At 48.8% G+C, this 57671-nt stretch carries 46 protein-coding genes and 1 pseudogene (2 of these 47 running past the window's edge); 21 read left to right on the top strand and 26 right to left on the bottom strand.

All coding sequences use genetic code 11. From position 1 onward, the window contains the following. Together SHEWANA3_RS05660 and SHEWANA3_RS05655 are read right to left on the bottom strand one after the other, a co-directional pair. A protein-coding gene (locus SHEWANA3_RS05660) for a multidrug efflux RND transporter permease subunit (protein ID WP_011716184.1) crosses the window boundary here: on the bottom strand, positions 1-2759 show its 5' portion. Its footprint begins 391 nt before the window's first position; 2759 of the gene's 3150 nt are visible here — the first part of the coding sequence; the start codon lies at positions 2757-2759; its stop codon lies off the left edge, out of view. A gap of 13 nt (positions 2760-2772) precedes the next feature. Further along, on the bottom strand, positions 2773-4011 hold the full coding sequence (locus SHEWANA3_RS05655; protein WP_011716183.1) for an efflux RND transporter periplasmic adaptor subunit: 1239 nt from the start codon (positions 4009-4011) through the stop codon (positions 2773-2775). A 359-nt stretch (positions 4012-4370) separates the two neighbouring features. Here SHEWANA3_RS05655 and SHEWANA3_RS05650 point away from each other — a divergent pair, with 359 nt between their 5' ends. Then, positions 4371-4991: a TetR/AcrR family transcriptional regulator gene (locus tag SHEWANA3_RS05650; protein ID WP_011716182.1), complete on the top strand. Its 621-nt coding sequence runs from the start codon at positions 4371-4373 to the stop codon at positions 4989-4991. 88 nt (positions 4992-5079) lie between these two features. Here SHEWANA3_RS05650 and SHEWANA3_RS05645 read toward each other — a convergent pair whose 3' ends face one another. Next, the gene (locus tag SHEWANA3_RS05645; protein ID WP_011621862.1) at positions 5080-5508 is read right to left on the bottom strand and encodes an OsmC family protein; all 429 of its coding nucleotides are present in this window, start codon (positions 5506-5508) and stop codon (positions 5080-5082) included. Between the two features lie 203 nt (positions 5509-5711). Between SHEWANA3_RS05645 and SHEWANA3_RS05640 the strand changes: the two genes are divergently transcribed. Continuing rightward, complete coding sequence (locus SHEWANA3_RS05640) at positions 5712-6530, top strand: transporter substrate-binding domain-containing protein (RefSeq protein WP_011716181.1); 819 nt, start codon at positions 5712-5714, stop codon at positions 6528-6530. A gap of 15 nt (positions 6531-6545) precedes the next feature. On the opposite strand, the gene SHEWANA3_RS05635 is transcribed toward SHEWANA3_RS05640, so the two are convergent. Further along, entirely contained in the window at positions 6546-7439 is an 894-nt protein-coding gene (locus SHEWANA3_RS05635; protein WP_041412954.1) for a LysR family transcriptional regulator, read from the bottom strand. A gap of 131 nt (positions 7440-7570) precedes the next feature. Here SHEWANA3_RS05635 and SHEWANA3_RS05630 point away from each other — a divergent pair, with 131 nt between their 5' ends. Beyond that, complete coding sequence (locus SHEWANA3_RS05630; RefSeq protein ID WP_011716179.1) at positions 7571-8827, top strand: adenylosuccinate synthase; 1257 nt, start codon at positions 7571-7573, stop codon at positions 8825-8827. 187 nt (positions 8828-9014) lie between these two features. After that, on the top strand, positions 9015-9428 hold the full coding sequence (locus SHEWANA3_RS05625; protein ID WP_011625531.1) for a thioesterase family protein: 414 nt from the start codon (positions 9015-9017) through the stop codon (positions 9426-9428). Between the two features lie 8 nt (positions 9429-9436). Here the strand turns inward: SHEWANA3_RS05625 and SHEWANA3_RS05620 are convergent, their stop codons facing one another. Beyond that, positions 9437-10963, bottom strand: a complete 1527-nt coding sequence (locus tag SHEWANA3_RS05620; RefSeq protein WP_011716178.1) for a GGDEF domain-containing phosphodiesterase — start codon at positions 10961-10963, stop codon at positions 9437-9439. A gap of 85 nt (positions 10964-11048) precedes the next feature. Beyond that, on the bottom strand, positions 11049-11888 hold the full coding sequence (locus tag SHEWANA3_RS05615; protein ID WP_011716177.1) for an HDOD domain-containing protein: 840 nt from the start codon (positions 11886-11888) through the stop codon (positions 11049-11051). 373 nt (positions 11889-12261) lie between these two features. Between SHEWANA3_RS05615 and yegQ the strand changes: the two genes are divergently transcribed. Both yegQ and SHEWANA3_RS05605 read left to right on the top strand, forming a co-directional pair. Continuing rightward, positions 12262-13626 (top strand): tRNA 5-hydroxyuridine modification protein YegQ, encoded by a 1365-nt coding sequence (gene yegQ, locus SHEWANA3_RS05610; protein WP_011716176.1) that lies wholly within the window; start codon positions 12262-12264, stop codon positions 13624-13626. 3 nt (positions 13627-13629) lie between these two features. Continuing rightward, positions 13630-13881, top strand: a complete 252-nt coding sequence (locus tag SHEWANA3_RS05605) for a YfhL family 4Fe-4S dicluster ferredoxin (protein WP_011716175.1) — start codon at positions 13630-13632, stop codon at positions 13879-13881. An 86-nt stretch (positions 13882-13967) separates the two neighbouring features. Here SHEWANA3_RS05605 and SHEWANA3_RS05600 read toward each other — a convergent pair whose 3' ends face one another. After that, positions 13968-14504: an SCP2 sterol-binding domain-containing protein gene (locus tag SHEWANA3_RS05600; protein ID WP_011716174.1), complete on the bottom strand. Its 537-nt coding sequence runs from the start codon at positions 14502-14504 to the stop codon at positions 13968-13970. A gap of 138 nt (positions 14505-14642) precedes the next feature. On the opposite strand from SHEWANA3_RS05600, the gene SHEWANA3_RS05595 reads away from it, so the two are divergent. Next, entirely contained in the window at positions 14643-15644 is a 1002-nt protein-coding gene (locus SHEWANA3_RS05595) for a peptidase U32 family protein (protein WP_011716173.1), read from the top strand. A gap of 31 nt (positions 15645-15675) precedes the next feature. Next, on the top strand, positions 15676-16548 hold the full coding sequence (locus SHEWANA3_RS05590) for a U32 family peptidase (RefSeq protein ID WP_041412953.1): 873 nt from the start codon (positions 15676-15678) through the stop codon (positions 16546-16548). A gap of 34 nt (positions 16549-16582) precedes the next feature. Here SHEWANA3_RS05590 and SHEWANA3_RS05585 read toward each other — a convergent pair whose 3' ends face one another. After that, positions 16583-17299 (bottom strand): hypothetical protein, encoded by a 717-nt coding sequence (locus SHEWANA3_RS05585; protein WP_011716171.1) that lies wholly within the window; start codon positions 17297-17299, stop codon positions 16583-16585. A 704-nt stretch (positions 17300-18003) separates the two neighbouring features. Here SHEWANA3_RS05585 and SHEWANA3_RS05580 point away from each other — a divergent pair. Further along, the gene (locus tag SHEWANA3_RS05580) at positions 18004-19362 is read left to right on the top strand and encodes a YjiH family protein (protein ID WP_011716170.1); all 1359 of its coding nucleotides are present in this window, start codon (positions 18004-18006) and stop codon (positions 19360-19362) included. Between the two features lie 580 nt (positions 19363-19942). Here the strand turns inward: SHEWANA3_RS05580 and SHEWANA3_RS05575 are convergent. After that, positions 19943-20422: a hypothetical protein gene (locus SHEWANA3_RS05575; protein WP_041412566.1), complete on the bottom strand. Its 480-nt coding sequence runs from the start codon at positions 20420-20422 to the stop codon at positions 19943-19945. Between the two features lie 592 nt (positions 20423-21014). Between SHEWANA3_RS05575 and SHEWANA3_RS05570 the strand changes: the two genes are divergently transcribed. The 3 genes from SHEWANA3_RS05570 to SHEWANA3_RS05560 all read left to right on the top strand — a co-directional run bounded on the left by SHEWANA3_RS05570 (position 21015) and on the right by SHEWANA3_RS05560 (position 24497). Beyond that, on the top strand, positions 21015-22088 hold the full coding sequence (locus tag SHEWANA3_RS05570) for a UDP-2,3-diacylglucosamine diphosphatase (RefSeq protein ID WP_011716169.1): 1074 nt from the start codon (positions 21015-21017) through the stop codon (positions 22086-22088). A gap of 2 nt (positions 22089-22090) precedes the next feature. Continuing rightward, positions 22091-23965: a lysophospholipid acyltransferase family protein gene (locus SHEWANA3_RS05565; protein ID WP_011716168.1), complete on the top strand. Its 1875-nt coding sequence runs from the start codon at positions 22091-22093 to the stop codon at positions 23963-23965. Between the two features lie 100 nt (positions 23966-24065). Next, positions 24066-24497 carry a CBS domain-containing protein gene (locus SHEWANA3_RS05560; protein WP_011716167.1) on the top strand — a complete coding sequence of 144 codons (432 nt, stop codon included), beginning with the start codon at positions 24066-24068 and terminating at the stop codon, positions 24495-24497. Between the two features lie 25 nt (positions 24498-24522). Here SHEWANA3_RS05560 and SHEWANA3_RS05555 read toward each other — a convergent pair whose 3' ends face one another. Continuing rightward, on the bottom strand, positions 24523-25875 hold the full coding sequence (locus SHEWANA3_RS05555) for an NCS2 family permease (RefSeq protein WP_011716166.1): 1353 nt from the start codon (positions 25873-25875) through the stop codon (positions 24523-24525). Between the two features lie 516 nt (positions 25876-26391). Between SHEWANA3_RS05555 and torE the strand changes: the two genes are divergently transcribed. From torE to torD, 4 genes are all read left to right on the top strand, one after another. Next, positions 26392-26562 (top strand): trimethylamine N-oxide reductase system protein TorE, encoded by a 171-nt coding sequence (gene torE / locus SHEWANA3_RS05550; protein ID WP_011716165.1) that lies wholly within the window; start codon positions 26392-26394, stop codon positions 26560-26562. Between the two features lie 26 nt (positions 26563-26588). Beyond that, a complete protein-coding gene (torC, locus tag SHEWANA3_RS05545) occupies positions 26589-27767 on the top strand; it encodes a pentaheme c-type cytochrome TorC (protein WP_011716164.1) in 1179 nt (392 codons plus the stop codon). 15 nt (positions 27768-27782) lie between these two features. Continuing rightward, positions 27783-30272: a trimethylamine-N-oxide reductase TorA gene (torA, locus tag SHEWANA3_RS05540; protein WP_011716163.1), complete on the top strand. Its 2490-nt coding sequence runs from the start codon at positions 27783-27785 to the stop codon at positions 30270-30272. Between the two features lie 67 nt (positions 30273-30339). Next, entirely contained in the window at positions 30340-30969 is a 630-nt protein-coding gene (torD, locus tag SHEWANA3_RS05535; RefSeq protein WP_011716162.1) for a molecular chaperone TorD, read from the top strand. Between the two features lie 220 nt (positions 30970-31189). Here the strand turns inward: torD and torS are convergent, their stop codons facing one another. Next, positions 31190-34243 (bottom strand): TMAO reductase system sensor histidine kinase/response regulator TorS, encoded by a 3054-nt coding sequence (gene torS, locus SHEWANA3_RS05530; protein ID WP_011716161.1) that lies wholly within the window; start codon positions 34241-34243, stop codon positions 31190-31192. A gap of 56 nt (positions 34244-34299) precedes the next feature. On the opposite strand from torS, the gene torT reads away from it, so the two are divergent. Further along, positions 34300-35367: a TMAO reductase system periplasmic protein TorT gene (gene torT, locus SHEWANA3_RS05525; RefSeq protein ID WP_011716160.1), complete on the top strand. Its 1068-nt coding sequence runs from the start codon at positions 34300-34302 to the stop codon at positions 35365-35367. A 51-nt stretch (positions 35368-35418) separates the two neighbouring features. Here the strand turns inward: torT and torR are convergent, their stop codons facing one another. Next, positions 35419-36129 carry a two-component system response regulator TorR gene (torR, locus tag SHEWANA3_RS05520; RefSeq protein ID WP_011625509.1) on the bottom strand — a complete coding sequence of 237 codons (711 nt, stop codon included), beginning with the start codon at positions 36127-36129 and terminating at the stop codon, positions 35419-35421. Positions 36130-36329: 200 nt separating this feature from the next. Between torR and SHEWANA3_RS05515 the strand changes: the two genes are divergently transcribed. Next, complete coding sequence (locus tag SHEWANA3_RS05515) at positions 36330-36701, top strand: PilZ domain-containing protein (RefSeq protein WP_041412950.1); 372 nt, start codon at positions 36330-36332, stop codon at positions 36699-36701. 85 nt (positions 36702-36786) lie between these two features. Here SHEWANA3_RS05515 and radA read toward each other — a convergent pair whose 3' ends face one another. Continuing rightward, positions 36787-38151, bottom strand: a complete 1365-nt coding sequence (gene radA, locus SHEWANA3_RS05510) for a DNA repair protein RadA (protein WP_011621836.1) — start codon at positions 38149-38151, stop codon at positions 36787-36789. A gap of 102 nt (positions 38152-38253) precedes the next feature. On the opposite strand from radA, the gene SHEWANA3_RS05505 reads away from it, so the two are divergent. Then, positions 38254-40626, top strand: coding sequence for a PilZ domain-containing protein (locus SHEWANA3_RS05505; RefSeq protein WP_011716158.1), 2373 nt, complete (start codon positions 38254-38256; stop codon positions 40624-40626). Between the two features lie 17 nt (positions 40627-40643). On the opposite strand, the gene SHEWANA3_RS05500 is transcribed toward SHEWANA3_RS05505, so the two are convergent. Further along, positions 40644-41645 (bottom strand): alpha/beta hydrolase, encoded by a 1002-nt coding sequence (locus SHEWANA3_RS05500; protein ID WP_011716157.1) that lies wholly within the window; start codon positions 41643-41645, stop codon positions 40644-40646. 82 nt (positions 41646-41727) lie between these two features. After that, positions 41728-42720 carry a phosphoserine phosphatase SerB gene (serB, locus tag SHEWANA3_RS05495; protein ID WP_011716156.1) on the bottom strand — a complete coding sequence of 331 codons (993 nt, stop codon included), beginning with the start codon at positions 42718-42720 and terminating at the stop codon, positions 41728-41730. Between the two features lie 79 nt (positions 42721-42799). Here serB and SHEWANA3_RS05490 point away from each other — a divergent pair, with 79 nt between their 5' ends. Next, entirely contained in the window at positions 42800-43984 is a 1185-nt protein-coding gene (locus tag SHEWANA3_RS05490; RefSeq protein ID WP_011716155.1) for an AhpA/YtjB family protein, read from the top strand. Between the two features lie 167 nt (positions 43985-44151). Here the strand turns inward: SHEWANA3_RS05490 and deoD are convergent, their stop codons facing one another. From deoD to pnp, 11 genes are all read right to left on the bottom strand, one after another. Beyond that, positions 44152-44862: a purine-nucleoside phosphorylase gene (gene deoD / locus SHEWANA3_RS05485; RefSeq protein WP_011621831.1), complete on the bottom strand. Its 711-nt coding sequence runs from the start codon at positions 44860-44862 to the stop codon at positions 44152-44154. Positions 44863-44953: 91 nt separating this feature from the next. Next, the gene (locus tag SHEWANA3_RS05480; RefSeq protein ID WP_011716154.1) at positions 44954-46168 is read right to left on the bottom strand and encodes a phosphopentomutase; all 1215 of its coding nucleotides are present in this window, start codon (positions 46166-46168) and stop codon (positions 44954-44956) included. A 9-nt stretch (positions 46169-46177) separates the two neighbouring features. Beyond that, entirely contained in the window at positions 46178-47509 is a 1332-nt protein-coding gene (gene deoA, locus SHEWANA3_RS05475) for a thymidine phosphorylase (RefSeq protein WP_011716153.1), read from the bottom strand. Between the two features lie 184 nt (positions 47510-47693). Continuing rightward, positions 47694-48464, bottom strand: a complete 771-nt coding sequence (gene deoC, locus SHEWANA3_RS05470) for a deoxyribose-phosphate aldolase (protein WP_011716152.1) — start codon at positions 48462-48464, stop codon at positions 47694-47696. A 414-nt stretch (positions 48465-48878) separates the two neighbouring features. Next, positions 48879-49718, bottom strand: coding sequence for an outer membrane protein OmpK (locus SHEWANA3_RS05465; protein ID WP_011716151.1), 840 nt, complete (start codon positions 49716-49718; stop codon positions 48879-48881). A 335-nt stretch (positions 49719-50053) separates the two neighbouring features. Next, positions 50054-51313 carry a NupC/NupG family nucleoside CNT transporter gene (locus tag SHEWANA3_RS05460; RefSeq protein WP_011716150.1) on the bottom strand — a complete coding sequence of 420 codons (1260 nt, stop codon included), beginning with the start codon at positions 51311-51313 and terminating at the stop codon, positions 50054-50056. Positions 51314-51489: 176 nt separating this feature from the next. Continuing rightward, on the bottom strand, positions 51490-52254 hold the full coding sequence (locus tag SHEWANA3_RS05455) for a TatD family hydrolase (RefSeq protein ID WP_041412946.1): 765 nt from the start codon (positions 52252-52254) through the stop codon (positions 51490-51492). Between the two features lie 10 nt (positions 52255-52264). Continuing rightward, positions 52265-52444 (bottom strand): hypothetical protein, encoded by a 180-nt coding sequence (locus tag SHEWANA3_RS23950; RefSeq protein WP_041412565.1) that lies wholly within the window; start codon positions 52442-52444, stop codon positions 52265-52267. Positions 52445-52515: 71 nt separating this feature from the next. Further along, positions 52516-54096, bottom strand: coding sequence for a peptide chain release factor 3 (prfC, locus tag SHEWANA3_RS05445; protein WP_011716148.1), 1581 nt, complete (start codon positions 54094-54096; stop codon positions 52516-52518). 99 nt (positions 54097-54195) lie between these two features. Then, positions 54196-55098 carry a lipoprotein NlpI gene (gene nlpI, locus SHEWANA3_RS05440; RefSeq protein ID WP_011621823.1) on the bottom strand — a complete coding sequence of 301 codons (903 nt, stop codon included), beginning with the start codon at positions 55096-55098 and terminating at the stop codon, positions 54196-54198. 191 nt (positions 55099-55289) lie between these two features. After that, the gene (gene pnp / locus SHEWANA3_RS05435; protein ID WP_011716147.1) at positions 55290-57389 is read right to left on the bottom strand and encodes a polyribonucleotide nucleotidyltransferase; all 2100 of its coding nucleotides are present in this window, start codon (positions 57387-57389) and stop codon (positions 55290-55292) included. Positions 57390-57581: 192 nt separating this feature from the next. Here pnp and SHEWANA3_RS05430 point away from each other — a divergent pair. Beyond that, positions 57582-57671: pseudogene (locus SHEWANA3_RS05430) on the top strand (EAL domain-containing protein); it runs 1961 nt beyond the window's last position.

Genomic DNA, 57671 nt, shown 5'->3' with positions numbered 1-57671 from the left:
AGCGCTGAGAGTAAGGTCATTGGGATAATTAAGATAATCGCCAATGGTAAACTCAAACTCTCGTACTGCGCCGCCAGCACCATAAACACCAGCAGGATCACCAGAGGGAACACTAACAAGCCTGTGTTACCGGCGAGGATCTGCTGATAGGTCAGCTCAGTCCACTCGTAGGTCATGCCTATCGGCAAAGTCTCGGCGAGGATTTTCTCAATCGCAGCCTGCGCTTGCCCCGAACTCACACCGGGTGCCGGGCCACCGTTAATCTCAGCCGTGGTGAAACCGTTATAGTGCATCACACGATCGGGCCCCGCGCTCTGACTCACGTTAATAAAGGAGCCGAGTGGGATCATATCGCCATTCACATTCGGCACTTTTAGCTGGCTAATTTGCTGCGGGCTTTGACGGAATGCTTCGTCGGCCTGCATATTCACCTGATAGGTTCGACCGAAACGATTGAAGTCGTTGACATAGGTCGAGCCCATATAGGTTTGTAATGTCTGGAAAATTTGATCGAGCGACACTGCCTGCTGTTTCGCTTTAGTCCGATCGATATCCAGTTCAAGTTGTGGCACGTTCACTTGATAGCTAGAGAAAATCCCCGCTAATTGTGGATCGGCCCACGCCTTGTACATCACTTGTTGGGTCACCTGATACAAGGCCTCATAACCAAGGTTGGCTCTGTCTTGAATTTGCAGACGGAACCCTCCAATAGTGCCGAGGCCTTGCACAGGTGGCGGCGGGAAGATGGCAATAAACGCATCCTGAATACCAGCAAATTGCTGATTTAATTGGCCAGCAATCGCATTCGCCGACAGTTCAGGACTCTTACGTAACTCAAAATCATCTAGGGCAACAAACACCACGCCCGAGTTAGGACTATTGGTAAAACCGTTAATACTCAGACCGGGGAAGGCAATAGAGTGCGCCACACCGGGGTGATTTAAGGCGATGTCGGACATTTTCTTGATCACCGCATCGGTACGCTCGAGTGAGGCCGCATCCGGTAATTGGGCAAATGCCACTAAATACTGTTTATCCTGTCCTGGCACATAGCCCGTTGGGGTATTTACAAATTGCACGCCCGTAAGCGCAACCATGCCCAGATACACTAGTCCGATGATGCCGCCAAAACGGATCACCTTACGTACTAAATAGCCATAACCTTCTGAGGCACGGTTGAATAAGCGGTTAAAGGGTGTAAATAACCAGCCACCAAACAGCTTATCCATTAACCGAGTGAGCGCATCCTTAGGCGCATCATGCCCCTTGAGTAACAACGCCGATAACGCTGGGCTCAAGGTGAGCGAGTTAATGGCCGAAATAAAGGTCGAAATCGTAATAGTCAGTGCAAACTGCTTATAAAACTGCCCCGTTAATCCGCTCATAAAGGCGGTCGGAATAAACACCGCGGCCAACACTAAGGTGGTTGCCACAATCGGCCCAGTCACTTCCTTCATGGCTTTTTGTGTTGCGGCAATAGGGCTTAAACCCGAAGCGATATTTCGCTCCACGTTTTCTACCACCACGATGGCATCGTCGACCACAATCCCGATGGCCAGCACCAGACCAAACAGCGACAGCGCATTCAGCGAGAAACCCATCAAGTGCATAAAGGCGAAGGTACCCACCAAAGACACAGGCACGGCCACAAGCGGAATAATCGAGGCGCGCCAAGTCTGCAGAAACAGCACCACCACGAGTACCACTAAGAGCACGGCTTCGAGCAGGGTTTTCACTACCGCATGGATAGAGCCACGCACAAACACAGTCGGGTCGTACACAATCTCGTATTGCAGCCCTTCGGGGAAAGACTTCGCCAGTCTTGCCATTTCGGCGCGCACATCGTCGGAGATTTGAATCGCATTCGAGCCTGATGCTTGGAACACTGGGATCGCTACCGCGTCCTTGTTATCCAGCAATGAACGCAGCGCATAGCTGGTTGCACCGAGTTCGACACGGGCCACATCCTTAAGACGGATCACCTCACCGTTTTGACCGACCTTGATGATGATGTCTTCGAATTCTGACAGTTCAGTCAGACGCCCCTTAACGTTAATCAAGAGTTGGAAGTCGGCATTACCGCTAGGCTGCGCCCCTAAACTGCCCGCTGCCGCTTGCTGATTTTGCTCACGTACCGCGGCAATAATTTCAGCTGGCGACATGCCAAGCGCCGAGACTTTATTCGGGTCAAGCCAGATCCGCAGACTATATTCGCCCGCACCGAATAAACGCACCGCGCCCACGCCTTTGATACGCGCTAACTCATCTTTTACGTTGAGCGCCGCGTAGTTAGACAAATACAGCATGTCATAACGGTTATCCGGCGACAGTAAATGCACCACCATGGTTAAGTCTGGCGAAGATTTTTCGGTCACAATCCCCAGGCGTTGAACCTCCTGCGGCAAACGTGGCATAGCACGGTCAACCCGGCTCTGTACTTGGGTTTGCGCCCTGTCCACATCGGTGCCAATGGCAAAGGTGATGGTCAAGGTCATGCGTCCATCGGACGTTGCCTGCGATGACATATACAGCATGTCTTCGACACCGTTGATTTCCTGCTCTAAAGGCGAGGCAACCGTTTCAGCGATGACTTTAGGGTTAGCGCCAGGGTAGTTGGCGGTTACCACGACCGTCGGAGGCACCACTTCAGGGTATTCGGTAATGGGTAATTGCCAGACGGCAATCGCCCCTGTGATAAAAAACAGCAGCGAGAGAACGGCTGCAAATATCGGTCTTTTAATAAAAAACTGCGACAACATTCTGTTGGATTCCTTAACCGCGGCTCGCTACTTCAACGTCTGGAGTGGTGATATTTTCTTGATGTTTATCAAGCAGTAATTGAGCTTGACGAAGCGCCTCTAGCTGTTCGCTGTCGGCCATATCAACCAGGTGTGGCTCAATTTGCATCTTAGGACGAACCCTTTGCATGCCATTGACGACGATTTTGTCGTCTGCCGCTAAACCTTGCTTAACAATGCGTAAACCTTGAACTTTTTCACCTAGGGTGACGCCGCGATACTCAACAGTGCCATCGTTTGCCACCACTAACACGAACTTGTTGTTCAGATCCGTGCCCACGGCTTTATCGTCAATTAAGATGCCGTCATAGGCGCCGCTACCGGCGGTACGTAATCTGGCGAACAGACCTGGGAGCAAGCTGTTGTCTTCATTGCTAAACGTGGCGCGTACTCGAATAGTGCCCGTCTGTCTATCCATCGAGTTATCGACAAAGTCCACTAGGCCTATGTGTTGATATTCGCGCTCGTTAGCCAGCGCCATATACACGGGATTGTCGCCGGCACGAGGGTCTTTACGCTTTTTCTCGGCGGTTAACTTGACGTATTTCAGATAGGTTTGCTCATCCACATCGAAGTAGGCATACATGCTGGCGGTCGATACTAAGCTGGTTAACACACTCTGCCCCGCAGACACATAGTTACCCGCAGTGACATTGGCGTAGGAGGCTCGGCCATCAATCGGCGCGCGCACTTGGGTGTAATCCAAGTCCAACTCAGCGCGCAGCAGCGCAGCTTTTACAGAGGCTACGGCCGCCGTGGTTTGACGTTTGTTAGACTCACGGGTATCGAGTAATTCTGCAGATACCGCCTTTTGGGCAAAGAGTTTACGGGCACGTTCTAAGTCGTTAGTGGCCAGTTGCTCAGCAGAGAGCGCGCTAGCAAGATCTGCTCTTAACCGGGCCACTTCCGCTTCGAACACACTCGCATCGATATGGAATAGCACATCGCCTTTTTTCACTAAGGCGCCTTCTTTAAAGTTTACCGACGCGATATAGCCAGATACGCGTGGCACTAAGGTCACACTCTCTGGCGCCTGCAAACGGCCGGTAAATTCATCCCACTCGGTAACGCGCTCATGCAATACCTGCGCAACATCGACCTTAGGTGCACCCGGTGCTTGCCCCTGCTGGGCTTCGGGTTCACCACAGGCCGAAAGGACAAAAGCCGCCACGGCAGTCAACATCAATATCCGTAAAGGTTGGTTACTTTTCATCTTACAATCCTCATGTGGCAGGCATTTATCTCGTTTAAGACAGACATCAGTAATGAACACTCGGTCAAAACCAATAAATACCGACTGGTAAAAAATATTATGTACTGGGCGGTAATATATAGTGTAAAATGACCCTGTCAACTTATTTTGTACCGATGAGTATTTAATTTTTTGTGACAGCTTGAAACTATGTAGTTAAGCCTTTGAGGTAATTAGCCACAGCGAACGTGCTATGTGGGCTTGAATGGACGATATATTTTGATGAGTTACTCACCTAACCCGCAGACAGCTGGCAAGAGTGGCTGGACATGAACTAAACCCATGTCTATCCTAGGGGCAATTGAGAATTGAGGAGCCTAATGATGTCAACCGTCACCCAGACGCCCTGCGTAGGTCGCCCACGAGCCTTCGACGCCGACGATGCATTGGCCAAAGCCTTGGAAGTCTTCTGGCAAAAAGGTTTTGAAGGTACATCGTTAACCGATCTGACTCAGGCCATGGGCATCAACAAACCCAGCCTATATGCCGCCTTTGGTAATAAAGAGCAGCTGTTTCTGAAAGCGATCGAGTTATACGAGCAGCGACCCTGTGCATTTTTCTATCCTTCGCTTGAAAAAGAAACCGCCTATCAAGTGGTTGAGGCCATGCTCTATGGCGCTGCATCATCTTTAGTGGATGAGAGTCACCCCCAAGGCTGCTTAATTGTTCAAGGCGCCCTCGCCTGTAGCGAAGCCGGACAAGCGATCAAAGATACATTAATTACCCGCCGCCGTGACGGAGAACAGGCACTATGCCAACGTCTGCAACGGGCAAAGGATGAAGGCGATTTACCCGCAGATGCCGATCCGCTGCTGCTGTCTCGATACATTGGCACAGTGCTGCAAGGCATGGCAGTGCAAGCCACCAATGGCATATGCCCCGGAGAATTACGCAAAGTCGCCGAGCTAGTGTTAGCCAACTTTCCGAAAAATAATGCGTGATAGTGCGACTAGCTGATAATCATTGACATAAACCCCAGCAAACTCTGGGGTTTATGCTTTTAAGCCGCTATCGAAATTAATCTTGAGATTAGTGCTGAACTTGGTGAGTGACTAAGCTTGGACGCAGCAGATTGTCGTGGACAGGACAACGGTTACACACGGTATCTAAAAACTCGCTCTTTTGTGCATCGGTTAAGTCAGCATCAATGCTGGCATTGATGGCAATTTCTTTAAACCCCACAGGATCATCCGAAGGCTGGCCTAGTAATCCCGCCGAATTCATCACGGCTCTGACATGCACATCGAACTGGTGAATGGTGATATTGCGCTCACGCGCAACCATCTTAGCAATCGCCGAGATGCAGCCTCCGAGCGAAAATAAAAAGGTCTCTAAGGGATTAGCGCCTTCATTGGTCGCGCTGGGTTGATCGATAATCAGCAAATGCTCACGTACCTGCGCCGTAACCTTCCAACCGCTTCCCATATGTGTGGTGACTTCAACGACTTTATCCGCCATGACTTACTCCATTAGTTTTTTTTCAATCAGATAATCCTAATAATTAAAAAACCAAAAGTCACAACTTAAGATCACAGTTTTATGGCCTAACTCGTTTTGTCATAAACAATCTCGGCCACATCACAAATCGCAAAATCATTAGGTTCGTTATAGGCACTTATGATATAAATTTCCGATTAGGAATAGGATGATACGGAAATAAGATGCGTGTTTGCAGCCCAACAAGGAATGAATTTCAGCGAGTAATAAATAACCCGCTGACGTTGTTGATTGCGGCTTGCTTATTTTTATTCTCTGCCACAAGCCACTCCTCCTTTGCCCAAGAAAGCCAAAGTAGCCCACAAGCCGTAGGCCATAGCATCACCTTAGCCGCCGAAGACAGCTGGCCACCGTTTGCCAATCAGTTTGGCCAAGGGATCTCCCATCGCCTTATCGCGGCAGCATTCAAACAATCTCAAGTGGAAGTCAACAGCCTAGTCGTGCCCTATAGCCGCGCCCTTATGATGGCCGAAAAAGGCGCCGTCGATGGAGTCTTTAACGTGACCCGCGAGGCGAGTACCGAGCAACGGTTTGTGTTTGGTAACACGCCGCTATTTGTGGCGAAAGCCTCTTTTTATCAACGCAAACAACGCCCGCTCATCGCCGCCAATAAATGGGAAATTCCCAAAGGCAGCATAGTCGGGGTCATAAAAAGTTATGAGTATGGCGATGAGTTTCCCGAACTGGTGAAACAGCGCCAACTGAATGTCATCACGGTCGCTAACCAACAGCAACTGATTAATCTGTTGATGATTGGCCGAGTCGATGCGGCAGTTATGTTCGACTTAGTCGCACAGGAAAACCTGCAAAAAATGGGCGTCAGTGACGATGTGATCCCCGCCTTTAACAACCACAGCAGCGAGATTTATCTGGCCTTTTCGAAGGAAAACCCCAAAGCCGCACAACTCGCTAAAGAGCTAGATCTGGGCTTAACCCAGTTAAAAGCCAATGGACAGTATCAACAACTGCTTAGCACTAAGTAACCCTTCAAACCGCCATTAGCTGCCTTGGGTACGGATAATCTCTTGATTCACCCAATGTAGCAGCTGCTTAATCGCTTTCGATAGGATCTGATTCTGCCGCACTATGTAGCCCAAACTGGTGCTCGGAAACTGTGGCAATGGCGTGACTTTACTCTTTAAGTGCGTCTTAGTGTAAATCGAAAACTCAGGCACAATCGCCACCCCAAAGCCCGCTTCGGCCCAATCGATTTGCGCATCCACACTGCCGACTTCCATGATCCGATAACGGGGTAAATTTAAGGTCGGTAATGCGGGATCGAGCAACTCACGGGTACGGGTATCATGGCCGAGCAGAATCAAAGTCGGCCGCTCCGCATGGGGCGTATCATGGCTGGCTTGGCTTTGCTGCCACAGGTGCAAATTATCCCCAAGGGCACACCATTTGATTTGCTGTAACTCGGTAAAATGCAGCGGCTGACTCTCCTTTTGCGCGATCACAAAGCCTAAATCCGCTTCGGCATTAGTCACTAATTCTGAGGCTTGGGAAGACGTGGTATTAAGCAGGGAAAAATCAATCCCGGGGAATTCCGCTTTAAATAACTGAAATGGCTGAATAAGCAGCAAACGCGAAATGATATCGCTGGCCGCTATGGTCAAGGTACCTTGACTGAGATCGTTGATGGCATTGAGATCCGCCTGACACACTTGCAGTTCCATCAAGGTCTTCTGGCTGCTCTCGAGTAAACGAAACCCAGCCTGAGTTAGCCTAAACGGATTGCGCTCAATCAACTTAACTCGAGTATTCTGCTCCAGTTGTTTGATATGCAAGCTGACATTGGGCTGCGTCATATGCAGCGCCGCTGCCGCCTTTCCGAAGTGCTTACACTCGGCTAAGGTCACGAAGGTCTTTAACCAATGAAGTTCGAGCATCGCATTCATCTCCATCCATTCAGCTCACCCTATGATATATGATTTCCTTATCACGACGATAACTATAATTAATTTCTCTTATTCATTAAGCAGGTCTAGCATAATCGCTTAATTCCTGTGGAGATGATGTTATGCCGTCTATCGTAGTTGTTGGTGCAAATTGGGGTGATGAAGGCAAAGGCCGAATCGTAGATTATTTAGCCGCAGATGCTGCAGCGAGTGTCCGCTTCCAAGGCGGTAACAACGCAGGCCATACGGTCGTTAACGACTTTGGCACCTTTAAATTACACCAATTACCTAGCGGTATTTTCAATCCAAACTGCGTTGCAGTACTTGGCCCTGGCATGGTGATCAGCCCAGAAAAACTCAGTGTTGAAATCGCCGAAGTCGAAGCGGCTGGCATTGAAGTTAAACTGTGCATTTCTGACCGTGCGACCCTGTGCTTACCTATCCATGCACTGGAAGATACCTTAGAAGAACAACGTTTAGGCGATCTGGCCTATGGTTCAACCCGTCAAGGGATTGCCCCAGCCTATGGCGACCGCGTAATGAAGAAAGGTATTCTGGTTGGCTGGTTAAACCAACCCGAAGTGCTGCAAGAACGCATTCAATTTATGCTCGACTGGAAACTGCCCCAGTTAAAAGCATTGTACCCAAGCTGTGACTTTAGCCAAACGGCCGCCGAAATGACCCAATGGTTGTTGGATGTGACCGCCCCATGGCGTCCATTTATTTGCAACGTGACAGAGCCATTAAAAGCCTTACAAAAACAAGATGCTAACTTGTTATTTGAAGCGCAATTAGGCGCGGGTCGTGACTTGATTTACGGTGAGTATCCTTACACTACCTCTTCTAACGTGACGGCGGCTTTCGCTGGTCTGGGTAGTGGTTTACCGGCTCTGCGCCCAGAGCGTGTGATTGCTGTAGCGAAAGCCTTCAGCTCATCTGTCGGTACTGGCACCTTAGTGACTGCGATGGAAGAGCAGGATGATTTCCGTAAAAACGCCAACGAGTTTGGTGCAACTACGGGTCGTCCACGTGATATGGGTTACTTCGATGCGGTAGCAACTCGTAACGGTGTTGAACTGCAAGCTGCGACTGAAATCGCCCTGACCAAGATTGACTGCCTGACTGGCATGAAAGATCTTAAGATTTGTGTTGCCTACGAAGGCGAGCACACTGAAAACCCCATTTGGCCTCAAACTGCGGCATTAAGCCCAGTGTATGAACAAATGGAAAGCTGGAGCGAAGACATCACTGGCTGTCGCACCTTCGAAAGCCTACCAAAGGCAGCACAACATTATGTTGAGCGCATCGAAGCCTTAATGGGTGTGCGTGTGAGCATGGTGTCTGTAGGACCTGAACGCGACCAGATGATCATTCGCTAAGCGCTAGGCTTTAGCCACCGATTACCCTACAAAAAAGCCATATTCGTTTCGGCGAATATGGCTTTTTACTTTGTGTCGTCTAGATATTCTCAATCCTAACCACCGAATTTACCTGCACCTTGGGTTTTGTTTAGCCCGATAAACCGCTAGACTGCGCTCACTCAACATACTTCATATCGAAAACGCCATGCCGCAATTTAGCCCAAGTTATTCTTTCCCTGTGCAAATTTACTATGAAGATACCGATTTTTCTGGCGTGGTGTATCACCCGAACTTTTTGAAATACTTCGAGCGCGCCCGTGAGCATGTGATTGGCGCCGAGCGCTTACGCGACCTCTGGCAACAGCAGCAATTGGGTTTTGCGGTGTATCGCAGCGACATGTTGTGCCACGAAGGGGTGGAGTTTGCCGATATCATCGATATCCGCACTAAGTTCTACTTTGAGAGTAAATATCGCACCGTCTGGCATCAGGAAATTTGGCGCCCAAATGGTAAAAAACCCGCGGTCACCGCCACCATTGAAATGGTGTGTATGAATCAGGCGCGCCAACTTGCGCCCATGCCCGCCGACTTAATCGCCCAATTAAGCCTAGGGATGTAAAGCTTAGTCTAAGGATGTGAACCATTAACGCAGAGCATTTCGGGTCTGGGTCTTAGCTGGTTCCAGTTCATTTCAAGCTCTGCGGCCCGCATCGGCTTGGCATAAAAAATCCCTTGAATACGGTCGACGCCCATCTTCACTAACATATCGTGGATATTAAGGGTCTCAACCCCTTCGACCGTCACCTCATAGCCGAGCTTTTTCGCAATATTAATGCTGGCCTCAAGGATATATTCTGAAGGCTGATTAGGCTCTAGATCCCGAAGAAAGGCTTTATCAATTTTGACTTCATTGGCGGGTAAATGCTTTAAATACGCCAGCGATGAATGACCCGTACCAAAGTCATCGATTGCCAATTTCACCCCAAGACGACGGATCTGTTCTAAAGTATCCACGGCCTTGTTTAAATCGGCCATCAGAGTGCTCTCGGTGATCTCAATCATCAAGCATTCTGGCGGTAATTTATAATGCTCGAGGCGAGTCGCGATATCATGGGGCAAAGTTTCACTGTCGAGATCTCGAGTCGAGAGATTAAGCGCCACACACACAGACACGCCCGCCGCACGCCACTTTACCTGCTGCTGTAACACTTGCTCCAGCGCCCAATTGCTCACTAAATCGATCATCCCGGCGCACTCTGCCAGCGGAATAAATTCTCCGGGGGAAATAAACCCGAGCTCCTCATGCTCCCAACGGATCAAGGCTTCGACTTGGGTGCAGGCGCCCGTGTGAATATCCTGCTTAGGCTGATACACCATATACAGATGATTTCGCTGCAAACCACTGGGAAGGCTGTCGATAATCTTAAGCTCCCTCAATTGGCGGATATCATCATTCTCACTGTAACAGGCGATGGCGCTACGGGTCGCGCGGGCCTTTTTAAGGGCAAGATCCAGCCTTCTGAGCATATGGCTGACATCGGCATGATGCTTAGCAAGTTGCAGACACCCAATCTGCATCCGCACACTGACGGGGGTATCTTTAATTTTAAAGGGCACCTGTAGTCGACCGCGTAAATGCAGCAGTTGCTCCTCGGACAGACTTTGCTCGTAATAGAGGAAAAACTCATCGCCGTTTAGGCGCGCAATCAACTTAGGTTTAAGGCTTAGACTGGTTAAGCGCTCGGCAAACTGTTTAAGCAGAATATCGCCAAACACAAAACCAAAGAGATCATTTACATAGCGAAAGCGATAAATATCGATAAGCACTAAAGTGCCTTGGGTGATGGGCATCAATGCGGTCAGTGAACGCTTAAGCCCGACACGGTTATTCAACCCTGTGAGTTTATCCTTACCCATGCCCGCAGGCAGCGCTGCGAGCATCTCGTTTAAGGAATGGTAAAGCGGTGCAAACTCCTGCGGCACCACAGGTACATTCAAAGGACGGCGTTCAATCTTTTGCTGATCGAGCTGCGGGCATAATTGCGCCAAAAATCGCTGCTGTAACCGCAGCGCTTGGTATCTAGCGAGTAATATATAAAGCACGGCTATCAAGATGATGCCCAGTGCTAAACCGATAAATCCCAGAATAACCATAATTTGGCCTCAATCTTACCACGTAAGCTTAACCACCATTCTCCCCTGACTCAGGGCAAGAATGGCTTCCCTATAGGCCCTACGACTACTGGTAACTCTCTCTGATTGAATGGAATTTATCCATAAATTCGTCACTAGCTAAATCATTCGCCGAGACGGGTAAACCACGACTCACAAAGACTTCCATCCGTTGCTCGAAATCGGCTCCGGCACGTAACTCACCGGTGTAAAAGGCTGCGGCACGGATAAAATCTAAGTAGGTCACATGGTCTGGCAGATAAGGTAAATCCGCCCAGCGCTCAACCACTTCCATCACCTCTGGCGCAAAATCCCAACTCTTTAATACTGCGCGTCCTAATGGGCCTTGCATTTTACGTACTAAAGAGCGCAATTGATCAATACTGGTGAATAACTCTGGATGGGCTTCGGCTTCGGTCAATACAGGTAATGCACCGATATTATGGACTAAACCTGCCAGTGTTAAGGTATCTAAATTGAGCTGCCCAGGGTGACGTCTATTATACATTTGCAACATGGCACAGGCGGCCGCCGTTACTTCAATCGAGGTGCGCCACACTTCATCCATCACTTCCCATACCATTTCATTGGTGGAAATAAATAGCTGCTCCATCGCCACTGAGGTCGCAATACTCTTGATTTGGATGAGGCCAATGCGAGACACAGCGCTACTAATGCTCTCGGCGGGAATGCCGCGGCTATATAAGGCACTGTTGGCCACTTTAATGATACGCGCCGAAATCGCCGCGTCTTGACCTATCACCTCACCCACTTGCTTTAGGCTCGCATCGGAGCGACTCACCACTTCTTGCACCCGCATGGCCACTTCGGGCAGGGTTGGCAACACTAAAGCATCATCTTTTAATTTTTTGAGTAATCCGACTAACAGTAGATGTTCAGTAGACATCTTCGCTCCCATCAATCTGCAAACATAAATCTTCAATAGTTGGAGTATATCAGTTGCCCACCGATTGATGGGCAGAAAAAAGCAACAGACGTTAATTATTTGTATGACGCTGTTATCAATTTCACCCAGAACGGCATACGAAACTTCTTGGCTATCCCTTGATTCACTTAAGCGAAATCGCACTAAGCAGACGAGACGTCGTCAATCCACAGACAAGCGTCATCCCCCGCCATCACCTAGCTTAGGGGTATATTCGTAAAATGCGAACTATACCTAATCTTAGACGAGGTGATTTGCATAACCCTACTTTGATTGTGTAAAATGCCGCCCCCGCGCACTGCGCCTCCATCTACCAACCAATTCGAGAGTCATTATGTTTAAACCTGAGTTGTTATCTCCCGCTGGGACGCTGAAAAACATGCGTTACGCTTTTGCCTATGGTGCAGATGCCGTGTATGCCGGTCAGCCGAGATACAGCCTGAGGGTTCGTAATAACGACTTCAAAATGGAAAACCTCGCAACGGGTATCGAAGAAGCCCATGCGCTGGGTAAAAAGCTTTATGTGGTGAGTAACATTGCTCCCCACAACGCCAAGCTCAAAACCTATATCAAAGATATGGAACCGGTAGTGGCGATGAAGCCCGATGCGCTGATCATGTCAGATCCAGGCCTTATCATGATGGTGCGTGAGGCCTTCCCTGAGCAGGTAGTGCATTTATCGGTGCAAGCCAACGCCATTAACTGGGCGTCGGTCAAATTCTGGCAGACTCAAGGCATTAAACGGGTGATTTTATCCCGCGAATTGTCCTTAGATGAAATTGAAGAAATCCGTCAACGCTGCCCCGATATCGAGCTAGAAGTGTTTGTCCACGGCGCCCTGTGTATGGCTTACTCTGGCCGTTGTTTGCTGTCGGGTTATATCAATAAGCGCGATCCAAACCAAGGCACTTGCACTAACGCTTGCCGCTGGAAATACGATGTGCACGAAGCGCAGCAAACTGACTCTGGCGATATCATTGCCACCCCCAATGCGGTGCAAATCGAGACGCCAACCTTAGGCACGGGTCCTGCGACCGACCAAATCTTCCTGCTTCAAGAGGCCAATCGCCCCGGCGAATACATGCCAGCGTTTGAAGATGAGCATGGCACTTATATCATGAACTCTAAGGACTTGCGTGCAATCCAACACGTTGAGCGTTTGGCGAAAATGGGCATCGACTCGCTGAAGATCGAAGGCCGTACTAAGTCGTTTTACTATGTGGCCCGTACCGCCCAGCTATACCGTCAGGCCATCGACGATGCCGCCTCAGGCAAGAGCTTCGATCGCAGCTTGATGAACCAACTCGAAGGCTTAGCCCACCGCGGCTATACGGAAGGTTTCTTACGTCGCCACGTACATGATGAATATCAAAACTACGACTATGGTTACTCGGTCAGCGATACCCAACAATTTGTGGGTGAATTAACCGGTAAACGCAATCTGGCTGGCCTTGCCGAAATCGAAGTGAAGAACAAATTCTCTGTCGGTGATAGTGTTGAATTAATGACGCCACAGGGCAATATCAGCCTCACCATCGAGCAACTCGAAAACCGCAAAGCCGAATCGGTTGAAGCGGGATTAGGTTCGGGCCATACCGTTTACTTGCCCGTCCCGAAAGAGGTTGATCTGCACCACGGCATTTTACTGCGTAACCTGCCCCAAGGTCAGGATACCCGCAACCCACACGAAGCAGGCTAAGGCATGGCATTACTGATCGACGACAGCTGCATCAATTGCGACATGTGTGAACCTGAATGTCCGAATCAGGCCATCACCATGGGGGAAGAAATCTACGAAATCGACCCAGAGCGCTGCACCGAATGCGTAGGCCATTACGATAAGCCGACCTGCGTCTCCGTCTGTCCGATTGATTGTATTGACCCCGATCCTAACCGCGTCGAGTCCCGCGACGAGCTATTGGTCAAATTTGCCATACTCACGCAAAAAATTTAAGTGAGCATCGACCGTTTAAGCTAAACAAAAAGCCCCGCTATGTCAGCGGGGCTTTTGTTTATCGGTTGATTACAGCCAAGTTCGCATCAGCTTAAGCTTGGGGATTTAGCCAAAATCACCGTCGGTTTTGCCTCAAGCTGCAAACGCACAATGGCATCGGCCAGCTTTTCAACGCTTAAGCGAATGGGTGTCGGCAGGCTGGCAAACTCGATACTCAGCAGCAGGTTTTTCACCTCAAGCCCTAACTCGGTATCGCCTTCGATGCTCAGTTTGCGTTGGAAAAACAGTGTATCAGGGTCTTCTTTTGCCGCAGCGACCAATAAGAGCTCGGCGGAATTGGCACTGAAGCTGACCTCGGCATCGGTCAGCTCACGCACCTGCCAGCGACCATCGAAACTCACTTCAAAATACAGATTTAAATCTTCAACCCGAATCGCAACCCACTTACCCGCCAAGAAATCTAACTCGCCATCTTCAGCCTGCGGCGCCAGCAGCTGCGTTAGGAGTTGGCTAAGCACCTTGGCCTTGAGGCTAAAGGGCACTTTGGAGAGTGGTAAGCGGATCAGCTTTGGGGTGAGTTCAAGCAGTTGTTTTGCAAGGTTTGCTGAAAAAACAGCGGACATAATCAGTTACCTAAGGATAAAAAACACTATATCTCCCAGTTTACCGAGATTTTATGATCTTAAACCTGTTTTAAATCAATTCACCGCCAATCAATCTTCCCTACACTCTGCCCCTGTTATTTTATCGGGAGCACCATTATGGAGTTGTTGTGTCCAGCAGGAAACCTGGCCTCGCTAAAGTCGGCGCTGCAGGCCGGAGCCGATGCTGTCTACCTTGGGTTAAAGGATGATACCAATGCACGTTCATTCGCGGGCTTAAACTTCACCCCCGCAAAATTACAGGAAGCCGCCGAACTGACCCATCAGCGGGGCAAAAAAATCTTCCTCACCTTGAATACCTTTCCTAAGCCGAATGAGGAACACCGCTGGTATCAAGCCATCGACTTGGCGGCCAGCATTGGCGTCGATGCCTTAATCGTCGCCGATCTGTCACTGCTCGACTATGCCCACAGGCAATATCCGCATATTCCGCTGCATTTATCGGTACAGGCGAGCGCCACCAACTTGGGCGCACTGAGCTTTTATAAAGAAGCTTTTAATATCGCGCGGGTGGTGTTACCCAGAGTGCTGTCTATGAAACAAGTGCGCGATTTAGCTAAGGTCAGCCCAGTCGATTTAGAGGTCTTTGCCTTTGGCAGCCTGTGCATCATGGCCGAAGGTCGCTTCCACTTATCCTCCTATGTTACCGGCCAATCGCCAAACACTGGCGGCTCTTGCTCTCCGGCAAAACACGTGCGCTGGCAGGAACAGGGGCAAGACAGATTGACCCGCCTCAACGAAGTCTTAATTGATAAGTCAGGGCTCGATGAACAAATGGGCTACCCAGTCGTCTGTAAGGGCCGTTATCTCACCCAAGACGATGATAAGCCGCAATATCTGCTCGAGTCTCCCACCAGCTTAAATACCCTTAGCCTGCTGCCTGAGCTTGCCAAGGCGGGCATAGTGTCACTTAAGATTGAGGGGCGTCAGCGCAGCCCAGCCTATGTAGAGCAAGTGACTAAGGTGTGGCGTCAAGCGATTGATACTTATCTTAATCAGCCAGATAAATTCCAGACGCAGGCCCATTGGGAGCAAGCCCTCGCGAAAGTCTCCGAAGGGCAAATTACCACCTTAGGCGCCTACGAGCGTGACTGGCAATAGCCCTAGCGATAACCACGAAGAAGAAACGATTATGAAAATTTCCCTCGGCCCACTGCTCTATTGCTGGGAAAAACAGCAGGTCATCGACTTTTATCAGCAGGTGGCCAACAGCCAGATCCCGTTAGTTTATCTGGGTGAAGCCGTTTGTAGCCGTCGACGCGAGCTCAAGTTTGGCGACTATCTCGAACTGGCCAAAATGCTTAAATCTGCGGGTAAAGAGGTGGTGCTGTCGACGCTCGCCCTTATCGAAGCGCCCTCAGAATACACAGAGCTTAAACGTCAGGTCGACAATGGCGAATTTAGCATTGAGGCCAACGACATGGCGGCCGTGTATCTCGCTAAGGAGCACAAGCTGCCCTTTGTCTGCGGTGCCAGCATCAACAACTACAACCGCGCCAGTTTAGATATTTTGCAGCGCTTTGGTATGCATCGCTTTGTGATGCCTGTAGAACTGTCTAAGACTTGGCTAAACCAAGTAATAGAGAGCAAGCCCGTATTCGAAGTCGAAGTGCTTGGCCATGGCTACTTGCCACTCGCCCACTCGGCGCGCTGCTTTACCGCTAGGCATCAACACTTGTCGAAGGACAGCTGCGAAACCGTTTGCCGCCAATACAGCAAGGGCTTACTGGCACAGACGCAAGAGGCGCAACCTTTGCTCAGGTTAAACGGCATCCAAACCCAGTCGGCCAGCTGTGTCGATTTACGCAGCGAAATCAATGAAATGATAAAGATGGACGTCGATGTGTTTCGGGTTTCGCCCAGCAGCTTAGCCTGCATCACTAAGGCCGATGCGCTGGTCGAGGCGTTAAAGACTGGGGCAACAGACGCTCACTACCCTCTTAACGATGAGCACTGTAACGGTTACTGGTTTGGCGAAGCGGGACTGAAATCCTTAAGCTACTGAAATACTTAAGCTGATAGCATTATGGGCTATCAGCTTAATCATTCACTCGGGAGCTTGCTCCTGAGCGAGTGATTGTGGAGTAAGCAGCAGCGCTTGCCGTCCAACTTAATAAACTCCCAAGCGCAATCCACTCCAACAATGCTGGCCACCACAAATCGGGCCTAGGCAGTTGCAACACCATTTCTTGATAGAAGGGCCTGTCCCCCTCGGTTAAGCCCAGCTCTAATAAGGGCGCGTAGAGAAAGGTCATCATACTCAGCAATACCACAAGCGCTAACAATAGCGTCCAAGATTGTCGCCTTTGTGAATTAAGGCCAGCCCACAGCAGATAACAGATGGCACTCGAACTGCCGAAGTAGAAAAACCATTTCAGGGCGAGGATATGTAGGTGATACACATTGACCGGAAACAATCCCACGCAGGCCAAGGCTAAAAACGTCAGCGCCAGCGCGCAGTAAAAGGGATAGCCCCAAAAACCACTTACGGTTTGCAAGGATGAAAGGCAGTAAAACACAATGCTTAAGCTACCAAAAAACAAGCCGCCATTGAGTACCACTGCAAGAGCGGAATGCCCATAGGTTCCCAATTCACTCAAGGTATGATTCAAAAAGTTGAAGGCTCGAGTCTCGGTCTGATCGAAGCCTAACACCGCCACGCCTATCCCGAGCAATAATCCAAAAATACCAAGAAAACCAAACTTAGTGGCGAGCGAAAAACCTCTTGTCGCGACATTCATTTTTGTAACAGTCATGGATAATTTAGCTAAACAAAAGTAGTACTAACTTACATGGAATTGAAAAGAATTAAAGCGGCGTTCATCCTCTTTAGAAGAAATATTTTATTTCACCACTATTTACGCTTATTTAGTCACTCGCGCGCTGCGCCCGCACTTAGTCAATATTCAATTTAAAATATGCAAATACCGACTAAAAACCGCATAAAAATGCACAACTCATTCAACAACACTGAGCTTATTGTCGGCGATAACGTCGCCATTACAATTCGCGTTAACTGCTTCACATTGTATGGTGAGCAACTAGAGCGCTATTGCCATTAACGGATAAATAATCCGCAAAAGCGGAATATTCGAAGAATCTAAGGGAAAATTTTGTACAAAATCCCCCATGGCCGCTAACAATATCAAGAATAAAACAACTCGATAAACCCGCTGCAACACCAAGATTTAATTGCATGATTTAGTTATCAAAACATCTAGCTTTCGCTAAATATCCGCCAAGATAAGCATTCAGAAATAGCCCAAATAACTATGCTATTTTGCTGCTTATCTCAAACAAATTTCCGAATCGTTTTACATAGCGGCGCTAAGCGAGTAATCTTCCCCCTTCTCGATTTTGAGTTGAATGAAAATGCACCTAACATCCGCCTAACATGCGGCTTTGAGGGGCAATTTGTTCAAGTTTATTTGTGCGACTCGTACTTTTAAGGTGTACACCATTGGCTACTGAATATAAAAACCGCAACATTAAGACGATACTCACCTTTATCGTCCCTTCGCTGATCGGTCTGCTGCTGTTTATGACCCCTATCAGCTACAACGATGCGATTACCATTCCCATCGCAATCATCTCTAAAGCACTGCAAAGCGTGTTAAGCGATGTATTAACCTTAATCGTGACTGTGATTGTTGTCGCCATGGCCTTGGCTTCGTTGCTGACTAAGTTACTCAAACCTAAGTTTGTGTTGAACAATCACTTTCTCAATGGGTTACTCAACATCAGCCCGCTGTGGCTTGCGACGCGCGTCGTCGGCGCTGTATTTATTGTGCTGACCTACTTTGGCATTGGCCCCGAAGCCATCAACTCTTCAAGCACTGGCGCCTTAGTACTGAACGACCTATTACCCGTACTCTTCTCGGTGTTTATCTTCGCCGGTATGTTACTGCCACTGCTGTTAAACTTCGGTCTATTAGAGCTATTTGGCACCCTGCTGACCAAGGTAATGCGCCCCGTGTTTAACCTGCCAGGTCGCAGCGCCATCGACTGTATGGCCTCTTGGTTAGGTGATGGTAGCGTTGGGATTTTGCTAACCAGCAAGCAATACGAAGCGCGTTTTTACACCCAAAGAGAAGCCGCGGTTATCGGTACTACCTTCTCGGCGGTATCAATTACCTTCAGCTTAGTGGTGATCTCGCAGGTGAAGTTGGAACAAATGTTTGTCCCCTTCTACCTGACCGTATGTTTAGCGGGTTTTGCGGCGGCCGTGATTGTGCCTAAGCTGCCACCGCTGTCCTGGAAAAAAGATAACTATATCGACGATACGCCACGTCAACCCGACGATGAAATGATCCCCGCTGGACACGGCGCACTCTCTTGGGGCTTTGATAAAGCGCTTGAGAAAGCCGCCAGTGCTGGTGGTGTCAAAGCCGTTTTAAATGAAGGCGTTAAAAACGTTATCGATATGGTATTTGGCATTATCCCAGTGGTAATGGCCATTGGTACTACGGCGCTGATCATCGCTGAGCATACGCCTATCTTCAATTACTTAGGTATGCCGTTTATTCCGTTACTGGAACTGCTGCATATCCCAGAAGCCACCGAAGCCTCTAAAACTATCGTTGTGGGCTTTGCCGATATGTTTATCCCGTCGATTTTAGCCAGCTCTATCGAATCGGATATGACCCGCTTTGTGATTGCAGCCTTATCAGTAACCCAGCTGATTTACATGAGTGAAGTCGGCGCACTGCTGATTGGCAGTAAGATCCCAGTGAACTTTGTTGAGCTATTCGTCGTGTTCGTACTGCGCACCTTAGTCACTCTGCCAGTGATTGCCGGCGTGGCTCACCTGCTGTTCTAAGCGCAACATCACCTTAAATATCAAGGGGAGCCAGATTCACTGACTCCCCTTTTTTATACTGATTCAAACACGAATTCGTACACAAACAGGCAGTTTTGATTACTTCGTTGAGTGTGGGTTAGTCGTGCAAATTCCACTCATCACCATATAACTCAGTTTTACAGGAAGTCATTTAGATTTTCTGGATACTACTGCTGAAGGATAAAGCTTGGCCATTTAATTCTTTAAGTGCTGGCTTTTGGTGAGCCATGGCATTCTCTCACCGACACGCAGCAAGTCCATCCTTGGATGCTCGACCGCCCCGTCCATGGGGCGGACGGTCGTCTCGCTAATCGCCATGGCTCACCTGTTTAGAATCGGCGAAGCCTGTTTGTTTTAAAGAAGATAGTGACTCGTTTTGGGACAAAAGCATGTTAGATTCCCAACTCTAATTATTGAGTTTCGGATTAAAATTTCTATGGAGATAACGCCCGCTTAAGGGGCAGACAACGCTACTACCAACTTTCGCATAACATCGTAACCACAAAAACCAACGCATGGTAAAAATGCCGCGCGTTGGCTGTCCCTCTTGAAGCGTTTGTTAGGCTTTTTGATCAACGTTAAATATAGCTGTACAACCCAATCCAGTAGAATGAAGTATCATATTTACGCCCCCTTTATTCTGCATCCAGATGTAATCTCCAGTTTCAGCAACATAGTCAAAAGCAGACATTTCCTTAGCGTATGCCATACATGATTTTGAAGATTGAATTACTGAAGTAAGGTCATACTTGCATTGAGTTCCAACTTTAAACAACGTAACTTTGTCAAAAACAGAATCCCCTTTGCTACCCCAAGTACCAATCATTGTAAGTTGATTTGGGTTGTCATTATGTTTGGTAACATTAATGCGTATGTCAGAGCCTCCCGCATTTTCATATATCTTTTTTATAGCAGTATCACAACCTGTAAAGCCTTGGTTATGAGCTTGTTTTACTGCAAAAGCTATAAACTCAGGATCTCCAGAAAAGGATGGAGATGAGATAAAAAGTAATGATAGTAACGTAGTTCTAATTTTCATAAATATTCCTCAATAGTAATTTGTAAGCCTAACATTTTATTCATGCGCATGCGCGTTTACCTCGTTAGACCAGTGAAAGCGCGCACGGTTAACTATCTGTATGCAAAGAACTTATCAGCTTTCTGCCAAATACACCATCTGGAAAAACACGCATGCGCGTTTTCCAAACCTATTAACTAAAATTCAGTTACTATATTCACCTGATTTTATAGCGTTTTATTTTTTGCAGATAGAGTTAATGCGCACTGATATTGTCAGAAAATCATACCAAAACACCCAAATTTAAATATGACTGTATATCCATGCATTGTTAGCCGATTTCTTGTAAGACCAAACATAGGCAAATAGATAAGAATATGTATGGCAGCAGGTGTAGGAATTTTCGGTTAAGCTAACGAGCCGAAACACGAAATGGGGCAGAAATGAGTTAACTCAATCTATCAACAGTCAATGCATCCAGAATGGAATCTGATGGGTTAACTCCAGCCTAATCCACCTTGTTGTCATCTGCATGTCACTTAAGCTTCATCATTCAGTCAAAGCGCGTCACTAATCTCTAAGGCAGTCAACAGCCGCATAGGGTGAATATGAGATGACTGGAGCTAATTACAGGGGACTTGATCGCACGCTTATCGACGCACTCAAGGCTCCCCGCAACTCTTCCCGTAACACTCCTTCCAACTCTTCCGACAATGCTCCATCCAGTGTTTACGACACTTCCTTCTCAACATCACATATTGCCAGCGCTGCAAATAGCCAAACCATCACAGTCAACGGCCTCTGGTTATCGGATATCCATCTAGGTTGTAAGGATTGCAAAGCCGACTACCTGTTAAGCCTGCTAAATACCGTGCGTTGCCAGCACTTGTATCTGGTCGGCGATATTGTGGATCTATGGGCGCTCAAACGCCGCCTGCACTGGCCCGAGAGCCACAATAAGGTATTGCAAAAGCTGATTGAACTGGCACAAAACGGCACTCAGGTGATGTATCTGCCGGGTAACCACGATGAGTTACTCAAGCCCTATGCCGAACTGACGCTGCTGAATATCAAAATTGCCCGCCAACATATTCATCAAGGTATTGGCGGCCACAAACTGTTAATGCTGCATGGCGATCAGTTCGATGCCGATGTTTGCGTTGGCCGCTTCTACGCCATCTTGGGCGATCATCTCTACGACTTATTGCTGTTCCTCAACCGCAATCTCCATCGCCTGCGTGAGCGTTTAGGCTACCCGTACTGGTCTCTCGCCAGCTATATCAAATCCCGCGTTGGCAAGGCGCAGACGGCTATCGCCCGTTTCCGCCAAGCCGTGGTGAATTATGCCCAGCACTATGATGTGGATGGCGTCATCTGCGGCCATATCCACCAGCCTGAGTTATCGATTCACCCTCGAGAGAACCAATACACCACGCCGGATAAGCGCCAGATAGTCTACGCCAATGATGGCGACTGGGTCGAAAACTGCAGCCTAATCACCGAAACCTTAACTGGGGAACTACAGCTCTGCCGCTGGAACGAGCAAAGCTTAAACCTCGATATTCTGAGCAGTATTGTGCTGGCGCAAACGCCGCCTAAAGCGCCTGTTAACGCCCCAAAACCTATTCCACAAACGGCCACACACAGCCCCAAACAAGCAGAAATCCAACCAAGGGATGTCGCCTAATTATGAATCAATTAACTCCTCATACCCCAAATACCGAGTCATTAAGCGCCAACGCATTAACGCAGGACGCAGCCATGCCACTGCCCACCTTAAAAGCCAGTTCGATGATCTTTACCGTCGATAATGTGGTAGAGCAAAACCTGCCCGCCCTCAAGGACAAACCTTGGTTAGCCAAGCCAACTAAGGCCATGCTGCGCTACCTGTTGAATGAAAAACAATGTAACGATATCGCCAATCAATTTGCCTATCTGCAAGGGGTCGATTTTGTCGAGCAAGTGCTCGCCAGCTTCGATTTTAGTTTTACCGTGCCCGCTAACGAGGTCGAAAACATTCCCTGCGAAGGCCGCGTGGTGATCTTCGCCAATCATCCGATTGGCTCCCTAGATGCCCTTGCTCTGATTAAACTCGTCAGCGAAATTCGCCCTGATATCAAGGTTGTGGCGAACGAGCTTCTGATGGCGCTCGAGCCTTTGCATTCTATCCTGTTGCCAGTGCGTAATATGACGGGCGGCACGCCGAAACAGCACCTCGAAAAAATCCACCAGCATCTGCGTAATGAAGGCGCGGTACTGATTTTCCCGTCGGGAGAAGTCTCTCGCCTGCGTCCCAATGGCGTGCGCGATACCCAGTGGCACTCAGGCTTTTTAAAGATGGCGATTTCCTGTAATGCGCCGCTGCTGCCAATCTTTTTGGATGCTAAAAACTCGGCCACCTTCTACGGCGCCTCGATGATTTACAAACCCTTAGCCACATTGCTACTGGTCAAGGAGATGTTTAAACAGGCTAAGCGCAATATGCCTATTCGCATCGGCGAGCTTATCCCGAATGAAGCCGTGCGCTCGATGGATTTTCCGCTAAAGACCAAGATAAAACTGCTGAAGAATCATCTGTATCGCATCGGCAAAGATAAAGACCCGCTGTTTATCACCCAAAGCGCCATCGCTCACCCTGAGTCGCGCCGAGAGCTGCAAGCCGCGCTGCAACAATGTGAACTCCTCGGTGAAACTCAAGATAACAAGCTGATTTATTTGTATCAGCATCAGGACAGCAACCCCATCATGCGCGAAATTGGTCGCCTGCGGGAAATCGCCTTTCGCGCCGTTGGCGAAGGCACGGGCAAGCGCCGCGATATTGATAAATACGATTCCTACTACCAACATCTGGTGTTGTGGGATAAAGAGCAGTTTGAAATTGTCGGCGCCTATCGTTTCGCCAGCGGCGAGCAAGTGCTAAATCGCTACGGCGACAACGCCCTCTACAGCCAATCCCTGTTCCAATATGCCGACGGCTTTATGCCCTTCGTCAAACAAGGCTTAGAACTTGGCCGCAGCTTTGTGCAGCCCAAATATTGGGGCAAACGCAGTCTCGACTACCTCTGGTTTGGCATTGGTGCCTTCCTCGCCAAACATCCCGAATACCGCTACCTGTTTGGCCCTGTTTCCATCAGTAATCAACTGCCTGGCAGCGCGCGGGAGATGTTAGTGCATTTCTACTCCAAGGAGTTTGCGCCAGCAGAGCAGCTGGCGGTGTCTATGTCCCCCTTTGGCCTGTCCAAGCAACGCAAGTTGCAGCTGGATGAACTCTATTCGGGTGAGGATTACCCAAGCCACTTTAAGCAACTCAAACAAATGCTGGCGAGTATGGGCGCCGCTGTGCCAACCCTGTACAAGCAGTATGGCGAGCTGTGCAAACAGGATGGGGTGAAGTTTCTCGCCTTCGGGATCGATGCCGATTTCGGCGATTGTGTCGATGGCTTAGTCTTGGTCGATACCCATAAACTCAAGGGGAAAAAGTATCAACGTTATATCGGCGCCCATTTGCCCGAAGACTTACGCAACCCTTTGATGGCAGAGGATGAAACCGACGAGCAGGATTAGGCCTGTTCATGTCTAAGATATTGGCTAAATAAACATCGGTCTGTTATAAGTATCTGTAATACAGTGCATTAACGATACACGTCCTAGGAAGGGGTTTATCATGCCGATCATTATCGCCGATATTATGCGTACCCGAGTCGTCACGGTCGAAATGGATGATCGTTTAACCGTGGCGAAGGAGATTTTCGAGCAGGCAAATTTCCACCATCTGCTGGTGGTGGATGAATATAAACTCGAAGGCGTATTGTCGGAGCGCGACTTACTGCGTGCCATCAGCCCGAATCTAGGCAGCAGCGCCGAAACCGCTAAGGATCTCGAAACCCTACAAAAACGCGTTCATCAGGTGATGACCCGTAATCCCGTTACCGTTGCGCCGCATGTGTCGCTCGATGCTGCGACGCACACCCTGCTAGAACACAATATTGGCTGTTTGCCTGTGCTCGATAATGGCGATTTGGTCGGGATTGTGACTTGGAAGGATTTGCTGCGAGCCTATTGTGAACACAATGAGGTCAATGAAAGCGAGTGCTAACGGCACTCGCTTTCAACTTTATAAACTAGATCGCCCAGCCGCCCATATAGAAGGCCACCAGGCCTAGCGTAATCGCGAGCACGCCTAACTTAAGCTGACGGATTTCACCGCTAAAAATACGGCCAACCACTAAGGTCACAAAGCCAAGCATAATACCGGTCACAATGTTACAGCTGAGGATGATGAATACGGCGCAGGTTAAGCCCGCCATCGCATCGACCTTATCGTTAAAGTCCAGCTTAGTCACATTGCTGAGCATCAATAGCCCCACGTACATCAGCGCAGGCGCCGTCGCATAGGCAGGCACTAAATAGCTGAGCGGTGCTAAAAACACCATCAGCAGGAATAAACCGCCCACTATGGTCGCGGTTAAGCCCGTCTTACCGCCCGCCGCCGTACCCGCCGCCGATTCGATATACACGGCCGCAGGGGCGCCACCAACGATACCCGCAAACATGCTGCTGACAGAATCTGACGTTAATGCCTTGCCACCGCCGACGATATTATCGTCTTTATCCAGCAGATTGGCTTGCCCCGCGACCGCGCGGATGGTGCCCGTGGCATCAAAAATCGCCGTCATCACCAGCGCCAGCACAATCGGTAATACCACAGGATTCAAGGCGCCCATAATATCCATTTGACCAATCAGCGAGTGCTCAGAGGTAAAATCAGGAACGGCGAAGAAACCTTGGAATGTCACGCTTGGGTCAAACACTAAACCGAACAGGGATAGGCCAATAATCACCAATAAAATCCCGCCGGGTACACCGCGACGCTCTAAACCGATAGTGGCCGCTAACCCCAGTACGGTAGCGATAACGGGCAAGCTGTTAATGTCGCCTAACTTCACTGGCAGACCCGCGTCATTGGCCACAATCAACTGCACACTGTTAGTGGCAATTAAGAGTAAAAACAAGCCAATACCTATACCTGTACCATGGGCAATCCCCTTGGGTAGGTTAGCCAACACCCATTGACGCACGCCCGTGACGCTCACGACGGTAAAGATCACCCCCATCCAAAAGATGGCGCCTAAGGTCACAGGGATACTCATGCCCTGACCTAACACTAAGCCGAAGGCAGTAAAGGCGGTGAGTGAAATCGCACAACCAATGGCCATGGGTAGATTCGCCCAGAGTCCCATCAGCAGCGAGCCAAAGGAGGCAATTAAACAGGTGGCGACGAACACGGCGCCGGGATCGAATCTCGCTTTGCCTAACATATTGGGTACCACAATCACTGAGTACACCATAGCGAGGAAAGTGGTTAACCCTGCAATCACTTCTTGGCGAACTGTGCTACCACGTTGTTGAATTGAAAAAAAACGGTCCAGAAACGAACCAGAGGGTACGGCTGTTGAACTCAATTGCTCAGACATATCTTGTTATACCTTGTGATCTCTTAAAATAGGGTCGATACCAATTGGCTTAACCATTGGCGACGCTGGCTGCGGCAGATTAGAGCCCCAAATCCAATGACTTGGGTGAGAGATCCACATCATTCTCCTACATCGGGAAAAATCCATGATCTGCAAGCAGTGACGCTTTGCATCGTTAAAATGGCTTCAACGACACAAACGCAGCCTTTGTTGGGCGCGGATAATACTGTAAACGCCGCCAGATAGCTAAGACCTCGCCTGCACTTCAGTAAATAATTAGCGAAAAAATTCAAAATCAGTGTTTAAAAAAACGCCTAAACCGCATGACAAACTGCCGAGTTCGATCACAGAAATACAATTAACTCTCTGTCAGTAAAAGCAAAACTTATTGGCTTTTAAAATTTTCATAATTTTTCATATATTGTCAAAGCCCATTCATCCCAGCAGGCAAGTCCATTCACATCTGCCCTTTATAGTGCTCCCATCAAAAATCGCTTTCGAACGGAGCTCTTCCCAATGACAAAGCCCACCATGCAAACATCGGATAAGTCCACACGCAGCAATGAGTTAAAGGCGCTGGGATTCATCATTTTCATACTCTTTCCCGCACTGACGGTCGCGGGGATCAGTCTCTACGGTTTCATCATTTGGATGATCCAAGCCTTCGGCGGCGTTGTCGGCCACTAATTCACTGATACATTGAGGACGCTATTATGAAGTGGTTAATCAACCTCTGGCGCACACTAAACAAACCCACAAAAGCTCTCACCTTAGGCGCTGTCAGCATCAGTGCTTTTATCATGGGCATCATCTTCTGGGGCGGATTTAACACCGCACTGGAAGCCACCAACACCGAAGCCTTCTGTATTAGCTGCCACAGTATGGAAAGCAAGCCTTACCAAGAGTTGCAGGAAACTGTGCATTGGTCGAATCACTCTGGCGTGCGCGCCACCTGCCCCGACTGTCACGTGCCCCACAACTGGAGCCGTAAGATTGCCCGTAAGATGGAAGCTTCCCACGATGTCTGGGGCTGGTTATTCAACACGGTCAACACCCCTGAAAAATTTGAAGCTAAACGCCTCGAAATGGCGAGCCGCGAATGGAAACGTTTCGATCGCGACAATTCTCTGGCCTGTAAAAACTGCCACAACTACAACTCGATCAAGTGGGAAAGCATGTCACCACTGGCGCAAAAACAGATGAAACGCGCCGCCGAAATCGACCAAAGCTGTATCGATTGCCACAAAGGCATTGCCCACCATTTACCTGAAATGGGCACGGCCCGCGCACCCGAACTCATCGCCGAAGTCGGCGCTGGCGTCAGCTCAGTCGAAACCAACCAAACCTACTACAGCGCCCTGACTAAGCCACTGTTCTTTAGTGAAAAAGGTGACGTTGAAGCCGGTACTTTAAACGTTGCGACTAAAGTAAAAGTGCTCGAAACCCAAGGTAAGCGTATCAAAATTGGTATCGATGGCTGGCGTAAGAAAATCGGCGCAGGCCGCGTGATCTACATGGACTTTGGCGTAAACATTCTGTCGGCGCAGTTAAGCAAAGATGCAGCCGAAACCGAAGGTGTTATCCAAACCTTTGAAGAGAAAGAAGACCCAATGACAGGCCTGAAATGGCAACGGGTAGAAGCCCAAATCTGGACCGATAAGGATTACCTGCTCACCGAGCTGCAACCACTCTGGGGCTATGCCCGCGACACGTTCCGCTCAAGCTGTAGTGTGTGCCACACCCAGCCAGATGAAGCGCATTTCGATGCCAATACCTGGCCAGGCATGTTCCAAGGCATGTTGGCCTTCGTGAACATGGACCAAGACACCCAAGCGCTGGTGCAGAAATACCTGCAGGAACATTCGTCAACCTTCGTGAAAAAAGAGCACTAATTCGGGAGTAATACCATGAATAGAAGAGACTTTTTAAAAGGCTTAGCCTCAACCTCTTTCGTTGCTTTAGGTGGCAGCTCAGTGTTAGCGCCCTTAAACGCGCTGGCCAGCACGGGCTTAAATGAAGACGAATGGCTGACCACGGGCTCGCACTTCGGCGCCTTTAAAATCAAACGTAAAAACGGTGTGATTGCCGAGGTCAAAGCTTTCGATTTAGATAAATATCCAACGGACATGATTAACGGTATCCGCGGCATGGTCTACAACCCATCTCGCGTGCGTTACCCTATGGTTCGCTTAGACTTTTTACTTAAAGGCCATAAGAGCAATACCCAGCAACGGGGGGATTTCCGCTTCGTTCGCGTGACCTGGGATAAAGCATTAAAACTGTTTAAACACTCACTTGATGAAGTCCAAACCAAGTACGGTCCATCGGGCTTACACGCGGGCCAAACCGGTTGGCGCGCAACGGGGCAACTGCATTCCAGCACCAGCCATATGCAGCGTGCGGTAGGAATGCACGGCAACTATGTGAAGAAAATCGGTGACTACTCCACCGGGGCCGGCCAAACCATTCTGCCCTATGTGTTAGGTTCAACCGAAGTGTATGCCCAAGGCACCTCTTGGCCGCTGATCTTAGAAAACAGCAACACTATCGTGCTCTGGTCGAACGATCCTTACAAAAACCTGCAAGTGGGTTGGAACGCCGAAACCCATGAGGCCTTCGCTTACCTCGCGCAGCTAAAAGAGAAGGTCAAACAGGGTAAGATCCGCGTGATCAGTATCGACCCTGTGGTCACCAAAACCCAGGCTTACCTTGGCTGTGAACAGTTATATGTGAACCCACAGACTGACGTGACGCTGATGCTGGCCATCGCCCATGAGATGATCACCCAAAAACTTTACGATGATAAATTCATCCAAGGCTACAGCTTAGGCTTTGAAGAGTTTGTGCCTTACGTGATGGGCACTAAAGATGGTATCGCTAAAACTCCAGAGTGGGCGGCGCCAATCTGTGGGGTTGAGCCACACATCATCCGCGATCTGGCGAAAACCTTAGTGAAGGGCCGCACCCAAATCATGATGGGTTGGTGTATTCAACGCCAACAACACGGTGAACAACCTTACTGGATGGCCGCGGTGCTCGCGACCATGATAGGCCAAATTGGTTTGCCCGGCGGCGGCATCAGCTATGGTCACCACTACTCCAGTATTGGTGTGCCTGCGACAAATGCGGCGGCGCCCGGCGCCTTCCCGCGTAACTTAGACGAGAACCAAAAACCCCTGTTCGATAGCACCGACTTTAAAGGCGCGAGCAGCACCATTCCCGTCGCCCGTTGGATTGATGCGATTCTCGAACCCGGCAAAACCATTGATGCCAACGGTTCGAAAGTCGTGTATCCCGATATTAAGATGATGATTTTCTCGGGTAATAACCCATGGAACCACCATCAAGACCGTAACCGCATGAAGCAAGCCTTCCATAAGCTGGAATGCGTGGTCACTATCGATGTGAACTGGACGGCGACGTGCCGCTTCTCCGACATAGTGCTGCCCGCCTGCACCACCTATGAGCGCAACGATATCGACGTATACGGCGCCTATGCTAACCGCGGTATTTTGGCGATGCAGAAGATGGTCGAGCCGCTATTTGAGAGCTTATCAGACTTTGAGATCTTTACTCGCTTTGCCGCACTGATGGGTAAAGAGAAAGAATACACCCGCAATATGAGCGAAATGGAGTGGATAGAAACCCTCTATAACGAGTGTAAAGCCGCGAACGCGGGTAAATATGAGATGCCAGATTTTGCCACCTTCTGGAAGCAAGGTTATGTGCACTTTGGCGATGGCGAGCTGTGGACACGCCATGCCGACTTTAGAAACGATCCGGAAATCAATCCATTAGGTACGCCTTCTGGCTTGATTGAAATCTTCAGCCGTAAGATTGAACAGTTCGGTTATGACGACTGCCAAGGCCACCCAATTTGGATGGAAAAAGCCGAGCGTAGCCATGGTGGCCCGGGTTCAGACAAATATCCTGTGTGGCTACAATCTTGCCATCCGGATAAACGTCTGCACTCACAGATGTGTGAGTCGAAGGAATACCGCGAAACCTACACAGTCAACGGCCGCGAACCCATCTATATCAGCCCTGTGGATGCCAAAGCGCGCGGCATTAAAGATGGCGATATAGTGCGCGTCTTTAACGACCGTGGCCAACTGTTAGCGGGCGCCATGGTATCGGATCGCTTCCCTAAAGGTGTAGTGCGAATTCATGAAGGCGCATGGTATGGCCCAGTGGGTAAAGATGGCAGCGTCGAAGGCGGCGCCGAAATCGGTGCCCTGTGCAGCTATGGTGACCCGAATACTCTGACCTTAGACATTGGCACCTCGAAGTTGGCGCAAGCCTGCTCAGCCTATACTTGTCTGGTCGAGTTTGAGAAATACCAAGGCAAAGTCCCTAAGGTCAGCTCCTTCGATGGTCCTATCGAAGTCGAAATCTAACCGAGCCAATAAGGCGATGCGCCTAGTTAACTAGGCGCATACCACTGTTAATCTTGAGGAACATGCGATGAGCAATGTCGATATCAATCATGCCAGAGCCTTAGTGTATCAGCTGCTGTCTTCTCTGTTTGCCCGTGAAATTGATGAGCAGCGCCTTAAGCAACTCACCAGTGAGCAAGCCCAGCAATTCTGGACACAACTGGGTTATGCGCCCGAGTTTAGTGCGTCAGTGGCCAGCATACAGAAGGTGCTAAATGGCTTAACGAGCGATGAAGCCTTGCTCGAACTGGCCGCCGATTACTGCGGTTTATTCCTCGTAGGCACAAAGCACAGCGCCTCACCCTATGCCAGCCTGTACTTGAATCGCGAGGAAGAACCCTTGCTATTTGGGCAGCAGCATCAACAAATGAGCGAGTTTTTACACCAGAGCAAACTACAAGTACAGAGTCACTTCCCTGAGCCTGCCGATCACTTAGCCGTGATCTTAGCCTATATGGGACACTTAGCTTGCCACAGTGAAGATGCCGCCCAGTTAAGCTTTCTAAATGCCTGTATAGACTCATGGTTAGCCAAGTTTGTCGCCAAGGTCGTTGAGTGCGATAGCAAGCACAGCAATGGCTTTTACAGCGCTCTCGCCACACTCACCTTGGCTTGGGTGCAGCAAGATAAACAGCAGTTAGAACAGGCAATGCATTAATCGCCACTAGCCTAAAGCCCGTGTAGCGTTAAACCTGAGTAGCGTTAAGGCTCAAGGTAATGGCTCATGTCTCGTCCTGAAATAAGTTAACAAAAGCGGCTCATTAGAGCCGCTTTTTTATTCCTCGATTTGCACTGATTAGGCAGAAATACGTGTTGCTTATGTACTACTCAGGACGACTTACTCCTAGCGCTAACCTCTTATCGATAAACCTTTGCTGCTAGCCCTTTGTTGCCAACCATTGCTCAATCGCTGTTATCGACGCCTGCCAGCAGGCGGTTAATTCAGTCACCGCCTTGCTATCCAATGCATTTTCCCCTGTGGTGTTGAGTGCTTTCTCCCACTGCTGACAACACTGAGTCAATGCTTTTAGCCCCATGCTGGCACTGCTGCCCTTAAGCGAGTGCAATAGTTTTGCGCCCTCACTGAAATGCGCCACAGAGCTTAGCGCCGAGAGTCGCTCCATTTGCTCGGCACTGGAGGTTCGATAGAGCGCCAACATATCACTCACGGCTTTCACGCCTAAGACCTCAAGATCTTGCTGTAACTGGTTAAGATCTAACAAGGTTTCTGCTTGATGGTTATGGCTGGTAGGTTCGGCATTGTTCGACGATTGAAGCGATTGTGGCGAGTGCGCCGATGACTCACTTAGTGAAGCTGGTATTGAAGCAGACACACGCGCAACACCTAACCATTCTGTCAGGGTTTGCAGGCTCAAGGGTTTAGCCAACACAGTATCAAACCCAGCCTCCCGATACAGGCTAAGCTCCTCCGTCTGCATCTGCGCGGTAAAGGCGGCAAACTTCACATTGTCATTGGCGAATAACGCCTTTAACTGGGGTAATAGTGTGAGTCCAGAGCCATCACTCAGCTGAATATCGAGCATCACGGCATCGAATGCCTTATCGCCACTCACATGCGCCAGCGCCTGCTGACAACTGACGGCCAAGCTGGAACTGTGGCCTAAATGCGCCAAAAATCCCTGCGCGACCATGGCATTGACCTTGTTGTCTTCAATCACTAACACCCGTTGGGGATTAACCCGTTTTTGCACCTGAGTTTGCGTATCTAATGCCTTATCACACTGGGTAAAGCTCAGCTCAAAACCAAACTCGCTGCCCTTGCCTGGCTCGCTCTTAACCCAAATGCCTGGCCCCTCGGCATCCATCAGTTCAACTAACTGTTTGCAGATGGCAAGCCCTAAGCCTGTCCCACGGCTGCGCCCCTGATTAGGCAATACGCAGTAAGGCATAAATAATTGCTCGCGCACCTCGGGCGCAATCCCCACGCCGGTATCGGCCACCACAAAGGCTAACTTATCGCCTCGTACGCTAACATTGAGACTCACGCCGCCTTCGGGGGTGAATTTTATGCCGTTACCAATCAAGTTAAACAGCACTTGCCTCAGCTTAGGGCCATCGATATGAATACAGGCGGGTAACTGGGGACAATTCAGCCTTAGGCTCAATCCCGCCAAATTGGCGCCCGCCACCATGATTGCCAGCACTTCATCGAGCAGAGCGTTGATATCCGTTGGCCGCGGCTCATTGGTTAAATTGCCCTGCTCGAGGCGGGAGAAGTCGAGAATATCGCTCAGCACGGTTTGCAGCAGCGTGCCGCTGTATTGCGACAGCGCGAGCATCTGTTGCTGCGCTGGCGGTAATTGACTATGGCCGAGCAAGGTGAGCGTCCCGAGTAAACCGTTGAGCGGGGTGCGAATTTCATGGCTCATGGTCGCCAAGAATTGGGATTTTGCCTGACTCGCCTCCTCGGCAACGATTCTTGCCTTAGCGTGGCCTTTGGCCTCCGCATCGAGGCGCAGGTTGGCTTCGGCCAATTCCTGCGTGCGCGTGGCCACGGTTTGTTCGAGGGCCTTTTTATGCTCGGTCAGCTCATCGGCGACCTGGCGTAAATCCGTCTGCAATTTCAGGTTATGGGCGGTTTTTCGCTTAAATGCCTCGATAGCATTGGCCATGGCGGTCAATTCATCGTCGCCGTGGGCATCGAGGCTCATATTGGTGTCCCCTAAACTTAAGCGCGACATGGCCTCGGTCGCCTGATTTAACCTCAAGGCAATGCCGCGATAGATCACTCGATAGACCACGACCGCCATGATAACCAACATTAATATACCCGTGCCCCACAGCCCCAAGCGGGCGTAAGACAACTGCATTAAATAATCACTTCGCGCCAGCTCTGCCCGCTGTTGCTGTTGATTAAGCGCACTGTCCACCAGCGTGTTGAGGCTATAGAGTTTTTCCGCTAACTCCTGCTGCTGACGCTGTTGGCGCTGCAGGCTTTGGCTCAGTTCTCGCTGTAATTTAATGATTTTTGGGGTATGAAGAAGAATAGCCAGCTCCGCCTTTAGCGCATTGAGCCTGCCGGGGTCGCGGATAAGCTCAGCCACTGTGGTGAGCGCCATTAAATCGATACCCACCTCTGCCGTTGGCGCCTCAGTAGTCGCCAGCTCGATAGCCGTCCCTTGCTTTGGATGATCTGGATGATTCTGCGCCATGGGGTGGGATGGTGCAGTGCTGGCAAAGGTGGCCAATAAACGGGGAACACTCAATTGCAGTTCGGACTGTAATTCGGATGCCTCAAATAACTGACTGAGCAGCGCAATTTGATGCACTAACTTGAGCACACGGTTGAGCTGCTCCTGCACATCTAACTCTCGCTCAATCACATCATCGAGCAATTGACCACTGCGTTTATCCCCCGCCATATCCGGATAGGCTTGGCTGAGTTTTGCCAAAATCGCCGAGTCGACAACCGCTAATTCGGATTGCAATAGCTCAGAGGCTCGGCCTGCGGCAACCGATAATTCGCGGGCTCTGAGCTGCAACTCATCGCCTAAGGTAATGCGCTGGCCCACACTCTTACCCAGTAAGGTTAATTGCTCGATGATTTGCCCAGCTAATACGGATAAATGATTATCCTCGTTCACATCCAGTGTCAGTAACACTTTGATGCTATTTAACATTGTGGCGCTTTCAAGGCTGAGCTTACGGCCGATAAATTCCCGCTGCCGCTCATCCTCTACTTGGCCTAACTGGGTCACGCCATCGGATAAGGCATTAGAGGCCTGCACTAATTGGCGCGCGGCTTGAGAGGCGGGTAAGGATTCTTCATACAGATAACTGTCGGCCTGTTTGAGCCAATGCAAACTCAGGCTACCTAAGCTAACCAGTAGCAACAGCAATACCCCAAGCACGCCGAAGGCGAGCATAAGTCTGCCGGTTAAACTACTTCGCGATAAAGATAAAGGCGCCACACTTGTTCCTTCTGTTACAATGCCTTCGAGATAATCACTGTGGATGATACGAGACAATGGGAAAATTTTGGCAAGCTTTGCTCACACTCACCACTTTTGGCCTGTTATGTTTATCGTCTGCCAATGCCAACAGCCAAACTTGGCCATTAGAGCAACGCCATCCCTTTAATGCCAAAATTCAACAGGCGCAGGCACTTGATTATCATCCTCTGAGTAAAGCACAACAGGCTTGGCGCATTTGTGCCTTAGTGCCTCATCTTAAGGACGCCTATTGGATTGGCATCGACTACGGCCTGATCCAACAGGCGAAACACCTCGGTGTGTCGCTGGATCTGTTCGAAGCGGGCAGCTACTACCATCAAGATAAACAGCTCGAGCAATTAAGCGCATGTATGAAGGGAGATTACGATGCAATTTTGCTCGGCGCCGTGAGCCCCAATCTGCTCGAACATTTCTCAGAGCCGTTAACCAAACCTGTGCTTGCCCTAGTGAATAAACTCAATGCTGAGCAAGTGCAGACCCATATCGGCGTTAACTGGTATCAAATGGGGCTAAGCGCGGGCAATTTTATTAAGGCAGATGCCAAGGCGCATTCCCCAACCCAGCCGACCACCTTGGCCCTCTTAGCGGGTCCCGAAAACCTAGGTGGCACAGATTTAGTCGAACAAGGCATTCGCCATGCCCTTGAGGGCAGCAATGTCAGCATCAGTGCGATTCAGCATGCCGATAACAATCGCAATCTCTACCGCGATCAATTACAGATACTGCTTAAAGCCCAGCGCCCCAACTATATTCTTGGCAGTGCGGTGGCGATAGAAGCCGCCGTCAGCACCCTCAAACAAAAACAGCTGACGCAAGACATCAAGCTGGTGAGCAGTTACTTATCCCCCGCGATTCTGCGCGGCTTGAAGCGACAAAAAGTGGTCTACAGCAATGATGACTTGGTCGTGTTACAGGGCAAACTCGCCATCGATGTCACGGTAAAACAACTCGAAGGCGCCGCACCTTTTGGCGATATAGGTCCTGCTATCGTTGAGCGCACGACTTCACCAAATACCCTATCGGATCTTAACGTTAGCCTCGCCGAAGCGGATTTTTATCCCTTGTATCAAGTGCGCCCCTGAGCGCTTTACATAGCGATTAACTCAACGCTCAACACAATATTTAGTTAGAGATTAGTCATCCACCTTAGCGGCAAACAAATAGCCCTCACCATGGACTGTGACAAAGAGTTCGGGATTGAGCTTATTACGCAGGCGACGGATGATGACATCTATGGTTCTGTCATTCACATCCTGATTACGATGACTGGTTTGCTGCATTAAGCGCTCACGGGAAAGTACCTGCTGCGGATGCAAAGCAAAGGCGGTTAACAACTCAAATTCGGCCTTAGTGAGCTTGATAAGCTCCTCCCCTTGGCGCAGCTTACGGCTGTTTAACTCGAGCCGATAACCTTCAAAACTCATCACATCATCGGGCTCGGATAATTCCTGCACCAGCGCTTGTTCGGCTTGTTTTACCAGAGAAATCCGCCACAGTAGGTTTTTAACCCTAACCAATAGCTCCCGCAGCTCGAAGGGCTTAGTCACATAATCATCGGCGCCCATCTCCAGACCAACGATTTTATCAATTGATTCATCACGGCCCGAGACTAAGATAATCCCCACATGGGAGCGGCTACGTAACTCACGGGTTAAGCTTAAGCCATCTACTCCAGGCAGGTTAATGTCTAACATAATCAAATCAATATGTTGACGATTAAACTCGTGCCACATCTGCTCGCCATCGGCCGCCTCGACAACGCGGTAACCTTCTTTTTCAAAATACCCTTTCAATCGAGCACGAATCACCGCTTCATCATCGACAACGAGCACACTATAGGCCATGTTCTACATCTCTTATTTTGCTTAACTGAATTATTCATACTTTTTCATATTTGCATATGAGGAAAAGGTAAAATATGCGATCTCCGTTACTTTCTGGCACAAAAAACTGCCGAACTTTTACAGTAACATCAATATGACATATGCTTAGGCATATTGATTGGGGTGAGCACTAACAAACTATGAACAATAAAGAAGTCGTGATTGATGAAAGACGAAAGTTCTCGCGGATCCTCTTTGCCGCTAGCGCATCGGTACACCAAGGCGATAAACAGTGGCAAACCACCATACTCGACCTCAGCCTAAATGGCGCACTGGTGGACGAACCTGCCGGATTTAGCCATACGGATGCGCCTATCACCCTCAGTTTTACCCTACCGGGCTCGGATATTGAGCTGCAAATGGAAACCGAGTTAGTGCATCAACGCAACCAACAGCTGGGGCTCAAGTGTAAATTTATCGATGTCGACAGCATCAGCCACCTCAAACGCATCGTTGAGCTAAATCTAGGCGATGCGTCGATACTGAATCGTGAATTAGCGCTATTTATCGAGAAGCACAACAGCGCCGATTAAGCGAAAACCTCAGCGTGACACAGACTTCACTGCCTAAGAATCCATAAAAAACAGCGCCATTGGGTGCTGTTTTTTGTTTTGAGGATTATATCGCTTCGAGGGCTTCGGATAATTTTGCCACACCCACCACTTCCATACCTGCGGGCGGCTTTTTTGGCACATTGGCACGGGGCACAATCGCCCGCTTAAAGCCATGTTTGGCGGCTTCGACGAGACGTTCTTGACCATTGGGCACGGGGCGAATTTCCCCGGATAACCCCACTTCACCAAACACCACTAAATCGCTCGGTAAAATATCGCCACGGAAACTCGACACCATGGCCAGCAACAAGGTTAGGTCGGCACTGGTTTCTGTCACTTTAACCCCACCAACGACGTTGACAAACACGTCCTGATCCGACATTTGTAACCCACCATGGCGATGCATCACTGCCAGTAGCATGGCTAAACGGTTTGCATCCATCCCCACTGCCACGCGGCGTGGGTTCGACATCGCCGAATTGTCCACCAGCACCTGAAGTTCTACCAACAGCGGACGCGTACCTTCCCACACCACCATCACTAAGGAGCCAGAGGATTCTTCTTCACCGCGGGAGAGGAAAATCGCCGAAGGGTTAGCCACTTCCTTCAAACCACGCTCAGTCATGGCGAATACGCCTAACTCGTTAATCGCCCCGAAACGGTTCTTGTGGGAGCGCAAGGTACGATAACGGCTGTCGCTATCCCCTTCAAACATCACAGAACAATCGATACAGTGCTCAAGCACTTTAGGCCCGGCGAGGCTACCGTCTTTGGTCACATGGCCGACCATAATCACGGCAATGCCGTTTTGCTTGGCAAAGCGAGTTAAATAGGAGGCCGATTCACGCACCTGCGACACACTGCCGGGGCTCGATGCCACATCGCTCATGTGCATGACTTGAATAGAGTCGACGACGATGACTTTTGGCGATTCTTGCAGGGCGACTTCGCAGATCTGCTCCACACTGGTCTCAGATAACATCCGCAGTTTATTGGTTGGCAGCCCTAAGCGATGAGCGCGCATAGCGACTTGCTGCAGGGACTCTTCCCCCGTCACATAAAGTGCAGGCATTTGCTCGGCTAAATGGCACAGGGTTTGGAGTAACAGCGTACTCTTACCGGCACCGGGATGACCGCCAATCAGAATCGCTGAGCCTGGCACTATGCCGCCCCCGAGCACGCGGTCGAGCTCGCCAAAATGGCTCACAATCCGTGGTAAGGCATTAAGGTCAATTTGGTCTAAGGTTTTGACTTCGCTACTGCCAGCACCGGCATAACCCGCAAACTTAGTTCCCCGTCCGGGCGAGGCGGCGCCTAAACGCACTTCGGTTATCGTATTCCACTCCTGACAAGCACTGCACTGCCCTTGCCAGCGTGGAAAATCCTGTCCACACTCATTGCACACGTACGCGGTTTTATTCTTTGCCATAACTTATTAAAATCTGTATAAAATCAATTTAAGTAACTGTGAATACTGCCGACATTAGACTAACACAGCACGGCATAAAATCAGCATTAGAAAAGACCCTACATGAGTTTAGATAACCATAATGCACTCATAGAACAGCTCAAGCCGCTACTCATGGAACCGAATTTCCAAGAGATTTTTCAGCAGCTGACTGCCGATGAAAACAATTCGACCCGTTTTCTGTTGAAAATGGAGTTGAATCGTTTGGCTTCGCCCTGCACCCGGATTATCGATCTTAGGGACAAGTCTGAGTTGCCCTGCACCGAAGTCATGCTTGGCCAGCAGCGCCATTTTCTCGATGAGCCCGCCAAGCATAGTCTGCAAGCGGCTATGTCTTTATACCGCAATAAGTACACCTTAGGGGTGTATGAATACGTCATCAATGCCCATCAACAGCGGCGACAAAAGCTACGTCAGGTGACGCAACAACCAGATGGCATCGAACCCGAACCTTTTATGGTGCCCGGTGTGGTGCTCGGCAGTTATTTTAATCGCGCTGAAGAACGGATGAATTACAGTATCCGCATTGCGGTGTCGCAACCCGGACGAACCGAAATGCCGGGGATCACCGTCGATTTATCGGTGGGCGGTGCGCGTATTCGCTTGGCGGCGAATCATCCCTTCGATCTCGACAAGCCCCTCAAGGTCAAACTGCTCGAGCTTAGTGAAGAATATTACTACCCCGATTTACAACTCGGGGTCGATTATCAGATTGTCGATAGCCAAACCAATGGTGAATTCATTTGGTTACGCTTACGCCGGATTGGTGGCACGGATGCCCTAGGTGAAATGCTGGGCAACTTAATCCGAGGCTACAAGCTCCGTTATAAACTGGATGTGAATGATGTCCTAGTGACGGCCTCTGGTCTGGGGTTCGAGCGCCATTACCTACCGCATCTGCCGCATTTGCCTTTGTTTCTCAGTCAGCAGTCCCAATCCATCAGCCATATGCTGCTGAGCCGCGACAATCAGCAGATAGTGCATTATTTTCAGGATGAGAATGATATCAGCCAATTGCCCGCCATGCTGACGCCAGCAAGACTCTCGGCGCTGGTCAATCATCCCGAAAACCCCGATTACGGATTGTTTTTTAGCTTTACCTACAACGCCCAAGGCTCACTGTATTTTTACTCGGCCACCTTAGCCGAATTAAAAGCCAAGGGCATGACGTCTTTATTCCTCGGTTTTGCCTCAACGAAACCGAGCTGGCGTATTTTCAAACTCATCCCAGATAAGATTTACCATGCGAAAGGTTATCGCCGTGCGACCTTACCGGGGGATGATGCTAAGTACAGCCCGCTGGTGGAACAGCAATTGTCCCAGTTCAGCCATATGCTGCAACTAATAGACCTTACCAATGAGGATGAAAGGGCTAGTTACAAGGCCTGGCAGGACGATAGCAATGCCAATGCGCTCAAAGCCTTTGGCCAACAGCGCCTGACGGCACACCAAATCAAGCCGGTTTCGATGCAATTTAGTGAGCGTCGACAGGAAGCGCGTTTTGCCTTCAAAACCTTAGTTAATGTGTCACAGGGAGCCTTAAAAGCGACGGGGATAAGCTTAGATATTTCTGGTCGAGGCATGCAGCTGACTCTGGATAATCCAACTGAGTTTGCCACCAACAAGCCAATAATGATCAGTTTGCCTAAGTTGCAGACCATTGCCGGTAAAACCCAACTGGATAATTTACCCTACCGCCTAGTGCGTACCCGTAAAAATGGCGTGACACTGCATTTAGCCGCAGTGATGGGCCATACGCCCCATGTTGGCGTGGAGTTTTTAAATAAACTGATCGCCCATAACCGTGAAAAACTCGAACAGCTAACCGAGAACAACAGCGAGATAAAAGAGCTGGCCGATGGTTTGAAAAACATTCTATTACGCGAGCTGCATTCGGTACCCTACTTTGTTGAAAAAACAACAAAATCTGCACAGGTCGCCTGTTTAGGGGTCAGCACTGAGCATGATGAGATCAGCGATATTTTTGCCGCTGGCTCCTCGGATACCCTGCAATATAATCTCGCGCCGCTACTAAAAGATGGATTCTTTAAACGGGATATTCTCGATCCTATCCGCCAAATGAAGCCACAACAGGATATGGATTTTATTGAGGTATTTATCCAATTGACCCGCCAGTCCCGCGGTCAATTCCATTTAAAATGTGTTCCCGCCACCGAGCTTGGAGATGCGCAGGCCAAAATCGCCTTTATCAACCAAAGTAAACTGGCGGGACGCTTTATGGCGCTGCGGATTTACCGTGGTGCGACTGAGAAACCGGATATGGGTTATCTGCGCCGCGAATTGGAATACATCAACATCCACGCCAACCACAGAGCGAAACAACTCGAGGAACAACTCTGGCGGATTATCGGTGTTGGTGAGCTACTCGATATCACCCAAGAGGTAGAGCTGCGCTACCCTGCTCTGCAAAAATAAACTAGGGGGGCATCGCCCTAGTCTTTTAACACTGCCAATTCAAACCCGAGATACCAATCGCGGATCAGCGGAAAATGGTCACCCATCGCATCCAGATGGGTCAGCATATCCGCATGACCATAGTCGTGTTTAAAGCCGTTCGCCTTTGAGAGCAGAGTGTATTTCACTTGGCGAAAACCACACTCAGAGATCATATCGGCGACATCTTCGGGATGCCCGAGCACAGTATCGTTTTGCCCAGCAATAAACCACGCGATGGGCCAGTTAGCCGCCTTCGCCGCCTTGCCATAATCGAAGCCATCATCATGGTCGAGCCACTCTCCACGCACCCAATCTATGCTTTGAGTTAACGAGGCGCGGCTCTCGTTATCCATACCGACACGCAGCTTATCGGCGGCGAGATACCCCTGCCCCACGGCTAAACTTGGGGCGAGGCGATTCCAAAACACATCGACCATCAACCATTTTTTAAAGGACTTCACTCGAATCGTGCGTTTACTGCCAAAGGTCAGCAGCGACCGCACACTCTGCTGCAATTCGGGATAACGCGCTAAGGCGCTTGCCATCAACACGCCGCCCCAAGAATGCGCACACCAATGCAGCTGCGATGGTGCAGGCTTTCCCTGTTCTTGGCAAAGCTGTTGATGCATAGTCAAAATAGACTGCTGCACTAATGGCAGCTGCTCGCGGATCACCTCCCCTTGCCCCAGAGTAAAGCCACGCGCAATTTTGGGCAGACTCATACCCCTGCCCGCCGTATCCAGCACATAAACCACAAAGCCCGCCTGAGCGAGAAAACATCCTAAGCCTCGACCACTTTGGCTGTAAAATACCCGGCCATTGGACATGGCACCATGCAACATAAGGATCGGTGGCTTCGAAAAATCCGCATTGGCAGGCAACAACTGACGCAGATGCAGCTGTCCATCTCGGTACGGAATATAGAAGGAAGTTTGTGCAGGCGTTGGCGCCGAGTGTTGGGATGCAGGGGAAGTCAAAGTCAGTCGCTGGTAGTCCATTAATGAACACTAAACTACCAGCTAAGCGTCAAAAAACAAGAGTCATTACTCTAATGTTAACGACTCGGATACAGAGGATGAATTAAAACTGCAGCAGATAAGGCAATACACGCAGATCTAAACTGCGGATCCGCGCATCCGCCGCTGCCGCAAGTTTAGGCTTGGCATGGAAGGCAATCCCAAAGTCCGCCGCCTGAACCATAGGGATATCGTTGGCACCGTCACCGATGGCGACACGCTGCCCAGCAGGGATCTGCCAGTCTTGGCTACAACGGTTAACCACATAGGCCTTAAACTGGGCATCGACGACTTTCCCCGTGACGGTTCCCGCAAGCTTACCGTCCGCAATCACTAATTCATTGGCAAAGGCCGCGTCTAAATTCAGCAGCTGTTTTAAGTGACCTACAAACGGCGTGAAACCGCCTGACGCGACAACCAAACGCCAATGGTGCGACTTAAGCTCGGTCAGCATGGCCTCAAGGCCCGGCATCAGTGGCAAAGTGTCACACAAGGTTTGAATAATCTTGGCATCGGCGCCCTGAAGTTGGGCAACCCTTTGGCGCAAACTCTGCTCGAAATCGAGCTCGCCTTGCATGGCGCGCTCTGTGATTGCCGCCACTTGCTCGCCGACCCCTGCCATAGCGGCAAGTTCGTCGATACATTCAATTTGGATCGCGGTAGAATCCATGTCCATCACCAGTAAACCGGGCTCGCTCAGTTTAGGTAATGGGCCGCGAATAAGGTGTAACTCCACCAGTGATGGACAAGTGGCTAACAACTCGGCACTCGGCTCCACGGGAAGCGCTAATTCAACACAATGCAGCGCGACTTGACGGCGAATAGGTGCGATGGAGAGCGAAGTTAATTTAAGGCTTTTAGCCAGAGAAACAATCCAAGCCGCTAATGAGTCTTCAATGCTTAAATCTTCGTAAATCAGACGCATAGCAAATCCGCTCTGGGATGGCCGCGTAGACGATTCCTGATAAGTCTCGAAACTGAGCCCCTGATATTCAAAGCGAGGTGAAGGGCTAGCAGCTAACCATACAAACAGCGCATTTTGGTTCAAGCTTTCCATAGGACTCGTGTTCTCCAACTATCGGGCTCACTCAGAATCAATTATGATTAGGCAAGCGCTCTAACTATTAAGGGTCAAAGTGTTATATCTTAAAGGGCTAAAGAAAAGCCATAAAATCAGTAGACTGCTCCAAATCGCCATCGCCTTGACCTTGATGGTCGGCTTAGTGCAATTGTGGCAGACAAGCCTACTACAAGGTCAGCTGCTTCTAAAGTCCCAAACGCAAAAGATGGCCAGATTACTGGTGCAACAAACGGCCTACAGCGCGGCGCCCGCCCTGCAATTGCAAAACGATGAACAGCTCCAATGGCTGGCCAGCGCCTTAGTCGAAGATCCTAAGGTGATGTCGGCGGCTATTTTCAGCGACCAAGGTATACGCTTAGCCTTCGCCCAAAGCCTGACCAATGAAGCCTTAGATCCCGAATCCGAAGACATGAGTTTGCTCCTAAGCAAGTATCCGCCCTATGTCGAACCCGTGATCCAAGATGGAAAAAATTTAGGCTATGTCGAGGTTAGACTCGATACCAAACTATTTTTTAATGAAATCAAAGAGGCACATAACCTGAATATGGAGCAGCAGCAAATGATGCTGCTGGTTGCCGGCCTTATCGGCATGTTGTTATCACGCGCCTTGTCCTTTAAGCGCGCCGATTTTGACCGACGTCGCACCCGCGCCAAATTGCGTAAAAACCCTAAGAAGAATAAAGCCATAAAAGCAGCCGAGGAACCTACAGCCGCGGATAATCAAGATACGCAGCAGGATGCAGTTATCGCAAGTGACACTGAGGCTCAGCAAAAGCCAACAGAAGCTAAGAAGGCAAAAGAAAGCAAAGCAGCAACAGATCTCGACACTCAGCCCTTGGATAAATCGGCAGCAGGTAAAGCGCCGGATGAAGACAGCAACGAAGCAATTGCCGAACCTAAAGCAAGGAAAACCAAAGCAACCACAGGGACAAAAGCTGTGCTTGCGCCAGAACTCGTAGCATCAGAGAAAGCGCTTGATGTGAAGCCAGAGCTTAAACCAGAGAAAGATACAAAGGATGGGGCATCATCTGAGTCTACGTCTCTGTCTCAGTCTAAAGCGGATACCAAGGAACAGACGACCCAAGCGACAGCTTCAACAACTGAGTCGCAAAGCTCTACGCCAGCACCAAATAAACCTAAGGTTAAATCGGTGCGCCGAGTCAAAACCAATGCGGCCAAATCCACCGCGGAGAAAGCCCCGGCACAACCGAGCGATTTAGATACCGATTCTACGGGTTAATAGAAGCGTATCTGCCCAAACTGAAGCGTCTTGGGTTCAGCGCCGCCTTGCAAAATTATCCATCTAAGAGCCAGCAACACAGCTAAGCCGATTGAACTTGAAGATACGAGGCAATAAAAAAGGGTTCGCAATGCGAACCCTTTTTTTATAACGAGATTAGCGACAGATTACAGCGTAATTGCTGCGTCTAATGTCATCACGATCATATCGTTGAACGTGGTTTGACGCTCATCAGAAGTGGTTTTCTCGCCAGTACGGATATGGTCAGATACAGTTACCACACACAGTGCACGAGCACCGAATTCATGGGCAACACCATATAAACCAGCGGCTTCCATCTCTACGCCTAACACGCCCATTTTTTCCATCACGTCAAACATTTGTGGATCAGGAGTGTAGAACAGATCGGCAGAGAAAACGTTACCAACACGGATCTTAGTGCCTTTCACTTTGGCAGATTCGATCACGGCATTCATCAGCTCGTAGTTCGCGATAGCAGCGAAATCTTGGCCTTTGAAACGTAAACGGTTAACTTGAGAATCGGTACAAGCACCCATGCCGATGATCACATCGCGCACTTTAACGTCAGTGCTGATCGCGCCACAAGTACCCACGCGGATCAGGTTCTTAACACCGTAGTCTTTAATTAATTCAGTTGCATAGATTGAGCATGAAGGAATACCCATGCCTGAACCCATAACAGAAATACGTTTACCTTTGTAAGTACCGGTAAAACCTAGCATGTTTCGAACGTCAGTCACTTGCTCAACATTTTCTAAGAATGTTTCAGCAATATATTTTGCACGTAATGGATCGCCTGGAAACAGAACTGTCTCAGCGAATGCGCCCTCTACAGCATTAATGTGTGGTGTTGCCATCGAAATAACCCCTGTTTATTTTATTAAGACTTAAGTCTTTGTTTACTGGCGGCCCAATGTTGGCCGCCAAATCGAGATCTTGCACGTTTACTTAGATAAACGACTCACCGTATTCCATCGGCTCAAGCTTGAAGTAGCTTGCGATAGATTGACCGATATCGGCGAAACTGTTACGGCGACCGAGTGACCCCGCTTTCAGCCCTGCGCCATAGGCCAATACAGGCACATATTCACGAGTATGGTCAGTACCTTGCCATGTTGGGTCGCAACCATGGTCAGCGGTGAGGATTAACAGATCGTCCTCATCCAGCAGCGCCAGCATTTCAGGTAAACGCGAGTCGAAATACTCCAGCCCTTTCGCATAACCTGCTACATCACGGCGGTGGCCATAGTGGGAGTCAAAATCAACAAAGTTAGTGAATACGATAGTATTTTCACCCGCTGATTTCACTTCGGCTAACGTTGCATCAAATAACGCTTCTAAACCGTTTGCCTTCACCTTTTTGGTGATGCCACAGTAAGCGTAAATGTCGGCAATCTTGCCCACACTCACCACTTCACCACCGGCGGCTTTTAACTTATCTAACACTGTCTTCGCTGGCGGCTCGAGGGAGTAATCCTTACGGTTACCAGTACGAGCAAAGTCGCTTGGGCCAGTACCATCGAATGGACGCGCAATCACGCGGCCAATGTTATAAGGTTCTAACTCTTCACGGGCGATTTCGCAAAGACGATATAAATTTTCTAAGCCAAATGTGCCTTCATGGCATGCAATCTGGAATACAGAATCTGCCGAGGTGTAAAAAATTGGCTTACCAGAGCGCATGTGCTCTTCGCCTAATTCTTCCAGAATAGTAGTACCAGAAGCATGGCAGTTACCTAAAAAGCCATCGAGTCCCGCACGGGCCAAAATCTTATCGGTCAGCTCTTTAGGGAATGAGTTTTGGTGCTCGCTAAAATAGCCCCATTCGAATAATACGGGTACTCCCGCCATTTCCCAGTGACCGCTCGGGGTATCTTTACCCGAACTTAATTCCTGAGCATGGCCATAGGCACCAATCAACTCAACATTGTCCGCAAAGCCTGGAGCAAACGCCCCCGTGCTTTCCATCGCCGCATGGGCTAACCCTAAACGGGCCAAGTTTGGCAGCGTTAACGGACCTTCACGGCCGATATCGGCTTCACCTTCGGCACACGCTTTAGCGATATGGCCAAATGTGTCAGAACCTAGATCCCCAAACTTGGCGGCGTCACCAGCAGCGCCCACGCCAAAGGAATCCAACATCATTATAACTGTACGTTTCATAATTCTTCCTTAAAGATCCGAAGCTCGAATATAAGCATAGATCTCAGGTGTTTTTTCTGGAGCGACTTCATCGATATGAATCGCTTTTTTCACCGCTTCTTCTGCCTGCGCAAAGGCTTCTTCAGATTGCGCGTGGATCACAGCAATCGGCGTAGAAGCATCAATTTTATCGCCAAGGGCACAGACTTGCGTCAAACCAACACTGTAGTCGAGTGCATCACCAGGTTTGCGACGACCACCACCTAAGGTAACCACGGCTAAACCGAGTTCGCGGGTATCCATGCTGTAAGCATAACCTTGGGTATCCGCAAAGACAGGGCGAATAATTTGTGATTGCGGTAAGTACTTACTGTAGTTTTCGACAAAATCGACGGGGCCACCGAGGCCTGAAACCATCTTGCCAAAGATCTCGGCAGCACGGCCGTTGTCTAGCACGCGGTTCAACTTGGCACGGGCATCGGCTTCATCGCTCGCCAGACCACCCAGGAGTAACATCTCGGCACATAGCCCCATAGTCACTGCGTAGAGGCGAGGATTACGGTAAGCACCGGTTAAAAAATCGATGGCTTCTTTCACTTCAACCGCATTACCCGCACATGAGGCTAACACTTGGTTCATGTCGGTGAGTAAGGCCGTCGTTTTAGTACCTGCGCCATTGGCTACCGCCGCAATGCTGCGAGCAAGCTCTTCAGAGGCTTCGTAAGTTGGCATAAATGCGCCGCTACCGACTTTGACGTCCATCGCCAATGCATCGAGACTACAAGCTAATTTCTTAGAGAGAATTGAGGCGGTGATGAGGGAGATGGATTCGACGGTCGCAGTGTTGTCACGGATGGAATAAAAACGTTTATCGGCGGGAACCAGATCGCCAGTTTGGCCGATAATCGCCACACCAACGTCTTTAACTACTTTGCGGAACAATTCACTCGAAGGTTCGGTTTGATAACCGGGAATAGCGTCGAACTTATCGAGCGTACCGCCTGTGTGTCCGAGTCCGCGACCCGAAATCATCGGCACATAACCACCGCAAGCCGCAGCCATGGGGCCGAGCATGAGACTAATCACATCACCGACACCACCTGTACTGTGTTTATCGATGACAGGGCCATTCAGACCAAGTGATTGCCAGTTGAGTACAGTGCCAGAATCGCGCATTGCCGTGGTCAAAGCGATTCTTTCATCCATATTCATGTCATTAAAATACACAGCCATGCCTAGTGCGGCGATCTGACCTTCCGACACTGCATTAGTGGTTATGCCCTTAACGAAGAACTGGATCTCTTCTGTACTTAAGGCTAACCCATTGCGTTTCTTACGTATAATTTCCTGAGCTAGAAACATGATACTGCCTCCAAGCTAAATACTAATACAACATATCCGTTATTTAGCTTTGCAATGAAACATCAAAACTGTAGCAATATTACAATTACATGCTATCGAAGTTTTGATGTTTCCAACTAGATTTAGGTCACACTTAATTAGTTTCGATATACGATTTTGGTATTAATCGAGATGCAATGTTCGATTAATAGCCTTGAGTCGGCTTAGGCGCATCGGCTAATTCTAATGTGTGTAACAAGCTGTTGAGTAAGCTTGAAGCACCAAATCTAAAGGTACGTGGAGAGACCCAATCCGCACCGAGAATACGCTCAGCCACACCTAAAAACTCTGCAGCTTGAGCAGCATCACGTACGCCGCCAGCAGGCTTAAAGCCCACTTTGGTGTTCTTTTCACTGATCACAGTCAGCATGATTTCGGCCGCTTCAAGGGTCGCGTTGACAGGTACTTTACCGGTAGAGGTCTTGATAAAATCAGCACCCGCATCGATAGACAGTTCAGAGGCGCGGCGGATAAGCGCAGGATCGGCTAATACACCTGATTCGATAATCACTTTCAGTAATACATCGCCACAGGCTTCTTTACAGGCTTTGACTAACTCGTAACCGACACTTTCGTTACCTTCCATCAGCGCGCGGTATGGGAATACCACGTCAACTTCATCGGCACCATAGGCAACGGCGGCACGGGTTTCTAATACAGCAATAGCAATATCATCGTTACCGTGTGGGAAATTGGTTACTGTTGCGATTTGAATGTCTTCTGCGCCCAGCTCATCGAGGGTCTTACGTGCGATAGGAATGAAGCGAGGATAGATACAGATGGCAGCAGTATTACCCGCTGGTGTCACGGCTTTGTGACACAGGTCGATCACTTTCTGATCGGTATCGTCATCGTTTAAGGTGGTTAAATCCATAAGTTCGATGGCGCGTTGTGCTGCTTTTTTTAAATCAGTCATAATAGCTCTCCAAAATAAAAAACAAATAAATAGAAATCAGTCGCTTATACGCAACGCTCAGAGCTGGCATTATTTTGATTATTTTTATATGGCCGGGCCTTCAGGCGATGCCGAGTAATTTGTGTAGGGCAAATTACATTTTTATTAGGTATTCAATCTTGCCTATGCATAACACATACGCATCCTGACACTTAAATGAACTATAAGTGATCACGACTTGAATCCTTGAAGACCGGAAGAGAGGATACGAATAATGTCTTGTTCCTACTTTTCCGCGAAAAATCCGTTTTAGCGCGAGAAAAACACAAACCTTTATATAAACGCACTGCTCAAATTATAAATGGGTTTAGATAAAGATTCATGACACATAAAAGATGGAGCCGCCATCGCGGCTCCAACGGCTTTTACAAGAAATTAGAACTTGTAAGTAGCTGACAGGTAGTGAGACCAACCTGTTGATTCTAGAGCCAGTGCACCAGCACCGTCTTCTAACAGGTAAACGTCTTTGAAGCCTTTCAAGCCATAGCCCAGAGCGTAACGATCTGAGTGCCAGTATAGACCGAAGAAGATGTTACCACCGTTAGAGGTTTTTGGTACGAAAGCAGTCTTGTCTTCGTCAGCACCGAATTGGTAATCGATGTAACCTTGGAATGACAGGAAGCTCTTGTTGTCGAAGAAGTAGAAAGGCTTGAACCAGTTAGCAGAGAATTGGTAACCGTTCCACTCTTTCGCGTTCATGTCGTAATAACCGTACAGGTTCATACCTGTTTTGCCTAACCAAGGCACGTTTACGTCAGCACCAACACCCCAGAAAGTAGAGTTAACGCCTTCACCGTTCAGACCGTCCCAGTTGAACAGAGTAGAGAAGTAAACTTCTTGTACTGGACCGAAAGATAAATCTTTACCAGTTAATGCATCGATAGAAACACGTGGAGCAAATTTCATGAACAGTTTGCTGGTGCCTGAACCTGGGTTCTTGTCACCGTCTTTGGTGTTCTCGTTTGCTAAGTTGAATACGTCAACATAACCATACAGATCGAAAATACCAGAACGGCCGCCGAACTCCATTTCTAAGTAGTTGTGTTGGTCGCCAGAAGCTGGGTTATCAGGCTTTTCGCCGATAGAGTACATAGCGTTGAACTGCATCCACTTGTAGTCAGAACCGTGAAGGTCTGAACGGTCTGCAGCAAATGCGTTACCAGACATTGCAGCTACTGCTGTAGCAGCTAAAGCTAAAGTTTTAACGTTTTTCATCATCAACCCCATTATTTTGTTTGCTACCGTCAAGGGTAGCGTTCTTTTTGTGGCGCTCGCATTCTACCTCGATTAAAAAAAATCTCAATAATCTGGCGTAAAATCACGAACACAAAATTCTTAATTGTGAACAAAGTCGCGACTTGTTGTTTACGATTAATTAACTTAACCGTACGTCACGACTGTTAAGACAGCATCACAGCTAAAGTCTAGTTGTAATCTGGCCTATACAATCGGGAAATATTCACTACTGGAAAATGGTTGAATTAACTTAGGTCCCGCCCTGCATGGTCAGGACCCAGTTAGTGGGGAGCGTCTCCCCTACACGTCTATGCTTAGATAGCTAAGAACAGACCTGCAATTGTTGCACTCATTAAGTTAGCTAAAGAACCGGCGATAACAGCACGGATACCTAACTTAGCTAAATCGTGACGACGGTTAGGAGCCATAGCACCTAAACCACCTAGCAGAATCGCAATAGAAGACAAGTTAGCGAAACCACACAGTGCAAATGAAATAATCGCTTTGGTTCTGTCAGTCATTGCTAAACCAGTGTCAGCAACAATCATACCGCCATCAGCGATGTCTTTTAGGTATGGAGCAAAGTTCAGGTAAGCTACGAATTCGTTAACAACGATCTTCTGACCGATGAAAGAACCAGCAACCAGTGCTTCGTTCCAAGGTACACCGATTAAGAAAGCTAAAGGCATGAAGATGTAACCAAGGATCAGTTCCAGTGTTAAACCTTCAACACCGAACCAACCACCTACACCACCGATGATGCCGTTGATCATTGCGATCAAACCAACGAAGGCTAACAGCATTGCACCAACGTTTAACGCTAAGTGCATACCAGATGAAGCACCCGCAGCAGCAGCGTCTAATACGTTAGCTGGCTTATCAGGATCTTCTGGTAATTCATCCATGTCGTTTTTAGCAACTTCAGTCTCTGGGTGCATCAGTTTAGCCATTAATAGACCACCTGGTGCCGCCATGAATGACGCAGCAACTAAGTACTCAATAGGCACGCCCATTTGTGCGTAACCAGCCAGTACTGAACCTGCGATAGAAGCTAAACCACCCACCATGATCGCAAACAGTTCTGATTGAGTCATAGTTGGGATGAATGGACGAACCACTAACGGCGCTTCAGTTTGACCAACGAAGATGTTAGCAGTCGCTGACATAGATTCAGTACGGCTTGTGCCTAATGCTTTTTGCAGACCACCACCGATGATACGGATGATCCACTGCATGATGCCTAAGTAGTACAGAACGGCGATCAGAGAAGAGAAGAACACGATAACTGGCAACACGTTTACCGCGAAGATAAAGCCAAGTTTGAAGTTAGCTAAATCACCGAACAGGAAGCCGATACCGTTTTGTGCATAACCGATAACGCTAGAAACCGCGTCAGATACACTTTTCAGGATATCTTTACCGACAGGAACGTACAGTACAAAACCACCGAAGGCGGCCTGGATGGCTAATGCACCACCCACAGTACGCAAGTTAATTGCTTTTTTGTTATTCGATAGGAGGAAACCTATCGCAAGTAGGACGACCACCCCTACTAAGCTCATCAATATATTCATTAACCATCACCCTATTGTTAACACTTTTTAATTATGTTGTTAATCAACCTATTTCCGAGTCAGATTATACCCGAGAGAAAGTCGAAAATCGTCGTTTTGATCAAAATTTTGGAGTTTAATTTCAACCGCTTAGAGCAAAATGCTATTGCGACCTACACCTGTTTAACCAAAAACAACTAAAGGTCAAACAGTTGCATTGCATTCGACACCAAGTGTTCTGATATTAGAACACTAGATTTTTTTTGCAAAGTTGCAATTTTGTCTATAAAAAGTACAGCGTTAGCGGGTTGATTCCGTTTTTCTGTAACATTTTGCGGGGTCATGGCTGGAGAATCAGTCTCAAGTAGGAAGCTGTCTAGGGGCAATTCGCTGACGGTTTTGAGCAGTTTTTTCGCATTGGGATTCATCACTAAGCCCCCAATACCTAGCTTAAAACCCAACTTAATATATTCAGCAGCTATATCGGGACTGCCAGAAAAGGCGTGTATTACGCCACCTTTTGGGAGTTTGTGGCGCTTTAAATGGGACAATACCTCTTGATGAGCTTTGACTGCATGGACGATAACGGGCAAGTTCAGCTCATTGGCGAGAGTTAGCTGCGCATCGAAAAATGCTAACTGTTTACTCCAATTATCAGCATAAAGTTTGTCTAATCCGCATTCACCAATAGCAACAAAACGGGGACATTCTCGTAACTGAGAAACTTGAAATGTTAATGCAGAAATAGCCTTATCAACATCTTCGGGGCAAAACCAAGGATGGATACCTAAGGCAAAATAACATTGATATTGCTCTGCAATCGCCAACTGCTTTTCCCAATGCAGCGGGGAAACTCCCGGAATAATCAGATTATCGATGCCCGCTTGTCGCATACGCTGCACGACCTGTTCGCGGTCACTATCAAACTCTGCGAAATCGAGGTGTGCGTGGGTATCTAGCATCATCAATCTGTTACTCCGATTTTGTTTCTCCTTGGGGTGCAGGCGCCTTTTCTTGGCAATTCGGCTTGTTGCGGGCTAATGGCGGGTCCTCCAATCGAGGCATACAACAACGGCGATTCTCTGGCGTCAGCCCCATCTTGTCACACCAACGAATATAGGCACGCCACGCCCGAGTTATCCAATGAATCATGAGTCATCCCACAAATTGTAGATACAAAAAAGGCGGTGAATCACCGCCTTTTAGCCTAGGTTACTTACCTGTTAGTGTTCGCGCGTTTTAGCGAACTCGATATCAGGGTATCTTTCCATCGAAAGATTTAAGTTAACCATAGTTGGCGCAATATAAGTTAAGTTATCGCCACCATCGAGCGCCAAGTTTTGGCTGCACTTACGGCGGAACTCTTCTAGCTTACGCTCATCTTTACAATAAACCCAGCGTGCCGTTGAAACGCTAATACCTTCGTAAATCGCTTCAACGTTGTACTCGCTCTTTAAGCGGCCGACAACCACTTCAAACTGCAGCACACCCACAGCCCCAACGATCAAATCGTTCGAATCTAATGGACGGAATACCTGCACAGCACCTTCTTCAGACAACTGAACTAGGCCCTTAAGCAATTGTTTTTGCTTGAGTGGATCACGCAGACGAATACGGCGGAACATTTCAGGTGCGAAGTTAGGTACACCGGTAAAGCGGAACTTTTCACCTTGGGTGAAAGTATCACCAATACGAATGGTCCCATGGTTATGTAAACCAATAATATCACCAGGATACGCCACTTCAGCACGTTCTCGGTCACCCGCCATAAAGGTCAAGGCATCACTGACGTTAACATCTTTGCCAATGCGCACATGGTGCATCTTCATGCCTTGCTCATAGCGACCCGAGCAAACGCGCATAAAGGCAACGCGGTCACGGTGTTTAGGATCCATGTTAGCTTGGATTTTAAACACAAAACCGGTGAATTTTTCTTCGTCAGGCATGATCATCCGCGCATCGCTTTCACGAGGCAACGGCTTTGGCGCCCACTCCACAATACCATCGAGGATATGGTCAACACCGAAGTTACCCAATGCAGTACCGAAGAAGACTGGCGTAAGTTCACCCTTTAAGAAGGCTTGATGATCAAATTCATTCGATGCACCGCGAACCAACTCCATTTCATCACGTAAATCGGCAGCATAACTACCAATCGCCTTATCCAGCTCAGGGTTATCGATGCCTTCAATCACGCGGCGCTCTTGAATCGTGTGTCCCATACCGCTCTGATACAGTACCACTTCATCACGCAGAATATGGTAAACACCTTTGAACTCTTTACCGCTGCCAATAGGCCAAGTGATAGGCGCACAGGCGATATTAAGAACATCTTCAACCTCATCCATCAGTTCGATGGGATCGCGAATATCACGGTCGAGTTTGTTCATAAAGGTGACGATAGGCGTATCGCGCAGACGCGTGACTTCCATCAATTTGATGGTACGATCCTCTACCCCTTTTGCCGAGTCGATAACCATCAAGCAAGAGTCAACCGCCGTCAAGGTGCGGTAAGTATCTTCTGAGAAGTCTTCGTGGCCGGGAGTATCGAGTAGGTTAACGAGCGCGCCACCATAGGGGAACTGCATGACAGACGTAGTAATCGAAATACCACGGTCTTTTTCCATTTCCATCCAGTCAGACTTAGCATGCTGACCCGATTTTTTGCCCTTAACGGTACCCGCTTTCTGCAGCGCGTTTCCGAATAACAGCACTTTTTCGGTAATGGTGGTTTTACCCGCGTCGGGGTGCGATATAATCGCGAAGGTGCGACGTTTATCGACCTCTACTTTATTGTCTGACATTTAACCTATGCACTCGTATCGCTAAAAAAGGCGCAAATTATAGCGCCTCAGTACGTACTTGGCTAGGTAAAGCCCAAGATGTGTCTCGGGCGATATGGCTTATTTTGTGCCTTCGAGCAAACCTTTAACTTTGGCTAACTCAATTCGCGCGTATCTGTGCTCAACAAAGTCATAGATATTGGTCGCGAGGGCAAGACGGAAATAATTCGCCGCCTCTTGGTATTGATTCTTGGCGATTTCGATTTTCGCGAGGTAGAAATACGCTTCACACAAACGCTCAGCATATTCTTTGGGGTGGGTCAGGCCTAACTTGGCGTCAGCAAAAACCTGCTCGCGGCTCTTAGCACCGAGGTAATAATCAACAATTACGGTTGACCAGGCATCGGCTTCCAGTCCCTTGCGGTGCTCCTGTAACTGACGTTTAGCTTCCTCAGCGTTATCCTTTGACTGGATGAGATATAACCACAGGGCGCGGTAACCGTCTTTATTATCGCCGGCATAAAACGCCTGCATATCTTTTAAGGCGAGATCGTTCCGATCACCATAATAAAGCGCAATGCCGCGATTCAAATAGGCATAATCATAGTTTGGCGACAGCTCTAATACCCCATCAAACGCCTCATAAGCGCTATCGTATTCACCCTCTTGGGTGTAATAAATACCAAGGAAATTATAGGCATCGGCTAAGTCGGGTTGCAGTTTAAGCGCCTGCATAAAATCGATACGCGCCATTAAGCGTAAACCAACGCTGTCGTAAATCACGCCACGGTCGTAATGAAAACGTGCGCGCTGCTCGTTGGTTAGCTCAACCGCCGATAATATTTCATTCAGCTTGGCAAGGGTGACTTCAACTTTATAGTCTGGCATCACGGGGGCGATGACTAACTTGCCTTCAACGTCATTTTGGTTGTCTAAGGGAGACTTAGTGGTCGCACATCCAGCCAACATCAAGCTGGCACCCGCCAGCACAGCAACAACAGCGGTTCTAATTTTAAGACTCATCCATTTCTACCTTTTTAGATTCCCAACCCACGCAGAAGAATGTTCATGATAGCAATCCCACTTCAGGACTGCTATTGAGGAATAGCATTAAACGCAATTTTATTAAACCTAAACAAACAAAAAGGAGATCAATTGATCTCCTTTTAGTCACGTCATGTCGAAACTGACGCCGATAATGTCAGTAAAGACGATTATTCAGCAGCGGCTTCTTTAGTCTGTGCTTCTTTGATTGACAGTCTTACACGACCTTGACGATCCACTTCCATTACCTTAACGGTAACTTCTTGGTTCAGTTCAAGGTGGTCAGAGACGTTAGCAACACGCTCATCGCTGATTTGCGAAATGTGTACTAAACCATCTTTGCCAGGCAGAATGTTAACGAAGGCACCGAAGTCTACGATACGGATAACTTTACCGTTGTAGATACGACCCACTTCAACTTCTGAAGTGATTTCTTCGATACGACGGATGGCTTCACGGGTTGCATCGCCATTTGACGAAGCAATCTTCACAGTACCGTCATCTTCCAGTTCGATAGTGGTGCCGGTTTCTTCGGTCAGCGCACGAATAACCGCGCCGCCTTTACCGATAACATCACGGATCTTCTCTGGGTTGATCTTGATAGTTGTGATACGTGGAGCGTGGTCAGAGATATCATCACGGTGTGAACCAATCGCTTGGTCCATCACGTTCAGGATATGTACACGTGCGCCGTAGGCTTGTTGCAGTGCAATTTCCATGATTTCTTTGGTGATACCTTCGATCTTGATGTCCATCTGCAGTGCAGTCACACCGTCACGAGTACCGGCTACTTTGAAGTCCATGTCACCTAAGTGGTCTTCATCACCTAAGATGTCAGACAGAACAACGAAGTTGTCGCCTTCTTTTACTAGACCCATAGCGATACCCGCTACAGAAGTCTTGATTGGTACACCCGCATCCATCAGCGCAAGAGACGTACCACAAACTGATGCCATAGAGCTTGAACCGTTAGATTCAGTGATTTCAGAAACCACGCGAACGCTGTATGGGAATTCTTCAGCCGTTGGCATGACTGCGTTGATACCGCGCCATGCTAACTTGCCGTGACCGATTTCGCGACGCTTAGGTGAACCCACCATACCTGTCTCACCCACAGAGTAAGGAGGGAAGTTGTAGTGCAGCATAAAGCGGTTAGTACGCTCGCCCATGATGCTATCAATCTTCTGTGCGTCACGCTCAGTACCTAGAGTACAAGTTACCAGTGCTTGAGTTTCGCCACGGGTAAACAGTGCACTACCGTGAGTACGTGGTAATACGCCTGCTAATACGCTGAGAGCACGAACCATGTCTGGCTCACGACCGTCGATACGAGGCTCACCACGGATGATGCGACCACGAACCACTTTCTTCTCTAAGCTACCGAGCAAACCGTCAACTTCACGTAAATCGACGTCTGGGTTTGCAGCCAACAGTGCTTCTTTAGCAGCGGCTTTAACCACAGCAACTTGAGCATAACGATCTTGTTTAACTTGAATTTGATACGCTTGCGCTAAACCGTCTTCAGCTAATTCTTTAACTTGAGCAACTAAGGCTTCATTGGCAACTGGTGCAGTCCAATTCCAAGCTGGTTTACCCGCTTCTGCTTTGAATTCAGCAATCGCTTTGATAACCACTTGTTGTTGGTCATGGCCATAAACCACTGAGCCTAACATCACTTCTTCTGGTAATGCTTGAGCTTCTGACTCAACCATCAATACCGCGCTCTCAGTACCGGCAACAACTAGGTTCAGTTGGCTGCTTTCTAACTGAGTCACTGTTGGGTTCAGTACGTATTCGCCATTGATGTAACCCACGCGCGCTGCACCTAATGGGCCGCTGAATGGGATACCCGAAATAGCAAGCGCAGCCGAAGTACCGATCATTGAAATAATATCCGGCTCGATTTGTGGATCGACAGATACAACAGTAATGATCACTTGAACTTCGTTTGTGAAGCCATTAGGGAAAAGAGGACGAATTGGACGGTCGATCAGGCGAGCGATTAATGTCTCATCTTCTGAAGGACGGCCTTCACGCTTAAAGAAACCACCAGGAATTTTACCTGCTGCGTAGGTCTTTTCTTGATAGTTAACAGTCAGAGGAAAGAAGTCACGGCCTGCTTCAGCTTCTTTTTTACCAACAACAGTGACTAACACTGTCGTGTCACCCATGCTAGCTAAAACGGCAGCGTCTGCTTGACGTGCAATAACACCTGTTTCCAGGGTGACTGTATGTTGACCATACTCAAAACTCTTTACAATTGGATTCACGTGACCCATTCCTTAATTAATGACCTTGAATTACGCGCGTAAGTATACTGCAATTATCCACAATAGATAAAGAGCAGATAATGATGACAAAGGTCTATCTTTTCACTAAAGTGGGTAAACGAACAAAGAGTTATGCTGTAACTTAATGTCGCAAGATCCCCATAGCGAAAACAATAATAAAGGATGTGTTGAATGACGGGTCGCTTTAAATCCCTAACTTGGAAACAAACAAATCTCGTCGTTTTTACAGCGCTTTTTTCGCTATCGCCATCTTCATTGTTG

Origin of the sequence: Shewanella sp. ANA-3 (genome assembly GCF_000203935.1) — a bacterium.
Taxonomy (GTDB): domain Bacteria; phylum Pseudomonadota; class Gammaproteobacteria; order Enterobacterales; family Shewanellaceae; genus Shewanella.
The sequence above is the reverse complement of the archived record's forward strand: the minus strand, read 5'-3'. Positions and strand labels throughout refer to the sequence as shown.

Coding starts and splice junctions, on each gene's coding strand:
- SHEWANA3_RS05605 (WP_011716175.1), top strand. CDS start 13,630: ATGGCATTACTGATCGACGACAGCTGCATCAATTGCGACATGTGTGAA.
- SHEWANA3_RS05625 (WP_011625531.1), top strand. CDS start 9,015: ATGCCGCAATTTAGCCCAAGTTATTCTTTCCCTGTGCAAATTTACTAT.
- torD (WP_011716162.1), top strand. CDS start 30,340: ATGAGCAATGTCGATATCAATCATGCCAGAGCCTTAGTGTATCAGCTG.
- SHEWANA3_RS05465 (WP_011716151.1), bottom strand. CDS start 49,718: ATGAAAAACGTTAAAACTTTAGCTTTAGCTGCTACAGCAGTAGCTGCA.
- SHEWANA3_RS05595 (WP_011716173.1), top strand. CDS start 14,643: ATGGAGTTGTTGTGTCCAGCAGGAAACCTGGCCTCGCTAAAGTCGGCG.
- deoA (WP_011716153.1), bottom strand. CDS start 47,509: ATGTTTCTAGCTCAGGAAATTATACGTAAGAAACGCAATGGGTTAGCC.
- SHEWANA3_RS05500 (WP_011716157.1), bottom strand. CDS start 41,645: ATGGACTACCAGCGACTGACTTTGACTTCCCCTGCATCCCAACACTCG.
- SHEWANA3_RS05640 (WP_011716181.1), top strand. CDS start 5,712: ATGCGTGTTTGCAGCCCAACAAGGAATGAATTTCAGCGAGTAATAAAT.
- deoC (WP_011716152.1), bottom strand. CDS start 48,464: ATGACTGATTTAAAAAAAGCAGCACAACGCGCCATCGAACTTATGGAT.
- prfC (WP_011716148.1), bottom strand. CDS start 54,096: ATGTCAGACAATAAAGTAGAGGTCGATAAACGTCGCACCTTCGCGATT.
- torE (WP_011716165.1), top strand. CDS start 26,392: ATGACAAAGCCCACCATGCAAACATCGGATAAGTCCACACGCAGCAAT.
- torC (WP_011716164.1), top strand. CDS start 26,589: ATGAAGTGGTTAATCAACCTCTGGCGCACACTAAACAAACCCACAAAA.
- SHEWANA3_RS05585 (WP_011716171.1), bottom strand. CDS start 17,299: ATGACTGTTACAAAAATGAATGTCGCGACAAGAGGTTTTTCGCTCGCC.
- SHEWANA3_RS05455 (WP_041412946.1), bottom strand. CDS start 52,254: ATGCTAGATACCCACGCACACCTCGATTTCGCAGAGTTTGATAGTGAC.
- torR (WP_011625509.1), bottom strand. CDS start 36,129: ATGGCCTATAGTGTGCTCGTTGTCGATGATGAAGCGGTGATTCGTGCT.
- SHEWANA3_RS05650 (WP_011716182.1), top strand. CDS start 4,371: ATGATGTCAACCGTCACCCAGACGCCCTGCGTAGGTCGCCCACGAGCC.
- SHEWANA3_RS05460 (WP_011716150.1), bottom strand. CDS start 51,313: ATGAATATATTGATGAGCTTAGTAGGGGTGGTCGTCCTACTTGCGATA.
- SHEWANA3_RS05635 (WP_041412954.1), bottom strand. CDS start 7,439: ATGCTCGAACTTCATTGGTTAAAGACCTTCGTGACCTTAGCCGAGTGT.
- SHEWANA3_RS05565 (WP_011716168.1), top strand. CDS start 22,091: ATGAATCAATTAACTCCTCATACCCCAAATACCGAGTCATTAAGCGCC.
- torT (WP_011716160.1), top strand. CDS start 34,300: ATGGGAAAATTTTGGCAAGCTTTGCTCACACTCACCACTTTTGGCCTG.
- radA (WP_011621836.1), bottom strand. CDS start 38,151: ATGGCAAAGAATAAAACCGCGTACGTGTGCAATGAGTGTGGACAGGAT.
- SHEWANA3_RS05555 (WP_011716166.1), bottom strand. CDS start 25,875: ATGTCTGAGCAATTGAGTTCAACAGCCGTACCCTCTGGTTCGTTTCTG.
- SHEWANA3_RS05615 (WP_011716177.1), bottom strand. CDS start 11,888: ATGTCTACTGAACATCTACTGTTAGTCGGATTACTCAAAAAATTAAAA.
- torA (WP_011716163.1), top strand. CDS start 27,783: ATGAATAGAAGAGACTTTTTAAAAGGCTTAGCCTCAACCTCTTTCGTT.
- SHEWANA3_RS05590 (WP_041412953.1), top strand. CDS start 15,676: ATGAAAATTTCCCTCGGCCCACTGCTCTATTGCTGGGAAAAACAGCAG.
- SHEWANA3_RS05600 (WP_011716174.1), bottom strand. CDS start 14,504: ATGTCCGCTGTTTTTTCAGCAAACCTTGCAAAACAACTGCTTGAACTC.
- nlpI (WP_011621823.1), bottom strand. CDS start 55,098: ATGAGTCTTAAAATTAGAACCGCTGTTGTTGCTGTGCTGGCGGGTGCC.
- yegQ (WP_011716176.1), top strand. CDS start 12,262: ATGTTTAAACCTGAGTTGTTATCTCCCGCTGGGACGCTGAAAAACATG.
- SHEWANA3_RS05560 (WP_011716167.1), top strand. CDS start 24,066: ATGCCGATCATTATCGCCGATATTATGCGTACCCGAGTCGTCACGGTC.
- SHEWANA3_RS05620 (WP_011716178.1), bottom strand. CDS start 10,963: ATGGTTATTCTGGGATTTATCGGTTTAGCACTGGGCATCATCTTGATA.
- SHEWANA3_RS05575 (WP_041412566.1), bottom strand. CDS start 20,422: ATGAAAATTAGAACTACGTTACTATCATTACTTTTTATCTCATCTCCA.
- SHEWANA3_RS05480 (WP_011716154.1), bottom strand. CDS start 46,168: ATGAAACGTACAGTTATAATGATGTTGGATTCCTTTGGCGTGGGCGCT.
- SHEWANA3_RS05645 (WP_011621862.1), bottom strand. CDS start 5,508: ATGGCGGATAAAGTCGTTGAAGTCACCACACATATGGGAAGCGGTTGG.
- deoD (WP_011621831.1), bottom strand. CDS start 44,862: ATGGCAACACCACACATTAATGCTGTAGAGGGCGCATTCGCTGAGACA.
- SHEWANA3_RS23950 (WP_041412565.1), bottom strand. CDS start 52,444: ATGATTCATTGGATAACTCGGGCGTGGCGTGCCTATATTCGTTGGTGT.
- SHEWANA3_RS05505 (WP_011716158.1), top strand. CDS start 38,254: ATGAGTTTAGATAACCATAATGCACTCATAGAACAGCTCAAGCCGCTA.
- serB (WP_011716156.1), bottom strand. CDS start 42,720: ATGGAAAGCTTGAACCAAAATGCGCTGTTTGTATGGTTAGCTGCTAGC.
- SHEWANA3_RS05655 (WP_011716183.1), bottom strand. CDS start 4,011: ATGAAAAGTAACCAACCTTTACGGATATTGATGTTGACTGCCGTGGCG.
- SHEWANA3_RS05630 (WP_011716179.1), top strand. CDS start 7,571: ATGCCGTCTATCGTAGTTGTTGGTGCAAATTGGGGTGATGAAGGCAAA.
- SHEWANA3_RS05570 (WP_011716169.1), top strand. CDS start 21,015: ATGACTGGAGCTAATTACAGGGGACTTGATCGCACGCTTATCGACGCA.